Source organism: Mesorhizobium qingshengii, from assembly GCF_027563465.1.
Lineage (GTDB): Bacteria > Pseudomonadota > Alphaproteobacteria > Rhizobiales > Rhizobiaceae > Mesorhizobium > Mesorhizobium qingshengii_A.
In genome coordinates this window covers 113,411-168,723 of the sequence record NZ_JAPFQA010000002.1, presented here as the reverse complement: position 1 = coordinate 168,723, position 55,313 = coordinate 113,411, and the positions used below count along the sequence as shown (strand labels likewise).

At 64.6% G+C, this 55,313-nt stretch carries 54 protein-coding genes and 1 pseudogene (2 of these 55 running past the window's edge); 30 read left to right on the top strand and 25 right to left on the bottom strand.

The window, feature by feature from the left end:
• The 5 genes from OOJ09_RS05365 to OOJ09_RS05345 form a co-directional block, all read left to right on the top strand.
• A protein-coding gene (locus OOJ09_RS05365; RefSeq protein WP_269904200.1) for a nucleotidyltransferase family protein crosses the window boundary here: on the top strand, positions 1 to 700 show its 3' portion. Its footprint begins 20 nt before the window's first position; only the last 700 of its 720 coding nucleotides appear in the window; its start codon lies off the left edge, out of view; it ends in the stop codon at positions 698 to 700.
• The gene (gene addB / locus OOJ09_RS05360) at positions 697 to 3,831 is read left to right on the top strand and encodes a double-strand break repair protein AddB (RefSeq protein ID WP_269904199.1); all 3,135 of its coding nucleotides are present in this window, start codon (positions 697 to 699) and stop codon (positions 3,829 to 3,831) included. The genes OOJ09_RS05365 and addB overlap by 4 nt, the downstream gene beginning before the upstream one ends.
• Positions 3,828 to 7,340, top strand: coding sequence for a double-strand break repair helicase AddA (gene addA, locus OOJ09_RS05355; protein WP_269904198.1), 3,513 nt, complete (start codon positions 3,828 to 3,830; stop codon positions 7,338 to 7,340). The genes addB and addA overlap by 4 nt, the downstream gene beginning before the upstream one ends.
• A 75-nt stretch (positions 7,341 to 7,415) precedes the next feature.
• A complete protein-coding gene (gene trxA, locus OOJ09_RS05350; RefSeq protein ID WP_256752557.1) occupies positions 7,416 to 7,736 on the top strand; it encodes a thioredoxin in 321 nt (106 codons plus the stop codon).
• A 126-nt stretch (positions 7,737 to 7,862) separates the two neighbouring features.
• Entirely contained in the window at positions 7,863 to 8,144 is a 282-nt protein-coding gene (locus tag OOJ09_RS05345) for a cupin domain-containing protein (RefSeq protein ID WP_095083181.1), read from the top strand.
• A 34-nt stretch (positions 8,145 to 8,178) separates the two neighbouring features.
• Here the strand turns inward: OOJ09_RS05345 and OOJ09_RS05340 are convergent, their stop codons facing one another.
• The 6 genes from OOJ09_RS05340 to OOJ09_RS05315 all read right to left on the bottom strand — a co-directional run bounded on the left by OOJ09_RS05340 (position 8,179) and on the right by OOJ09_RS05315 (position 13,842).
• A complete protein-coding gene (locus OOJ09_RS05340) occupies positions 8,179 to 8,598 on the bottom strand; it encodes a VOC family protein (RefSeq protein WP_269904197.1) in 420 nt (139 codons plus the stop codon).
• Positions 8,595 to 9,920, bottom strand: coding sequence for a bifunctional folylpolyglutamate synthase/dihydrofolate synthase (locus OOJ09_RS05335; RefSeq protein ID WP_269904196.1), 1,326 nt, complete (start codon positions 9,918 to 9,920; stop codon positions 8,595 to 8,597). The genes OOJ09_RS05340 and OOJ09_RS05335 overlap by 4 nt, the downstream gene beginning before the upstream one ends.
• A 62-nt stretch (positions 9,921 to 9,982) precedes the next feature.
• Positions 9,983 to 10,909, bottom strand: coding sequence for an acetyl-CoA carboxylase, carboxyltransferase subunit beta (gene accD, locus OOJ09_RS05330; protein WP_269904195.1), 927 nt, complete (start codon positions 10,907 to 10,909; stop codon positions 9,983 to 9,985).
• Positions 10,910 to 11,001: 92 nt separating this feature from the next.
• Positions 11,002 to 11,841, bottom strand: a complete 840-nt coding sequence (trpA, locus tag OOJ09_RS05325; RefSeq protein ID WP_269904194.1) for a tryptophan synthase subunit alpha — start codon at positions 11,839 to 11,841, stop codon at positions 11,002 to 11,004.
• A gap of 2 nt (positions 11,842 to 11,843) precedes the next feature.
• Positions 11,844 to 13,094: a tryptophan synthase subunit beta gene (gene trpB / locus OOJ09_RS05320; RefSeq protein ID WP_269904193.1), complete on the bottom strand. Its 1,251-nt coding sequence runs from the start codon at positions 13,092 to 13,094 to the stop codon at positions 11,844 to 11,846.
• A gap of 88 nt (positions 13,095 to 13,182) precedes the next feature.
• The gene (locus OOJ09_RS05315; RefSeq protein ID WP_269904854.1) at positions 13,183 to 13,842 is read right to left on the bottom strand and encodes a phosphoribosylanthranilate isomerase; all 660 of its coding nucleotides are present in this window, start codon (positions 13,840 to 13,842) and stop codon (positions 13,183 to 13,185) included.
• Between the two features lie 110 nt (positions 13,843 to 13,952).
• Between OOJ09_RS05315 and OOJ09_RS05310 the strand changes: the two genes are divergently transcribed.
• Positions 13,953 to 14,171 (top strand): hypothetical protein, encoded by a 219-nt coding sequence (locus OOJ09_RS05310; protein ID WP_269904192.1) that lies wholly within the window; start codon positions 13,953 to 13,955, stop codon positions 14,169 to 14,171.
• Positions 14,172 to 14,186: 15 nt separating this feature from the next.
• Here the strand turns inward: OOJ09_RS05310 and OOJ09_RS05305 are convergent, their stop codons facing one another.
• The 4 genes from OOJ09_RS05305 to OOJ09_RS05290 form a co-directional block, all read right to left on the bottom strand.
• Entirely contained in the window at positions 14,187 to 14,945 is a 759-nt protein-coding gene (locus tag OOJ09_RS05305; protein ID WP_269904191.1) for a M48 family metallopeptidase, read from the bottom strand.
• A 100-nt stretch (positions 14,946 to 15,045) separates the two neighbouring features.
• Positions 15,046 to 15,528: a DUF2852 domain-containing protein gene (locus OOJ09_RS05300; protein ID WP_269904190.1), complete on the bottom strand. Its 483-nt coding sequence runs from the start codon at positions 15,526 to 15,528 to the stop codon at positions 15,046 to 15,048.
• A 75-nt stretch (positions 15,529 to 15,603) separates the two neighbouring features.
• Positions 15,604 to 16,788, bottom strand: coding sequence for a benzoate/H(+) symporter BenE family transporter (locus OOJ09_RS05295; RefSeq protein WP_269904189.1), 1,185 nt, complete (start codon positions 16,786 to 16,788; stop codon positions 15,604 to 15,606).
• Entirely contained in the window at positions 16,788 to 17,558 is a 771-nt protein-coding gene (locus tag OOJ09_RS05290) for an alpha/beta hydrolase (RefSeq protein ID WP_269904188.1), read from the bottom strand. Before OOJ09_RS05290 ends, OOJ09_RS05295 begins: the two co-directional genes overlap by 1 nt.
• A 221-nt stretch (positions 17,559 to 17,779) precedes the next feature.
• Here OOJ09_RS05290 and infC point away from each other — a divergent pair, with 221 nt between their 5' ends.
• The 8 genes from infC (at position 17,780) to OOJ09_RS05250 (ending at position 24,750) form a co-directional block, all read left to right on the top strand.
• A complete protein-coding gene (infC, locus tag OOJ09_RS05285) occupies positions 17,780 to 18,316 on the top strand; it encodes a translation initiation factor IF-3 (RefSeq protein ID WP_013528312.1) in 537 nt (178 codons plus the stop codon).
• Between the two features lie 199 nt (positions 18,317 to 18,515).
• Positions 18,516 to 19,142 carry a methyltransferase family protein gene (locus tag OOJ09_RS05280; RefSeq protein ID WP_269904187.1) on the top strand — a complete coding sequence of 209 codons (627 nt, stop codon included), beginning with the start codon at positions 18,516 to 18,518 and terminating at the stop codon, positions 19,140 to 19,142.
• Between the two features lie 204 nt (positions 19,143 to 19,346).
• On the top strand, positions 19,347 to 19,550 hold the full coding sequence (gene rpmI, locus OOJ09_RS05275) for a 50S ribosomal protein L35 (RefSeq protein ID WP_006201248.1): 204 nt from the start codon (positions 19,347 to 19,349) through the stop codon (positions 19,548 to 19,550).
• Positions 19,551 to 19,643: 93 nt separating this feature from the next.
• Complete coding sequence (gene rplT, locus OOJ09_RS05270; protein ID WP_006201247.1) at positions 19,644 to 20,045, top strand: 50S ribosomal protein L20; 402 nt, start codon at positions 19,644 to 19,646, stop codon at positions 20,043 to 20,045.
• Positions 20,046 to 20,187: 142 nt separating this feature from the next.
• Positions 20,188 to 21,285 (top strand): phenylalanine--tRNA ligase subunit alpha, encoded by a 1,098-nt coding sequence (gene pheS / locus OOJ09_RS05265; protein WP_269904186.1) that lies wholly within the window; start codon positions 20,188 to 20,190, stop codon positions 21,283 to 21,285.
• Entirely contained in the window at positions 21,282 to 21,704 is a 423-nt protein-coding gene (locus tag OOJ09_RS05260; RefSeq protein ID WP_269904185.1) for a GFA family protein, read from the top strand. Before pheS ends, OOJ09_RS05260 begins: the two co-directional genes overlap by 4 nt.
• Positions 21,701 to 24,109, top strand: a complete 2,409-nt coding sequence (pheT, locus tag OOJ09_RS05255; protein WP_269904184.1) for a phenylalanine--tRNA ligase subunit beta — start codon at positions 21,701 to 21,703, stop codon at positions 24,107 to 24,109. The genes OOJ09_RS05260 and pheT overlap by 4 nt, the downstream gene beginning before the upstream one ends.
• 38 nt (positions 24,110 to 24,147) lie before the next feature.
• Entirely contained in the window at positions 24,148 to 24,750 is a 603-nt protein-coding gene (locus OOJ09_RS05250; protein ID WP_269904183.1) for a nucleotidyltransferase family protein, read from the top strand.
• A 170-nt stretch (positions 24,751 to 24,920) separates the two neighbouring features.
• On the opposite strand, the gene OOJ09_RS05245 is transcribed toward OOJ09_RS05250, so the two are convergent.
• On the bottom strand, positions 24,921 to 25,916 hold the full coding sequence (locus OOJ09_RS05245; RefSeq protein WP_269904182.1) for an aldo/keto reductase: 996 nt from the start codon (positions 25,914 to 25,916) through the stop codon (positions 24,921 to 24,923).
• 96 nt (positions 25,917 to 26,012) lie between these two features.
• On the opposite strand from OOJ09_RS05245, the gene OOJ09_RS05240 reads away from it, so the two are divergent.
• The 8 genes from OOJ09_RS05240 to dapA all read left to right on the top strand — a co-directional run bounded on the left by OOJ09_RS05240 (position 26,013) and on the right by dapA (position 33,421).
• A complete protein-coding gene (locus OOJ09_RS05240) occupies positions 26,013 to 26,903 on the top strand; it encodes a LysR family transcriptional regulator (protein ID WP_269904181.1) in 891 nt (296 codons plus the stop codon).
• 272 nt (positions 26,904 to 27,175) lie between these two features.
• Positions 27,176 to 27,748, top strand: coding sequence for a cytochrome b (locus OOJ09_RS05235; RefSeq protein WP_269904180.1), 573 nt, complete (start codon positions 27,176 to 27,178; stop codon positions 27,746 to 27,748).
• Between the two features lie 67 nt (positions 27,749 to 27,815).
• Positions 27,816 to 28,391: a YceI family protein gene (locus tag OOJ09_RS05230; protein WP_269904179.1), complete on the top strand. Its 576-nt coding sequence runs from the start codon at positions 27,816 to 27,818 to the stop codon at positions 28,389 to 28,391.
• A gap of 283 nt (positions 28,392 to 28,674) precedes the next feature.
• Positions 28,675 to 29,661 (top strand): Gfo/Idh/MocA family protein, encoded by a 987-nt coding sequence (locus OOJ09_RS05225; RefSeq protein ID WP_269904178.1) that lies wholly within the window; start codon positions 28,675 to 28,677, stop codon positions 29,659 to 29,661.
• 67 nt (positions 29,662 to 29,728) lie between these two features.
• Positions 29,729 to 31,387, top strand: coding sequence for an FAD-binding dehydrogenase (locus OOJ09_RS05220; RefSeq protein WP_269904177.1), 1,659 nt, complete (start codon positions 29,729 to 29,731; stop codon positions 31,385 to 31,387).
• Positions 31,388 to 31,592: 205 nt separating this feature from the next.
• Positions 31,593 to 31,784, top strand: coding sequence for a hypothetical protein (locus tag OOJ09_RS05215; RefSeq protein WP_269904176.1), 192 nt, complete (start codon positions 31,593 to 31,595; stop codon positions 31,782 to 31,784).
• Positions 31,785 to 31,803: 19 nt separating this feature from the next.
• A complete protein-coding gene (locus tag OOJ09_RS05210; RefSeq protein ID WP_269904175.1) occupies positions 31,804 to 32,025 on the top strand; it encodes a hypothetical protein in 222 nt (73 codons plus the stop codon).
• Between the two features lie 442 nt (positions 32,026 to 32,467).
• Positions 32,468 to 33,421 carry a 4-hydroxy-tetrahydrodipicolinate synthase gene (gene dapA / locus OOJ09_RS05205; RefSeq protein WP_269904174.1) on the top strand — a complete coding sequence of 318 codons (954 nt, stop codon included), beginning with the start codon at positions 32,468 to 32,470 and terminating at the stop codon, positions 33,419 to 33,421.
• On the opposite strand, the gene OOJ09_RS05200 is transcribed toward dapA, so the two are convergent.
• The 9 genes and pseudogenes from OOJ09_RS05200 to OOJ09_RS05160 all read right to left on the bottom strand — a co-directional run bounded on the left by OOJ09_RS05200 (position 33,380) and on the right by OOJ09_RS05160 (position 42,408).
• A complete protein-coding gene (locus tag OOJ09_RS05200) occupies positions 33,380 to 33,700 on the bottom strand; it encodes a hypothetical protein (RefSeq protein ID WP_269904173.1) in 321 nt (106 codons plus the stop codon). The two genes, dapA and OOJ09_RS05200, sit on opposite strands and share 42 nt — an antisense overlap.
• Positions 33,701 to 34,298: 598 nt before the next feature.
• Positions 34,299 to 34,454 carry a hypothetical protein gene (locus OOJ09_RS05195; protein ID WP_269904172.1) on the bottom strand — a complete coding sequence of 52 codons (156 nt, stop codon included), beginning with the start codon at positions 34,452 to 34,454 and terminating at the stop codon, positions 34,299 to 34,301.
• Between the two features lie 148 nt (positions 34,455 to 34,602).
• A complete protein-coding gene (locus OOJ09_RS05190) occupies positions 34,603 to 35,541 on the bottom strand; it encodes an alpha/beta hydrolase (RefSeq protein WP_269904171.1) in 939 nt (312 codons plus the stop codon).
• 122 nt (positions 35,542 to 35,663) lie between these two features.
• On the bottom strand, positions 35,664 to 36,446 hold the full coding sequence (locus OOJ09_RS05185; protein WP_269904170.1) for a carnitinyl-CoA dehydratase: 783 nt from the start codon (positions 36,444 to 36,446) through the stop codon (positions 35,664 to 35,666).
• Positions 36,439 to 38,517: an acetate--CoA ligase family protein gene (locus tag OOJ09_RS05180; RefSeq protein WP_269904169.1), complete on the bottom strand. Its 2,079-nt coding sequence runs from the start codon at positions 38,515 to 38,517 to the stop codon at positions 36,439 to 36,441. Before OOJ09_RS05180 ends, OOJ09_RS05185 begins: the two co-directional genes overlap by 8 nt.
• Positions 38,518 to 38,519: 2 nt before the next feature.
• Positions 38,520 to 39,683 (bottom strand): acyl-CoA dehydrogenase family protein, encoded by a 1,164-nt coding sequence (locus tag OOJ09_RS05175; RefSeq protein WP_269904168.1) that lies wholly within the window; start codon positions 39,681 to 39,683, stop codon positions 38,520 to 38,522.
• 4 nt (positions 39,684 to 39,687) lie between these two features.
• On the bottom strand, positions 39,688 to 40,791 hold the full coding sequence (locus OOJ09_RS05170; RefSeq protein ID WP_269904167.1) for a carnitine 3-dehydrogenase: 1,104 nt from the start codon (positions 40,789 to 40,791) through the stop codon (positions 39,688 to 39,690).
• Positions 40,788 to 41,415: pseudogene (locus OOJ09_RS05165) on the bottom strand (HD domain-containing protein). The gene OOJ09_RS05170 and the pseudogene OOJ09_RS05165 overlap by 4 nt, the downstream one beginning before the upstream one ends.
• Before the next feature lie 75 nt (positions 41,416 to 41,490).
• Positions 41,491 to 42,408 carry a 3-keto-5-aminohexanoate cleavage protein gene (locus OOJ09_RS05160; protein ID WP_269904166.1) on the bottom strand — a complete coding sequence of 306 codons (918 nt, stop codon included), beginning with the start codon at positions 42,406 to 42,408 and terminating at the stop codon, positions 41,491 to 41,493.
• A 134-nt stretch (positions 42,409 to 42,542) separates the two neighbouring features.
• On the opposite strand from OOJ09_RS05160, the gene OOJ09_RS05155 reads away from it, so the two are divergent.
• Positions 42,543 to 43,523 (top strand): GlxA family transcriptional regulator, encoded by a 981-nt coding sequence (locus OOJ09_RS05155; protein WP_269904165.1) that lies wholly within the window; start codon positions 42,543 to 42,545, stop codon positions 43,521 to 43,523.
• 62 nt (positions 43,524 to 43,585) lie between these two features.
• Here OOJ09_RS05155 and OOJ09_RS05150 read toward each other — a convergent pair whose 3' ends face one another.
• Both OOJ09_RS05150 and xylA read right to left on the bottom strand, forming a co-directional pair.
• Complete coding sequence (locus tag OOJ09_RS05150) at positions 43,586 to 43,795, bottom strand: hypothetical protein (RefSeq protein WP_269904164.1); 210 nt, start codon at positions 43,793 to 43,795, stop codon at positions 43,586 to 43,588.
• A 203-nt stretch (positions 43,796 to 43,998) separates the two neighbouring features.
• On the bottom strand, positions 43,999 to 45,324 hold the full coding sequence (xylA, locus tag OOJ09_RS05145) for a xylose isomerase (protein WP_269904163.1): 1,326 nt from the start codon (positions 45,322 to 45,324) through the stop codon (positions 43,999 to 44,001).
• Between the two features lie 112 nt (positions 45,325 to 45,436).
• Between xylA and OOJ09_RS05140 the strand changes: the two genes are divergently transcribed.
• On the top strand, positions 45,437 to 45,799 hold the full coding sequence (locus OOJ09_RS05140; protein ID WP_269904162.1) for a nuclear transport factor 2 family protein: 363 nt from the start codon (positions 45,437 to 45,439) through the stop codon (positions 45,797 to 45,799).
• Positions 45,800 to 45,831: 32 nt separating this feature from the next.
• On the opposite strand, the gene xylB is transcribed toward OOJ09_RS05140, so the two are convergent.
• The 3 genes from xylB to OOJ09_RS05125 all read right to left on the bottom strand — a co-directional run bounded on the left by xylB (position 45,832) and on the right by OOJ09_RS05125 (position 49,404).
• Positions 45,832 to 47,286, bottom strand: a complete 1,455-nt coding sequence (gene xylB / locus OOJ09_RS05135; RefSeq protein WP_269904161.1) for a xylulokinase — start codon at positions 47,284 to 47,286, stop codon at positions 45,832 to 45,834.
• Positions 47,287 to 47,367: 81 nt separating this feature from the next.
• On the bottom strand, positions 47,368 to 48,690 hold the full coding sequence (locus OOJ09_RS05130; RefSeq protein WP_269904160.1) for a tetratricopeptide repeat protein: 1,323 nt from the start codon (positions 48,688 to 48,690) through the stop codon (positions 47,368 to 47,370).
• A 90-nt stretch (positions 48,691 to 48,780) separates the two neighbouring features.
• Positions 48,781 to 49,404 carry a LysE family translocator gene (locus OOJ09_RS05125; RefSeq protein WP_269904159.1) on the bottom strand — a complete coding sequence of 208 codons (624 nt, stop codon included), beginning with the start codon at positions 49,402 to 49,404 and terminating at the stop codon, positions 48,781 to 48,783.
• 391 nt (positions 49,405 to 49,795) lie between these two features.
• Between OOJ09_RS05125 and OOJ09_RS05120 the strand changes: the two genes are divergently transcribed.
• The 6 genes from OOJ09_RS05120 to OOJ09_RS05095 form a co-directional block, all read left to right on the top strand.
• Positions 49,796 to 50,563 (top strand): L,D-transpeptidase, encoded by a 768-nt coding sequence (locus tag OOJ09_RS05120; protein WP_269904158.1) that lies wholly within the window; start codon positions 49,796 to 49,798, stop codon positions 50,561 to 50,563.
• A gap of 187 nt (positions 50,564 to 50,750) precedes the next feature.
• Positions 50,751 to 51,917, top strand: coding sequence for a diphosphate--fructose-6-phosphate 1-phosphotransferase (locus tag OOJ09_RS05115; protein WP_269904157.1), 1,167 nt, complete (start codon positions 50,751 to 50,753; stop codon positions 51,915 to 51,917).
• 72 nt (positions 51,918 to 51,989) lie between these two features.
• Positions 51,990 to 52,709: an MBL fold metallo-hydrolase gene (locus OOJ09_RS05110; RefSeq protein WP_269904853.1), complete on the top strand. Its 720-nt coding sequence runs from the start codon at positions 51,990 to 51,992 to the stop codon at positions 52,707 to 52,709.
• A 265-nt stretch (positions 52,710 to 52,974) separates the two neighbouring features.
• Positions 52,975 to 54,501, top strand: coding sequence for a DegQ family serine endoprotease (locus OOJ09_RS05105; protein ID WP_269904156.1), 1,527 nt, complete (start codon positions 52,975 to 52,977; stop codon positions 54,499 to 54,501).
• A 151-nt stretch (positions 54,502 to 54,652) separates the two neighbouring features.
• Positions 54,653 to 55,264 (top strand): molybdopterin-dependent oxidoreductase, encoded by a 612-nt coding sequence (locus OOJ09_RS05100; protein ID WP_269904155.1) that lies wholly within the window; start codon positions 54,653 to 54,655, stop codon positions 55,262 to 55,264.
• Positions 55,261 to 55,313 carry the beginning of an FAD-binding oxidoreductase gene (locus OOJ09_RS05095; RefSeq protein WP_269904154.1) on the top strand. Its footprint extends 694 nt past the window's final position, so only the first 53 of its 747 coding nucleotides appear in the window; its start codon is at positions 55,261 to 55,263; its stop codon lies off the right edge, out of view. Before OOJ09_RS05100 ends, OOJ09_RS05095 begins: the two co-directional genes overlap by 4 nt.

The window sequence follows — 55,313 nt, the reverse complement described above, 5'->3', positions numbered from 1 at the left end:
GCTTGCCGCCGGGCTTGGCAAGCGCATGCGGCCGATCACCGACACCATCCCCAAGCCGTTGGTCCGGATCGCTGGCAAGACATTGCTCGACTGGGGCCTCGACAGCCTGGCCGCCGCCGGTGTCGGCAAGGCCGTGGTCAACGTCCACTATTTTCCCGAACAGATCGTTGCCCACGTCGCCACGCGCCGCGCGCCACGGATCATCATTTCCGATGAGAGCGAAAGGCTGCTCGATTCCGCCGGCGGCATTGTCAAGGCGCTGCCGGACCTGGGCGACCACCCCTTCTACATCCTCAATGCCGATACTTTCTGGATCGACGATGGCCCTCTCAATCTCGGCCGCCTCGCCCTTGCATGGGACGCGGCGAAAATGGATATTCTGCTGATGCTGGCGGATCTCCATCAGGCGACCGGACACTGCGGCGGCACCGATTTCCTGGTGGCGCCGGATGGCGCCTTGCGCCGGTCAAAGGGCGATCCGGCGGGCCTGATCTATGCCGGGGCTGCAATCATTCATCCGCGCCTGTTCGCGAATGCGCCTGTGGGGCCGCATTCGCTCAACGCCTATTTCGATTCGGCCATTGCCGCCGGCCGGCTGTTCGGCATGCGGATGCATGGCCATTGGATCACCGTCGGCACCCCCGATGCCATTCCGCTCGCGGAAGCAGCGGTCGCCGGCGCCCTAGCCGAGTTGCAATGAGCGGCTCAAGCCGCGTTTTCTCGATTCCCTCCGGAGCGCCGTTTCTGCCGACGCTTGCCGAGGCGCTGCTTGCCGGCCGCCTGGTTCCGGGGTTTCGCTTTGACGGCGACCCGCTCGCCCTGGCCGATGTCACCATCTACGTGCCGACGCGCCGTGCCGCGCGTGCCTTGCGGGGTGTTTTCGTCGACAGCTTGCGAGCACGCGGCGGCGGCGGCTCGGCGATCCTGCCGGTGATCCGTCCGCTCGGCGAGTTCGACGAGGATGAGGCCGCCTTCGAGACAGAGGCATCGGCGGCAATCGATCTCGCGCCGCCGATCGGGGCCACCGAACGCCTGCTGCTGCTGGCGCCGCTGGTGCGCGCCTGGAAACGTCGGCTGCCGGCGCATGTCGCGGCCCTGTTCGCCGAGGAGATCGTCATCCCGGCCTCCACCGCCGACGCGATCTGGCTGGCGCGCGATCTCGCGGGGCTGATGGACGAGATCGAGACGGAAGGCACGGACTGGGCAAAGCTCACCGATCTGGTCACCGGCAACCTTGCCGGATGGTGGCAGGTGACGCTCGAATTCCTCGGCATCGTCACCGACGCCTGGCCGAAATTCCTCGAGGAGAGCGATCGCTCCAATCCGGCCGCGCATCGCAGCGCGCTGATCCGTACCGAGGCCGCGCGGCTGCAGCGCAATCCGCCTGCCGGACCAGTCATTGCCGCAGGATCAACCGGTTCGATTCCCGCCACGGCCGAGCTGCTTGCCGTGATCGCCCGCTTGCCCGGCGGTGCCATCGTGCTGCCCGGTCTCGACCGGACGCTGGACGAAGCGTCCTTCCAGGCGATTGCGGCACCCGGCGCGCGTCCGGCCGTGCTCGGCCACCCGCAATATGGCCTGGCCAGGCTGATCGGCAAGATCGGCGTGCTGCGCGGCGATGTCGAGCAGATCGGCGTGGCCGAGCCGTCGCTTGCGCTTCGCGCCGCCCTTGTCGGCGAAGCGTTGCGGCCGGCCGAGACCACCGAACTCTGGGCCGAGACACGCGCTGGTTTCTCAGCCGACGACATCGCCGGTGCCTTCGCCGACGTGACGCTGCTCGAGGCGGCCAGCGAACGCGACGAGGCCGTCGCCATCGCTGTCGCGCTCAAGCAGGCGGTTGAGCAGCCGGGCCAGAGGGCGGCGCTTGTCACCGGTGACCGCGCCCTGGCGCGTCGCGTTTCGGTCGAGCTTTTGCGCTTCGGCGTCGTCGCCGACGATTCCGGTGGCACGCCGCTCGCCAACACCCCGGCGGCCAGCCTGCTCAGGCTGGCGCTCGAAGCGGTGTTCCGGCCAGGCGATCCGGTTGGCCTTTTATCGCTGCTCAAGCATCCGCTGCTTGGCCTCGGCCTGCAACGCGCTGATGTGCGCCACGCGGCCGAACTGGTCGAACTGGTGGCGCTGCGCGGTGGTACCGGCCGCCCCGACATCACTTCCCTGTCCGACCTCTTCGAGGCTCGTCTCACCGGCCTGGGCAGCGACAGCCGGCCGCCCTTCTGGTTTTCCCGCCTGACCGTGCGCTCCATTGAAGGCGCGCGGAATGTGCTCGAGTGTCTCAAACAAGCACTGGCGCCTTTCGCGGCTTTTCGCGGCCAGGCGGACGCGGACCTTGCCGCGCTGGTCAAGGCCAGCGTCGTGGCGCTCGAAAATCTCGGCCGCGCCGAAGATGGCGGCCTTCGCCAACTCTATGCCGGTGACGCCGGCGAAAAGCTCGCCGAATTGTTGCGCGGCCTGGTCGCGTCGTCCGCTTCGCTGTCGTTCGCGGCGAGCGAATGGCCTGACGTGATGGAAGCGCTGATCGCGCCTGAAACGGTCAAGCCGGCGCAAGGCACCGACAGGAACATCGCCATCTGGGGCGCGCTGGAAGCCCGGTTGCAGGATGTCGACACGCTGGTCATCGGCGGGCTCAACGAAGGTGTGTGGCCGCGCAAGCCGGAGAGCGACCGCTTCATGTCGCGGCTGATGAAGACGGGCATCGATCTCGAACCGCCCGAACGGCGTATCGGCTTGGCCGCGCATGATTTCCAGATGGCCATGGGCGCCAGGAAAGTGGTGCTGGCTCACTCGGCGCGTGCCGGAGACGCACCCGCCGTGCCATCGCGCTGGTTGCAGCGCCTCCTCACTTTCATCGGCACCGACCAGGCGGCGGAACTGCGCCGGCGCGGCGACGAACTGCTCGCCTGGGCACGCACGCTCGATACCGGCCCCAGGCAGGATTTCGCGCCACGGCCGCAGCCGAAGCCGCCATTGTCAGTGCGCCCAAGCTATTTCTCGGTCACCGAGATCGAGACGCTGCGCCGTGACCCCTATGCCGTCTACGCAAGAAGGATCCTCGGCCTGATGCCGCTCGATCCGGTCATCCGCGATCCGGGTGCCGCCGAGCGCGGCACGCTGTTTCACGCCATTCTGCATCTCTTCTCGGCGCAGGTGGCCGATCCGCGCACGCCGGATGCCCTCGCCGGGCTTATATCAGCGGGTCGCGCCTGTTTTGCCGAAGCCGCCCTTCCGGCCGATGTCGAGGCCGTATGGTGGCCGCGCTTCGAAAAACTCGCCGCCAACATCGTCGAATGGGAGCGTACGCGCGCCGACGCGGTAATACGGCGGCATGCCGAGGAGCGTGCTGGAAAGACCGTCGTCGGCCAGTCCGGCGTGACGCTGTCCGGTTATGCCGATCGCGTCGACCTGCTGGCCGGCGGCATGGCCGACATATTGGACTACAAGACGGGTTCCTCGCCGTCCAAGGCGCAGGCGCACACGCTGCTCGCCCCGCAACTGGCGCTGGAGGGCGCGCTGCTCAGGCGCGGCGCCTTCAAGGATCTGGGCGCGCGCGAACCGTCGCAACTGGCGTTCGTGCGGCTGAAGCCGAATGGCGAGGTGTTCGAGGAATCGATCCTCGAACACAACCGCCAGCCGCGAACCGCGACCGATCTCGCCGAGGAGGCCTGGGCGCGGCTGGAAAAGCTGTTGATCCACTATGCCGACCCGGCGACCGGCTATCTGTCGCGCGCGCTGCCGTTTCGCGAAGGCGAGACCGATGGCGACTACGACCATCTTGCCCGCGTGCTCGAATGGTCGGCGGGCGGCGATGCCGGCGACGAGGGAGGGGAGGCATGAAGAGGGCCTATCCCATCCCGAGCGACACGGCTTCCAGCCAGGCCCGCGCCGCCGACCCCGGGAATTCCGCCTGGGTGTCGGCCAATGCCGGATCCGGCAAGACCCATGTGCTGGCCCAGCGCGTCATCCGGCTGCTGCTGCGCGGCACCGATCCGTCGAAGATATTGTGCCTGACCTACACGCGCGCGGCCGCCGCCAACATGTCGAACCGGGTGTTTTCGACACTGTCGGAGTGGACAACGCTCGCTGACGCGGATCTGGCGGCAAGGGTCGAGGCGCTGGAAGGCCTCCGGCCCGATGCTGAAACCATGCGCCGTGCCCGCCGCCTGTTCGCCGAGGCGCTGGAAACGCCGGGCGGGCTGAAGATCCAGACCATCCACGCCTTCTGCGAATCTGTGCTCCACCAGTTCCCGCTGGAAGCCAACATCCCTGCCCATTTTGAAATGCTTGACAGCCAGATGGAGGCATCGCTGTTTGCCGCCGCGCGCCGCGAGATGATCTCGGCCGCCGGCGATAGGAATCTGGCAGAGGCCTTTGCCACCATTCTCGATCGTGGCGGTGAAGCTGGTCTCGATGCCTTGCTGGGCGAGATCGTGCGCAAGCGTGACGGTTTGCGCAATTTCATTGACGCCGTCGGGCGCGACGGCTCGCATTTCCAGGCGCTGTTCGACGAGTTCCATTTCCGCCCCGGCCAGACGGCCGAAGGCATAGCGGCATCGGTCTGGCCGTTGCCGGGTTTCCTGCCGGATTATTTTGCCGGCTTCGCCCAGGCCGCCGATTCCACCGACGCCAGATCGGTGTTGAACAACATCCTGCCTTATGCGCGTCAGGCTTTCGCCGAGGGCGATCCCGTTCGCCGTCTGCAACTGCTTGCGAGAGCCTTCCTCAAGGCCGATGGCGACTCCTACGATCCGGCAAAGGCTTTCAAGAAAGCCCTGGTCGACCGGTTGCCGGATCTGGCCGAGCGCTATCTCTCGGCGGCCAGTGCCATCGTCGAAACCGTCGACCGGCTGGCGCTGTTCCGGATGCTGGAAGGCACGCGCGCCGCGCTGATCATCTCCGACTGGCTGATCGCCCGCTACGAAGTGCTGAAGCGCAGCCGCGGCTTTCTCGACTTCAACGACCTTATCACCCGCACGGTCAACCTGCTGGCACGGCCCGATGCCGGCCCCTGGGTGCAATACAAGCTCGACCAGGGCATCGACCACATCCTGCTCGACGAGGCGCAGGACACCAGCCCGGATCAATGGGAGGTGGTGAAGCGGCTGGCGGAGGAGTTCTTTGCCGGCTTCGGTGCCCGCGACAGGATCCATCGCACCGTCTTTGCCGTCGGCGACGAAAAGCAGTCGATCTATTCCTTTCAGGGCGCGGCGCCCGACTCCTTCGCCGATAGCCGTTTGTTGTTCGCGGGGCGGGTGCGCGACGCCGAGGCATCCTTCGCCGACCTCAAGCTGACCTGGTCGTTCCGCTCGACCGATGACGTTCTTGCCGCGGTCGACCGCGTCTTTGCCGATCCCCTCGTGCGGCGCGGCATCAGCCACGATCCCGATCCGCTGAACCACAAGGCGATCCGCACCGACGCGCCCGGCTATGTCGAGGTCTGGCCGTCGCTCGGTGCTGACGTCGTCGACGAGCCCGACGACTGGACCCAGGCCATCGACCATGCCCATGCCCCGGCGGTGCGCGTTGCCGAGAATGTCGCGGCCACCATTGCCGGCTGGATTGGCGCCGGCGAGGTCATCGAAGGCCGTGGCAAGCGGCTGCGGCCGGGCGACGTGCTGGTGCTGGTGCGCAAGCGCGATCGTTTCGTCCATGCGCTGACCCGTGCGCTCAAGCGCCGCGACATTCCGGTCGCCGGCGCCGACCGGCTGAGCCTGCCCGGCCATATCGCGGTCAAGGATCTGATCGCGCTCGGCCATCTCCTCATCCAGCCGCAGGATGATCTGTCGCTCGCCGCCGTGCTGCGCAGCCCGATCTTCGACTTGCCGGAGGAGACGCTGTTCACACTCGCCGCGCAGAGGGCGCCCGGCCTGTCGCTGGCCGCGTCGCTGCGCCAGCATGCCGAAGAAAACGAGCACCTGGCGAAGATTGTCGCGCAACTCGACGTCTGGGCTGACGAGGCCGCCTTCAAGCCGGTGTTCGAATTCTATGCCGGCCTGCTGGCACGCGATGGCGTGCGCAGGAGGATGATCGCGCGGCTCGGGCCCGAAGCCGGCGATATTCTCGACGAGTTCCTGAGCTTCTGCCTTGCCGAGGAGCGAACCGGCCTGCCGGGGCTGGAAGCGTTTCTCTCGACGCTGGAGAACGCCGGCCCCGAGATCAAGCGCGAGATGGACCAGACCCGCGACGAGGTTCGGGTCATGACCGTGCACGCCGCCAAGGGCCTGGAGGCACCGGTGGTGTTCCTGGTCGATGGCGGCTCCGCCCCGTTCAGCGACCAGCATCTGCCGCGCCTGATGCCTTTCGATGGTTCGGGAACATATTGGGACGGCAAGGGCTATCTCTGGCGCTCGGCCAGCGATGTCGCCAATGGCTTTTCGAAAGCGGCGGCAGTCCGTGCGCGAGAACTCGCCGACGACGAATACCGCCGCCTGCTCTATGTCGGCATGACCCGCGCCGAGGACCGGCTGATCGTCTGCGGCTATCATGGCAAGCGGGCGCCGAACACCGGCACCTGGCATTCGATCGTCAGCCGCGCCCTGATCGGCGCGCCGGAAAGCGAACAGCGCCCGCATCCCGCCGGTGGCGAGCCCGTGCATCGTTTCCATGTGACCAAGCTGCCGCCCGTCGCGGCAAGCTCGAGCGAGCAGGCACGGCGGACGCACGTTTTCGGGCCGTTGCCGGCAAGCCTGTTCCGGCCCTTGCCACCTTTCGAGGACTTGCCGCGTCCGCTGTCGCCATCGGGCGCCTCGGCGCTGATCGACGAAGGCAAGGAAGCCGTGGTCGACAAGGCTTCGCCGGTGCTGGACGCCGATGCCGAGCCCGGCTTTGCCGTGATGCGGGGGCTCGCCCTGCACAAATTGCTGCAGATGTTGCCCGGCATTGCCGAGCACGAGCGCCAGGGCGCGTCGGAACGCTATCTCGCGCGAACGGGTGCGGACTGGACTCAATCCGAGCGTGAAAAAGCCTTGGTGTCGGTCACCGCCATTCTTGCCGACCCCCGCTTCGGCCCACTGTTCGCGCCGTCGTCGCGTGCCGAGGTCGCCATCATGGGCAGCTTCGAGGTAAAGGGCAAAAAGCGCTCGATTTCCGGCAAGATCGACCGGTTGGCGGTGACATCGGACACAGTGTCGATCGTCGACTACAAGACCAACCGGCCGGCGCCCGACTCTCTGGCCGAGGTTCCGCCGGCTTATGTCCTCCAGCTCGCGCTTTATCGCGCCCTGTTGCAGCCGCTCTATCCCGGGCGCGTGATCCGGGCGGCCTTGCTGTTCACCGAGGCGCCGCGGCTGATCGAATTGCCGACCGGCGCCATGGATGCCGCTCTTGCTCGACTCACGGGAGCGTGACACAACACCTGCTTGAAGAAGGGCGCGATCACCACCACATTTGGTGCGACAAAAAATTCTCGAAAGGATTTCCGCATGACCACCGTCAAGGTCGACAAGAGCAATTTCCAGGCCGATGTGCTTAACGCCAATGTACCGGTCGTGGTCGATTTCTGGGCGGAATGGTGCGGTCCCTGCAAGATGATCGCGCCAGCGCTGGAAGACATCGCCACCGAACTTGGTGCCAAGGTGAAGATCGCCAAGCTGAACATCGACGAGAATCCCGAGCTCGCCGCGCAGTTCGGCGTTCGCTCGATTCCGACGCTGATGATTTTCAAGGGCGGCGAAATGGCCGATATGAAGGTAGGTGCCGCGCCGAAGACCGCCCTGTCCCACTGGATCAACGGCAACCTCTGAGCCCCAACATCCCGATTGAAAAAAGCCCGCCTCGCGCGGGCTTTTTGTTGGCGCCATCGCTGCGCCGCTCTGGCCCTCGCGTGCGGGCACTCCATGTCGTCTGCTTGAGGCAGACAGGAGAACCCCATGACCGGATCCGCCAAGGCCACCGTCTTCATCGACAATGAGCGCGTCATCGTCACCGAATACCGCTTCGCGCCCGGCGACAACACCGGCTGGCACCGCCACGGCCACGACTATGTCGTCGTGCCGCTGATGGACGGCAAGGTGAAGCTTTTGACCAAGGACGGCGAATCCTTTGCCGAAATGAAGAAGGGCGCCCCCTATTTCCGCAAGGAGGGCGTCGAACACGATGTCATCAACGCCAATGAAGGCGAATACGCCTTCATCGAGATCGAGCTGAAGTAACGCACCAAGGCCACGTCAGGGCCGGCGGGCGCGATCACCAATCGGCGATACGATCGCCGCCGACGAACTGCGCACTTTTTTCGGTATACTCGAACAGCTCTATCTTCACGTCGTTGGGGTCGCGAAGCCAGGCCTGGCAGGTATCGTCGCAGGCGAGCTTCCTCGGGGTGACGTCTATTCCCTTCGACCTGATGTGGGCGATCGCCGCGTCGATGTCTTCCACCTCGAGGCAGAGATGGTTGATCTGGTTAAGGTCGCTGTAGCGGGCTCCGTTCTTCTGGAACACCTCGATGTGGCTGCGACCGCCGCAATTGAGGTAGAATCCGAAAATCTTGCCGTCGCGCAGGAAATTGAATTGGGTGTCCATGCCGAGGACGTCGCGATAGAAGCTTCGCGTCACGTCGAGGTCATCCGCGAAGATGCAAACGTGAGCGAGCTGCTTTACCTTGATCATGTCGGCGGCGTGCCGTTTTCAGCCAGCACCGCCCCAGCCAGATAGAGCGAACCGCCGATCAGGATGCGGGGCGGCGGACCGTCCCAGGTGTCGCGCAGCAGCATCAGTGCGTTGGCGACGGAACTCACCGGTTCGGCCGTCAGTCCGGCTTCCGTGGCGCGGACCGCCAGTTCGTCGTTCGGCACGCCGGCGTCGCTCGCGCTCACCGGCACCGTGTAGACATGCCGGGCCAGCCCCTTGAAGGCGCGGAAATAGCCGCTCTGGTCCTTGGTGTTGATCATGCCCGAGATGAGGAAAAGCGGACGCGGGTTCTTTTCTTCCTGCTCGGCCAGCGCTTCGGCGACGACCACGCCGGCGCCCGGATTGTGGCCGCCGTCGAGCCAGATGTCGGCGCCCTTCGGCGCCAGTTCGGCCAGCCGGCCCTGCACCAGCTTCTGCATGCGGCCGGGCCAGGCGACATTGATCATTGCCTTCTCGGCGGCGCGATGGCTGATCTCGAAGCCGGCCGCCTTCACCGCCGCGATCGCCGCGGCGGCATTGGCGAACTGGTGGCGCCCGGGCAGCCTGGGCGGCGGCAGGTCCATCAAGCCGTCTTCATCCTGGTAGACCATGCGGCCGTTTTCCTCGAAGGCGAGGAAATCCTGGCCGTAGACGAAGGTCGGACACTCAAGCCGCTCGGCGGTTTCGATCAGCACCTGCAGCGCTGTTTCGCTTTCCTGCGCGCCGATGACCACCGGGCAGCCGCGCTTGATGATGCCGGCCTTTTCGGCGGCGATCAGTTCGACACGGTCGCCGAGATAGGCCTCGTGGTCGAGCGACACCGGCATGATCACCGATACTGCTGGTTCCTTGATGACATTGGTGGCGTCGAAGCGGCCGCCGAGCCCGACCTCGATAATGGCGGCATCGGCCTGATGCTCGGAAAACAACAGGAAGGTGACGGCGGTGAGAATCTCGAAGACGGTGATCGTCTCGCCCTCATTGGCCCTGGCGACGCGGGCGATGGCATCGGCGAAGACCTTGTCGTCGACCAGCCTGCCGCCGCCGTCGGCGGCCAGCCGGTAGCGCTCGTGCCAGTTCACCAGATGCGGCGAGGTGTGGACATGGACGCGGTAGTCAGCCGCTTCGAGCAGTGCGCGCGAAAACGCCGCGCAAGAGCCCTTGCCGTTGGTGCCGGCGACGTGGATCACCGGCGGCAGCCGGTCCTGCGGATTGCCGAGCCGTTCCAGCAGCCGCGTAATGCGGTCGAGCGAAAGGTCGAAACCCTTCGGGTGAAGCGCCATCAGGGCTTCGATTTCGCGGTCTGCGGCAAGCGTCGTCATATGGGAATCCTAGCGCATGACCCCGAAAATCGGAATCGCGGTTCGCGGCGAAGAATGTCGCGTCAGGCCTGTGGTCGTGCCTCCGCCGGAATTGTTGCCGGCGGCAGGATTTCCGGCTCCAGCGGCTTTTGCTCTTCCGGCAGCTTGAGCAGCATCTTCAGCAAGCGTGCGATCGTTTCGCGCAGCTCCAGCCGCGACACGACCATGTCGACCATGCCGTGCTCCATTAGATACTCGGCGCGCTGGAAGCCGTCCGGGAGCTTTTCCCGGATGGTCTGTTCGATGACGCGCGGTCCCGCGAAACCGATCAGTGCGCCGGGTTCGGCGATGTGCACGTCGCCCAGCATGGCGTAGGAAGCGGTGACGCCGCCGGTGGTCGGGTTGGTCAGCACGACGATGTAGGGAAGACCGGCTTCCTTCAGCCGGTCGACGCCGACCGTGGTGCGCGGCAACTGCATCAGCGACAGGATGCCTTCCTGCATGCGCGCGCCGCCGGAGGCGGCGAACAGGATCAGCGGCCGCTTGCGCTGCAGGGCCACTTCGAAACCATGAACGATGGCGTCACCGGCGGCCATGCCGAGCGAGCCGCCCATGAAGGCGAAATCCTGCACCGTCACCACCACCGGCAGACCCTCGACGGTCCCCAGCGCGTTGATGATGGCGTCTTCCAGGCCGGTCTTGGCCTTGGCGTCCTTCAGCCGGTCGACATAGCGCTTCTCGTCGCGGAATTTCAGCGGATCCTGCATGACCCTGGGATTGTCCAGGGTCTCGTATTTGCCGCCGTCGAAGAAGAATTTCAGCCGCTCCTTGGCCGAGATCTTCATGTGATGGCCAGAGGACGGAATGACGAACTGGTTGGACTCCAGATCCTTGTGGAACACCATTTCGCCGGTCTCCGGATCCTTGATCCAGAGATTCTCCGGCATGTCGGTGCGCCGGCCGAGCATCGAATTGATCTTCGGGCGAACGTAATTGGTGATCCAGTTCATCGCTTCGGCTCCTGTCCTGACGAAGAGTTAGTGCATGTCGCCCAAAAGTGGGAACCGGTTTTGGGATAACGACAAGACCTGAGGTAGGAAAACTATTCGGCGGCAGCAAGGCGGGCCGAGCGCACGCCCTGCGCGAGGCCGCTGACCAGCGTGGCGACGGCTTCGGCCGGATCGGCGGTCTTCTCGCCTTTCGGTCCCAGTACATTGGCGACCGCATTGACGATCGCGGTGCCGACGACGACGCCATCGGCATTGGCGCCGATCACGTGCGCCTGCTCGGCGGTCTTGACGCCGAAACCGACGCAGACCGGCAGGTCGGTATGGCCCTTGATGCGCTTCACCGCCGCCGCCACCTTGCCGGTGTCGGCCAGCGCCGAGCCGGTGATGCCGGTCATCGAGACATAATAAACGAAGCCGGATGTGTTCTGGAGCACTTTGGGCAGACGCTTGTCGTCGGTGGTCGGCGTCGCCAGCCGGATGAAGTTGATGCCGGCCTTCAGTGCCGGAATGCACAGTTCCTCGTCCATCTCCGGCGGCAGGTCGACGACGATCAGGCCGTCAATGCCGCTGGCGATCGCGTCCTTGAGGAAACGGTCGACGCCGTAGATGTAGATCGGGTTGTAGTAGCCCATCAGCACGATCGGCGTGTCATTGTCGCCGGCTCGGAATTCCGACGCCATCTTCAGCGTCTTGACCAGCGTCTGGCCGCCCTTGAGCGCCCTCAAGCCAGCCGCCTGGATCGCCGGGCCATCGGCCATCGGGTCGGAGAACGGCATGCCGAGCTCGATGATGTCGGCACCCGCCGCCGGCAATGCCTTCATGATCGACAGCGAGGTGTCGTAGTCCGGGTCGCCGCCCATGAAATAGGTGACGAGCGCCGGGCGGCCCTCGGTCTTCAGCTTCGCCATGCGGCGGTCGATACGAGTGGCCATGATCAGATCTCCATGCCCAGCATGCTGGCAACCGTATGCACGTCCTTGTCGCCGCGGCCGGACAGGTTGACGATGACGATCTGGTCCTTGTCCATGGCTGGCACGATCTTCACCGCATGCGCGATGGCGTGCGCCGATTCCAGCGCCGGGATGATGCCTTCGACGCGCGTCGTCAGCTTGAACGCTTCCAGCGCCTCGTCGTCGAGGATCGGGACGTATTCGACGCGGCCGCTGTCGCGCAGCCAGGAATGCTCCGGGCCGACGCCGGGATAATCCAGGCCGGCCGAGATCGAATGGCCGTCCATGATCTGGCCGTCGGAATTCTGCAGGAGATAGGTGCGGTTGCCGTGCAGAACGCCGGGCTTTCCGGCATTCATCGAGGCGCAATGCTCGATGCCGTCGAGGCCACGGCCACCGGCTTCGATGCCGATGATGCGAACCTCCTTGTCGTCGAGGAAGGGGTGGAACATGCCGATGGCGTTCGAGCCGCCGCCGACACAAGCGATGATGGTGTCGGGCAGCCGGCCTTCCTGTTCGAGGATCTGCGCGCGCGCCTCCGAACCGATCACCGACTGGAAGTCGCGCACCAGCTCCGGATAGGGATGCGGGCCGGCGGCGGTACCGATCAGGTAGTAGGTGTCCTCGACATTCGTCACCCAGTCGCGCAGCGCCTCGTTCATGGCGTCCTTCAGCGTGCCATGGCCAGCGGTCACCGGCCGCACCTCGGCGCCCAGCAGCTTCATGCGGAAGACATTCGGGCTCTGACGGGCGACGTCGGTGGCGCCCATATAGACGACGCAGGGAAAGCCGAAGCGGGCGGCGACGGTGGCGGACGCCACGCCATGCTGGCCAGCGCCCGTCTCGGCGATGATGCGCTTCTTGCCCATGCGCTTGGCCAGCAGGATCTGGCCGAGACAGTTGTTGATCTTGTGCGAGCCGGTATGGTTCAGGTCCTCGCGCTTGAAATAGACCTTGGCGCCGCCCCCGAGGCCCTTCGCCGAGGAAACCTCACGAAGATGCCTGGTCAGCCCTTCCGCGAAATAGAGCTTCGACGGCCGTCCGGCGTAATGGGTCGAGAGATCCGTGAGTTCAGCCTTGAAATCCGGATCGTTCTTGACCTCGTTCCAGTTCCGCTCGAGATCGAGGATCAGCGGCATCAGCGTTTCGGCAACGAAACGACCGCCGAAAATGCCGAACATACCCTGTTCGTCGGGTCCGGTGCGGAAGGAATTGGGTGTCGCCGGCTTGTCCATTGCCGATCTCCTGCATCTTGACTTGCGAGCCTGTCCTTGTCGGAAAATCGGTTCCCACTTTTCCGGGACATGCTCTGGTTTGAGCCGGTCAGGCGGCGCGGTTGTCGCGTGCTGCCCTGACGGCCCGGAAGAACTGTTCGATCAGCGCCGGATCCTTGACGCCTGGCGCGCTTTCCACGCCTGAAGAAATGTCTATTCCGGGCGGGTTGGCAAGCCGAAGGGCATCGCCGATGTTGGCGGCGTTGAGCCCACCGGAAAGCATGTAATCGACGCCGGCGTCAAGGCCGGCGAGAATGCGCCAGTCGAAGGCGACGCCGTTGCCCCCCGGCAGTTCCGAGCCCTTCGGCGGCTTGGCGTCGAACAGGAAGCGGTCGGCAACGCCGATGAGCGGCTTTATCCGTTCCAGATCGGCAGCCTCGCTGAGCGGCAGCGCCTTCATCACGGGCAGCCCATGGCGGGCCTTGACCTCGGCCACGCGCCCGGGCGTTTCCGAGCCGTGCAGCTGCAGCATGTCGGGCTGCATCGTTTCGACGATCTCATCGAGGAATGCGTCGCTTGCATCAACGGTGACAGCAACCGCGATTGCCTTGCCGCGCGCCGCCTCGCGCAGGCGGCCAGCCTCGGCTGGCTCGACGTAGCGCGGGCTTTTGGCAAAGAAAATGAAGCCGACATGGCTGGCGCCGCCGGCCAATGCCGCGGCCAATGCCTTGTCGGTCTTCAAGCCGCAGATCTTGATGTCAAGCGCCATGGCGCGGGATTGGCACGAAAAGCGATAAGAGTCGAGAAAAAGCATGCTGTTTGCCGGCGAGGCCAAAGGCGCTACCTATTGATGGACAGGACGCAAGGCGGGAGCAGATCATGGCGGACAGAACGGTTGCCGAACTCAGGCAGAAGATCGCTCAGGCGCGCGAGGTTATCGCTCATCTGGTGGACAAGGCCGCCTTCAACGGTACCGAGGCACATCGGGCGCTCGACTATTTCGGTGGCGACGCCTTCGACAGCAAATTCCTGCCATGGCCGCGTAATGACGACGAGGGCCTGCGGCCCGAGGACCTCAACGCCGCCAACGACGATTGAATCGTCGCCCGTCACCTACTCGAACGCGATCGCCTGCAAGGCGCCGCCGTTGCGCTTCAGCCAGGCCTTGCAGCGCTCGGTGTCCGGGCAAAGCTGTTCGCACAGTTTCCAGAATTTCGGACCGTGGTTCATCTCCTTGAGATGGGCCACCTCATGTGCGACGAGGTAATTTATGACCGGCGCCGGCGCCATCATGATGCGCCAGGAAAACGACAGATTGCCTTCCGAGGTGCACGAGCCCCAGCGGCTTGATGTGTCCTTGAAGCGGATCGCCTTGGCGCGCTTGCCCAGTGCCTGCGTATGCTTGACCACCAGCGCCTCGATCTCGCGCTTGGCCTCACGCTTGAGGAAATCGGCGATGCGGCGCGGCAGGTGCACGCGCTCGCCATGCACGATCAACAGCGGGCCGCGCTCGTCGCGCGACACGGTGACGGTGCCACGTTTCGAGGGCTCATGGACGATACGGTGCGGCACGCCGCGCACCGGGACCTTGATGCCGGGCCGCACCTGCGGCCGGTTGGGCACCTTGGCCAGCCGCTGTTCCAGCCACTCCTGATGGCGGTCGAGGAATTTCTCCACCTCGCCCCGGCGCAGACCCGGCGGCACTGTGATGCGCAGGCCACGGCCACCGGAATCGATGCGCAGCGTCAACCGCCGGGCGCGATCGTTCTCGACGATCTTGAGCGGCAATGACCGGCCGGCAACGACATGCTCGCGCTCCTGGACCGGCGCGGGCTTGGGTTTTGTCAGGTTGCGGAAGAAGCCGAAAGACATGGCCGGACGATACGCGATTCGAGGAAAACGAATAGAACAAAAAAGAAACGGCGCCGCTCGCGCGACGCCGTTTTTTCACGATCTGGCCTGTCGCTTGGCCTTAGTCGTCAAGCAGGTTCGAGCCCTTGCCACGCTTGCTGGTCGTCGCCCCGGAGCTCGGGTCGGTCTTCGTCGGCGCCGTCGCCTTGTTGCGGTTCGCCATGAAGCGGTCGAACTCGTCCTGGTCCTTGGCGCGGCGCAGTTCGCGGGCGTACTCGTCGAACTGGGTCAGCATCTCGTCGAGCTTGCGGCGCTCTTCGTCCAGGCGCTCGAGTTCCTTTTCGCGCCAGTCGTCGAAAGCGACGTTGCCGGTGCGGGCGGAGCCGTGGCCCCAGCGAGCGGCCTTGTCGGAACCGCGGCGGCAGCCGGCGAAGATGCCGTCGGTCGCCCGGTTGACGTCACGCTTGAAGCCATCGAGGCGGTCGCCCCAGATGATGTAGGCAAGCATGGCGAAGCCGAGTGGCCAGAACACCATGAAACCGATCACCATCAACGCGATGGTTGCCGGCGTCCAGGCCGGACGGATCAATGCGGATGTGTTCATTTTCTCCCATTCCTTCGGTTGGAGACAGCCAAACCCGGCTGCGTGGAATCGAAATGGGAAGAAGAAAACGGCGATTCAAGACAATGTCCGCCAAAACCGGACAAGAGGCTGAAATGATTGTCGCTTTTTGAATGCTTCGAGGAAAAGGACGGCCAGGCCCGCGACCAGCCCCCAGAATGCGGCGCCGACGCCGAACAGCGTCAGTCCCGACGCGGTGACGGCAAAGGTGACGGTGGCAGCCATGCGTTCGCCTTCGTCCTTCAGGGCGATAGACAGGGCATTGGCAAGCGGCGCCGTCAGCGCCAGACCCGCCACCAGCACGATCAGGCTTTGCGGCAGGACGGCGAAGATTGCCACCAGCGAAGCACCGAATATGGCAAAGATGATGTAGGCGAGCGCATAGAACGGGCCGGTCTTCCAGCGTTCAGCCGGATCGGGGTGGACGTCCGGCCCGGTGCAGATCGCCGCCGAAATCGCCGCCAGGTTGGTGGTCGAGCCGCCAAACGGCGCCGACAGCAGCGAAAACAGGCCGGTGACGCCGATCAGCGGGCCGGGCTCCGGGTGATAGCCGGCGGCGCGCAGCACGGCGAGCCCGGAGAGGTTCTGCGAAGCCATGGTGACGAGGTAGAGCGGCAGCGCCAGGCCGATGATCGCGGCGGCGCTGAACCGCGGTGTGATCAGCGTCAGCGTCGACAGTTCCGGTGTCGGCAAGCCGCCGACGCGGCCTGTCAGGAAAGCGGCGAGGCCGCCGCCGATCAGCACCACCAGCACCGACACCGCCGGATTGAACAGCCTGATGATGAAAAAGGCCGCGATCAGCGGCAGGATCAGCCAGGGATCGGCGGGGATGGCCTTGACCGCGTTGATGGCGAAACTGACGAGGATGCCGGCCAGCATGCCCGATGCCACCGACGGCGGTATCCTGGCGATCAGCCGCGTCAGCGGTCCAAACAGGCCGGTCGCGATCAACAGGAGGCCGGTGACGATGAAGGCGCCGACGGCCTCGCCCATCGAGAAGCCGCTCGACGCGGCGATCAGCGCCAGGCCCGGCGTCGACCAGGCGGTGATGACCGGCATCTTCGTGCGCCAGGATAGCCACAGGCACTCGATCGCCATCGCCAAGCAGATCGCCGTCACCCAGCTCGCTGTCTCGATCTGCGTCGCGCCGACCGCCTTGGCGGCGGCGATGACGACGGCCAGCGTGCCGCCAAAGCCGACGATTGCCGCGACAAAGGCGGATATCGGAATGGAAACGCGCATCAGTTTCCCCTCCGCGCCATCGCGTCGACGGTCCGTACAAGCATGTCGAGATCCTGCGGCCGCGACAGCCGATGATCGCCGTCGGGGATCAGCGACAATGTCACATCGTCCGCGGGCAGCAGGCCGACCAGCTTCAGCGCGTGGCTTGCCGGCACGTCCGGATCGGCCAGTCCCTGCAAGATGTGCACCGGGCAATGCGTGTCGATAGGGCCTGCCATGACCCGGTTGTTGCGCCCGTCCTCGATCAGCGCGCGTGTGTAGATGTAAGGCTCGCTGGAATAGTCCGACGGCTCCTCGAAGAAGCCTTTTTCGGCGAGATCGTGCTTCTGCGCCTCGGTGAGCACCGGTTCGACCAGCTCGACGGTGAAATCCGGCGCCGGCGCCAGCAGCACCAGGCCGGCGACGTTGTTGTCGCCTGCCTTGCGCAGTTCCTGCACCATGCGCAGCGCGATCCAGGCCCCCATCGACGAACCGACCAGGATCTGCTTGCCCCTGGTGAAGTGCCGGAACACGGCCAGGCTTTGCGAAAGCCATTTGGAAATCGTGCCATCGGCAAAGGCGCCGCCGGATTCGCCATGGCCGGAATAGTCATGGCGCAGGAAGGCGCGGCCTTCTCCTGCCGCCCAGTCCGACAGCGTTTCGGCCTTGGTGCCCAGCATGTCCGACTTGTAGCCGCCGAGCCAGACGATGCCGGGCGTCGTGCCAGCCGTGTGGCGCACCGCGATGCTCGATCCGTCGACGTCCAGAAAGACAGGGGGCGTGGCAGTCATGGCTTTTTCCTCACGCCGGTCTCTTGGCACCGGGTCTTGTGACACAGCCAGTGGTGTGGCGAAAAGTGCTCGCGGTCCTTCTTTGTTTGGTGCAGGTCAGTGATCAGGGTGATTTCCTGTCAATGCTGTGCTATTGACTCCGCCCGCGCGCTCACCACATTGGCGCGTCCACGCATCAAGACCTGCAAACCCTGAACGAAACGGCCAAGGAGACCACGACCATTCGCAGACCTTTCAAAGCAGCGGCGCCGACCAAGGATGGCCCGCGCTCAAACCGTGATATCCGGGTTCCCCGGGTCCAGCTTATCGACGCCGAAGGCCAGAACCGCGGCGATGTTTCCATCAACGACGCATTGTTGCTCGCCGAAGAGGCCGGGCTCGATCTGGTCGAGATATCGCCCAATGCGGTGCCCCCCGTCGTAAAGATCCTCGATCTCGGCAAGTTGAAATACGCCAACCAGAAGAAGGCGGCCGAGGCGCGCAAGAACCAGAAGGTCATCGAGATTAAGGAGATCAAGATGCGCCCGAACATCGACAGCCACGACTACGAGACCAAGATGAAGGCGGTTCGCCGCTTCTTCGAGGAAGGCGACAAGGTCAAGCTGACACTGCGTTTCCGGGGCCGCGAGATGGCGCACATGGAACTTGGCATGCAGCTTCTGAACAAGGTGCGCGAGGAAGTTGCGACCATCGCCAAGGTCGAGGCGGAACCGAAGCTTGAAGGCCGCCAGATGATGATGGTGCTGTCGCCTCGCTAGATCACGATGACGTCAGGCTTGTTATCGCGCTCCAAATCCGCCTGAATCGTGCTACAGGGCGTCCCGGCGATCGGCGGGACGCCTGTTTCTTGACCAAGGCCGCGATCGCCGGTTCTGTTTTTTATGCATGTCGTCCTCCCAAGACCGGGGCCATTTTCAGGCGGCATGCACCAGGCTCCTCGACGATCGGATTCCTCCCTTGGACAATGAATTCAAGTACGGGCTGGGCAACTATCAGCAGATGCGCAGGCTGGTGCTTGCCGTGCTCGTGGTGGTGCTGTTCTTGGCGCTGCTGTTCGGCCAGTCGACCTTCCCGCCCGATACGCCGGTGCACGAGTCGATCGAGATGTTCGGCGTGCTGCTGATTTTCCTCGGCATTGTCGGACGCCTTTGGGCGACGCTCTATATAGGTGGGCGCAAGTCTTCCGAGGTGGTGACGGGCGGGCCATACTCGATCACCCGCAACCCGCTCTACGTGTTCTCGACAGTGGCCGCGGCCGGCGTCGGCGCGCAGATCGGCTCGTTCTCCGGCATCATTCTCTTTGCTGTCCTGTGCGCGGGCGCCTTCCATATCGTCATCCTGCGCGAGGAGAAATTCCTCAGGGAAGCGCTCGGCGCGCCGTACGCGGCCTATCTGGCGAGGGTGCCGCGCTTCTTTCCGAAGCTCTCGCTCTACCAGGAGGGCGATACCGGCAGCTTCAAGCCGCGCCTGCTGTTGACTACGCTGCTCGACGGGCTGGTGTTCCTGATCGCGCTGCCGGCCTTCGAACTGATCGATGGCGCCCAGCAGTCGGGCATGCTGCCGGTCTGGTTCACGCTGCCCTGACGAGGACCCAAGCGTCGCATCCCGACGTTTCGGCAACGCGCGGCGCAGGGGGTGTTGCACAGCCGCCTGCTTTGACGTATAGCACCGCGGTTCTGAAAAACCGCCCGGCAGGGCATGCCGTGGCGGTTTCATTTGCTTTTCGGGCTTTGGTCGGCCTGAAGCGAACAAAAGCGCGATAGTGCGCCCACGATACGGAGTAGCAAAATGCCCAAGATGAAGACCAAGTCCGCCGCCAAAAAGCGGTTCAAGATTACAGGTACGGGTAAAGTCCTGTCGGCTGCGGCCGGCAAGCGTCACGGCATGATCAAGCGTTCCAACAAGTTCATTCGAAATGCCCGCGGCACGATGGTTCTGGCTGAACCGGATGGCAAGAAGGTCATCAAGAATTTTCTGCCGAACGGCCTCTAAGGCGTTCGGTCCGGACACGCATTAGTTTTACGCAATTCCGAACGGAAAACCGCTGAGCACTTTTCCTGGAATTGCTTTTAAGGAGATCATGACATGGCACGCGTAAAGAGAGGCGTCACCTCGCACGCCAAGCACAAGAAGGTCCTGAAAGCTGCGAAAGGCTTCTACGGCCGCCGCAAGAACACCATCCGCATCGCCAAGCAGGCGGTGGAAAAGTCGCTGCAGTACGCTTACCGCGACCGCAAGAACCGCAAGCGCTCGTTCCGCGCGCTGTGGATCCAGCGCATCAACGCCGCGACCCACGAGCATGGCCTGACCTATGGCCGCTTCATCGACGGCCTCAACAAGGCCGGCATCGAGATCGATCGCAAGATCCTGTCCGACATGGCCATCCATGAGCCGCAGGCTTTCGCGGCTCTCGTGGCCAAGGCCAAGGTGGCGCTCGAATATCTGAAGAACACCACGCCGAACGCTTTTGAAAGCGCTGTCGCTTAAAGACCAGCGCTTCCCAAGCATTCGCAATTCTGATTTGGGGAACCCGCGCTGGCACGGCTGGCGCGGGTTTTTCTTATGCCTGAATTCACCTTAAACGTGACTTCCACCTTAAGGCTGACTTCCCAACGCAGCGAGTTTGACCGTGAACGACGCAACCACTGGCCTTGATACGCTTGAAAACTCACTTCTGGCCGACATCGCATCGGCCGCCGACGAGGCCGCGATTGAAGCCGTGCGGGTTTCGGCCCTTGGCAAGAAGGGATCGATTTCCGAAATGCTGAAGACGCTCGGCGCGATGACCGCCGAGGAACGCCAGGTGAAGGGCCCGGCCATCAACGGCCTCAAGAACCGTGTTACCGAGGCGCTGACCTCGCGACGGGCCGAGCTGAAGGATGTGGCGATCACCGCCCGCCTTGCCGCCGAAAAGGTCGACGTGACCCTGCCGGTGCGGCAGTCGCCGGCCGAGCGCGGCCGCATCCATCCGATCAGCCAGGTCATCGACGAGATCGCGGCGATCTTCGGCGACCTCGGCTTCTCGATCGCCGAGGGGCCGGACATCGAGAGCGACCACTACAATTTCACCGCGCTGAATTTCCCCGAAGGCCATCCGGCGCGCGAGATGCACGACACCTTCTTCTTCCAGCCGGACGAAAAGGGCGAGCGCAAGCTGTTGCGCACCCACACTTCGCCGGTGCAGATCCGCACCATGGAGACGCAGAAGCCGCCGATCCGCATCGTCATCCCGGGCAAGACCTACCGGCAGGATTCGGACGCCACCCACTCGCCGATGTTCCATCAGGTCGAGGGGCTGGTGATCGACAAGACGGCGAATGTCGCCAACATGAAGTGGGTGCTGGAAGAGTTCTGCAAGGCCTTCTTCGAGGTGCCACAGGTCAAGATGCGCTTCCGGCCCAGCTTCTTCCCGTTCACCGAGCCCAGCCTGGAAGTCGACATCCAGTGCGACCGCTCGCGGCCGGGCGAGGTGCGTTTCGGCGAAGGCTCCGACTGGATGGAGATCCTCGGCTGCGGCATGGTGCATCCCAATGTACTGCGCCATGGTGGGCTCGACCCGGACGAATATCAGGGCTTTGCCTGGGGCATGGGCATCGACCGCATCGCCATGCTGAAATACGGCATGCCGGACCTGCGTGCCTTCTTCGATGCCGATGTCCGCTGGCTGTCGCATTACGGTTTCAGGCCGCTCGACATGCCGACTTTGTTCGGCGGACTGAGCGCATGACAGCGCCGCACACCGGCGGCTGCCGCTGCGGCGCCGTGCGGTTCGAGGCTTCGGCCGAGCCGCACCACGTCAGCTATTGCCATTGCGGCGATTGCCGGCGGGCGAGCGGCGCGCCGGTTTCGGCCTTTGTCGGCTTCCTGGTCGACCAGGTGGCGTTCACCGGCAAGGCGCTGAAGATGTACGAGAACGGGCCGGTGACGCGCTCCTTCTGCGGCGTCTGCGGCTCGCCGATCGCCTATGTCGACGAGCGGCTGGAGGACGACATCTACTTCATGCTCGGCGCCATGGACATGCCGGCCGATTTCAAACCGACGCTGCATGCCTATGTCAGCGAGCAGCTTCCTTACCTGTATATGTCCGACGACTTGCCGAGACACCTGAAAACAAGCGTCAAAAGACCAGACGGAACAGTCCCATGAAATTCACCCTCTCCTGGCTCAAGGATCATCTCGAGACCGACGCCTCGCTCGACGAGATCGTCGAGCGGCTGACGTCGATCGGCCTCGAAGTCGAGCATGTCGACGACAAGTCGAGCCTGAAACCCTTCGTCATCGCCAAGGTGCTGACGGCGGTGCAGCACCCCGATGCCGACCGGCTGCGCGTGCTCACCGTCGACACAGGCGACGGCAAGCCACCCGTGCAGGTCGTCTGCGGCGCGCCGAATGCTCGCGCCGGGTTGATCGGTGCCTTTGCCGCGCCCGGCACCTATGTGCCCGGCATCGACGTGACGCTGACCGTCGGCAAGATCAGGGGCGTCGAAAGCCATGGCATGATGTGCTCCGAGCGCGAGCTGGAGCTTTCCGACGAGCATAGCGGTATCATCGACCTGCCGGCCGACGCCCCCGTCGGCACCAGCTTCGCTGCGTACGCGCATCTTGACGATCCCCTGATCGAGATCAACCTGACGCCGAACCGGCCGGATGCCACCAGCGTCTACGGCATCGCCAGGGATCTGGCGGCGAGCGGGCTTGGCCGCCTCGTTGGCGGTGCCATCATGCCTCATGCCGGCAGCGGCATGTGCCCTGTCAAGGTGACGATCGAGGCGCCGGAGCTCTGCCCGGGCTTCGCGCTCAATCTGGTCAAGGGCGTCAAGAACGGCCCGTCGCCGAAATGGCTGCAGCAACGGCTGATCGCCATTGGACTTCGGCCGATCAGCGCGCTGGTCGACATCACCAACTACGTCACCTTCGATCGCGGCCGCCCGTTGCATGTGTTCGATGCCAAGAAGGTTGCCGGCAATCTTGTCGTGCGCCGGGCGCGCGACGGCGAGAAGGTGCTGGCGCTCGATGGCCGCGAATACACGCTGACGCCGGAGATGTGCGTGATAGCCGATGACGACGGCGTCGAATCGATCGCCGGCATCATGGGCGGCGAGCATTCCGGCTGCGACGAGAACACCACAGACGTGCTGATCGAATCGGCCCTCTGGGACCCGATCGCCACCGCGCGTACCGGCCGCACGCTCGGCATCATCACCGATGCCCGCTACCGCTTCGAACGCGGCGTCGACCCCGAATTCATGGTCCCCGGCGTCGAGCTGGCGACCAGGCTGGCGCTCGATTTCTGCGGCGGTACGCCGACGGAGATCGAAGTGGCCGGCTATGCCGGTCACAAGCCCATGATCGTTTCCTTCCCGCTGTCGGAAGTAAAGCGGCTGACCGGTATCGAGGTGCCGAAGGCTGAAAGCCTCGACATCCTGTCGCGCCTCGGCTTCAAGCCCAAGGGCTCGGGCGATGTCGTCGATGTGGCCGTGCCGTCCTGGCGCCCCGATATCGACGGCAAGGCCGATCTGGTCGAGGAGGTGATGCGCATCCACGGCGTCGACAATATCTTGGCCCAGCCGCTCGGTTCGCATGACGCGGTCAATGCAAAAATCCTCACCACGCTGCAGGTCCGCACCCGCACGGCCAAGCGGGCGCTCGCCGTGCGCGGCATGATGGAGGCCGTCACCTGGTCGTTCATCCCGGCCAAGCACGCCGAACTGTTCGGCGGCGGCCAGGCCGCGCTGAAGCTTGCCAACCCGATCGCCGCAGACATGTCCGACATGCGGCCGTCGCTGCTGCCGGGGCTGATCGCCGCCGCCCAACGCAATGCCGACAGGGGCATCGGCGACGTGGCGCTGTTCGAAGTGTCGGGCACCTATGAGGGCGACGGCGCCAACCAGCAGCGGCGCGTGGCCGCCGGCGTTCGGCGCGGCACGGCAAAGCTGGACGGTTCAGGCCGCAACTGGGCCGGCAATTCAGGTCCGGTCGGCGTGTTCGACGCCAAGGCGGATGCGATCGCGGCGCTCGAAGCCTGCGGCGCGCCGGTCGAGCGGCTGCAGATCGAGGCCGGTGGACCGGGCTGGTACCATCCCGGCCGTTCCGGCACGATCAAGCTCGGGCCAAAGACCGTGCTTGGCACCTTCGGCGAGTTCCACCCGAAGACGCTGGAGGGGCTCGATGTCTCCGGGCCGCTTTGCGGTTTCGAAGTGTTCGTCGATGCCGTGCCCGAGCCGAAAGCCAAGCCGACGAAGACCAAGCCGAAGCTGGAGCTGTCCGCTTTCCAGGCGGTGAAGCGCGATTTCGCCTTCGTCGTCGACAAGTCGGTCGAGGCCGGCACGTTGGTGCGCGCAGCCCTTGCCGCCGACAAGAAGCTGATATCAGGCGTTTCGGTCTTCGATATTTTCGAAGGTGCGTCGCTCGGCGAGGGCAAGAAGTCGATCGCCATCGAAGTGTCGATCCAGCCGGTCGAGAGGACGCTGACCGACGACGATTTCGAGTCGCTGGCCAAGCGTATCGTCGAGAATGTCGGCAAGCAGACCGGTGGTGTGCTGAGAGGCTGAGGCTTGCGGGCAGATGGTCCATCGCCCTCCAAAGGGCGATGGACCATCTGCGCTATTCCGGCCTCCCGTTCGAAGCACAACGCACGGCTTTTCTCGGCATTGTCGCGGCGGATCCGCTGCTTGTCGAAACACTGGCTCGGGTGCGCGCGCTCGCGCTGCCGGACTGGCTGCTGGTCTCCGGCGCGCTCTACAACAGCGTCTGGAACAACCTGACCGGGAAGCCGTCAGGTTACGGCATTAGGGATGTCGACCTGTTCTATTTCGACGAGAGCGACCTGTCCTATGAGGCCGAGGACGCGGTCATCCGCCGAGCGGCGCAGCATTTCGAGGAGCTGGCGTTGCCGGTCGAAGTGCGCAACCAGGCGCGGGTTCATCTCTGGTACGAGGCGCGTTTTGGCGACACCTATCCCAGACTTTCCTCGTCTGCAGAAGCGCTTTCCTATTTCGCTTCGAGAACCCATGCGGTCGGCGTTCATTTTGGCGCGGATGGGCAATTTGAGCTGATGGCGCCGTTCGGTCTTGATGACATCTTCTCGTTTCGTATCACGCCGAACAAGGCACTGGACAACCGCAAGACGCACGAGGCCAAGGGCGCCCGCGCGAAGGCCAACTGGCCGGAGATCACGGTGGTGCCGTGGTGACCACCCTCCCCCTTGTGGGGAGGGTCGCGGAGCGAAATGCCGCAAAGCGGCGTTTTGCGGAGCGGGGTGGGGGTTCTCGTAGGGCGCTACCCCCACCCCGTCTCGCTGTCTCCGCTTTGCTACGACAGCGAGCCGACCCTCCCCACAAGGGGGAGGGTGAAGGTGAAGGCCTAGCCATTCACCAGCGCCAGCAGCTCCTCGGTGTAGCGCTTGCCGACGACCTTGTCGGGCGACAGCGCGTCGCCGATCGCGGCCACCTCGGCCACGCTCAGTTCGATCCCGGCCGCCGCCGTGTTCTGCTCGAGATGGCGGATTTTTCGCGCGCCGGGGATCGGCACGATGAAGTCGCCTTGATGCAGCACCCAGGCCAGCGCCAGCTGCGCCGAGGTTACGCCTTTTTCAGTCGCCATCTTCTCCAGCGTGGCGATGACGGCGGCATTGGCCGCCATGGCGTCGGCCTGGAAACGCGGCAGGCCGCGGCGCCAGTCGTCGTCGCTCAAAGCCTCGGGTTTGGCGATCGTGCCGGTCAACAGGCCGCGGCCGAGCGGGCTGTAGGGCACGAAGCCGATGCCGAGTTCGCGGCAGACGGCGAACACTTCGTCTTCAGGGTCGCGGCTCCAAAGCGAATATTCGCTCTGCACGGCCGATATCGGATGCACGGCATGCGCCCGGCGGATGGTCGCGGCGCTCGCCTCCGACAGGCCGAGTGCGCGCACCTTGCCCTCGCGCACCAGCTCGGCCATGGCGCCGACCGTATCCTCGATCGGCACGTTGGGGTCGACGCGGTGCTGGTAGTAGAGGTCGATCACGTCGGTGCCGAGTCGCTTCAGCGATGCCTCGGCGACCGCCTTGACGTGCTCGGGACGGCTGTCGACGCCGGCCATGCGCTCGGTGCCTACGCCTTCCTTCAGGATCTTGAAGCCGAACTTGGTGGCGATCGTCACCTTGTCGCGCACCGGCTTCAGTGCCTTGCCGAGCAGGATCTCGTTCTCGAAGGGGCCATAGACTTCCGCCGTGTCGAAGAAATTGACGCCGATCTCGACGGCGCGGTGCAGTGTGGCGATCGCCTCGGCTTCCGGCTGGCCGCCATAGACAAAGCTCATGCCCATGCAGCCGAGGCCAACCGGGTAGACGTTCAGTTCAGTTCCTAGCTTGCGGGTTTGCATCACGCGTCTCCTTGTTGTGATGCCTGGGAAATAGCGCCTTGCCTTATGTTCGTTAATCGTCTCTCATCTGCACAGGCTGTTCTAGAAAATAGATCAATGAATCGAGCTCATCTGTCACAGCTTGCGGTGCTGGCGACCGTCGCCCAATGCGGCAGTTTTCGCGGCGCGGCCAGGGAACTGGCCATCGCGCCCTCGGCGGTCAGCCATGCGGTGTCCAGCCTGGAGGCGCGGCTTGGCGTCCGTCTGCTGTCGCGCAGCACGCGCAGCGTCGCGCCGACCGAGGCAGGAGCACAACTGCTGGAGCGGCTGCGGCCGGCGCTGTCGGAGATCGATCTGGCGCTGGAGACGGCGATCGAGGCACGCGACCGGCCGGCCGGCAATCTCAGGCTGACCGTGCCGCGCACCGCAGCCCACCTGGCGCTGACGCCGCGGCTCGGTGCCTTCGCATCGACCTATCCCGACATCGTGCTGGAGATCATCATCGAGGATCGCTTCACCGATGTCGTCGAAGGCGGTTTCGACGCCGGCGTGCGGCTCGGCGAAAGCCTGCAGCGCGACATGATCGCTGTGCGCATCGGGCCCAATCTGCGTGGCGCCATCGTCGGCGCGCCGTCCTATTTCGCGACCATGCCCAAACCATCGCATCCGCACGATCTGGCCAGCCACCGCTGTATCCGCTTCCGCTTTTCCAGCGGCATTCTCTACCGCTGGGAATTCGAGAAGGACGGCGAGGAGATCGAGTTTGCAGCGCAAGGGCCATTGATCCTCGACGAGGATCACCTCGTCGCCAGGGCGGCGGTCGACGGCGCCGGCCTGGCCTTCGTGTTCGAGGACTATGTTCGCGATGCAATCGCCGACGGCCGGCTTATCCGCGTGCTGGAGGACTGGTGCCCGTCCTTCGACGGTTTCTTCGTCTACTATCCAAGCCGCCGCCAGATGCGGCCGGCGCTGCGTGCCTTTGTCGATTTCTTCAAGGTGAGCGGGTGAAAGCCACCCTCCCACTTGTGGGGGTGAGAAGTGGTCCGCGTAGCGGGCGAAAGCCAATTGCTTGGCTTTTCGAACTTCGAACGCCCTGAGCCTGCGAAGGGCCTGGCTGACAATTGGCGAGCCCGGCCGGGTCCCCGCTGCTTCGCAGCGTCCTGGCGTTCGCTGGCCTTTCATCGTGCCACTGGCACGATGAATTCGCTTGCGGCGAACCGGCTGCTTACCCCCACAGGGGGAGGGTGGACGAAAACCGGCATCGTGGTCGTTCACGTCCCATGTCTGCATCGATCACAAACAGCACGACCCGCTACGGCTGGGGCACGATCCTTCTCCACTGGTTGATTGCGCTGATCTTCATCGGCCAGTTCGCACTCGGCCTCATCATGGTGCGGCTCACCAGCCAGCGCACCGCCTTCGAACTGATCCAGCTGCACAAATCCTTCGGCTTCCTGCTGCTTGGGCTGATCATCCTGCGCATCGCCTGGCGGCTCGGCAATGCGGCGCCGGCGCTGCCGCGCTCGGTCGGAACCCTGGAGCGCCGGGCCGCGCCGCTCGCCCACCTCGCGCTCTATGCCTTTCAAATCGCTCTGCCTTTGTCCGGCTGGGCTCTGGTCTCCGTGTCGACGCTGGAGATCCCCAGCATGCCGTTCAGTCTTTTCGTCATGCCGAACCTGCCATTGGCCGAATCGGACGCGGCGGAAAGCTTCTGGGCCGCGGCGCACTGGTATCTCGCCTATGCCGGCATCGCCCTGGTCGTGCTGCATGTCGCGGCGGCGCTGCGTCATCATTTCCGGCTCAGGGACAATGTGCTCACCCGCATGATCACACCTTCGTCAGGTGGGGAATAGAACGGGCAGTTCGTTCGTTCCCAGGGCGAGGACGCGAAGAGCGTTGCCTCCAAAAAGGAATACTCCCATGTTTGCGCGCATCCTTGGATTTGCGGCGGTTGCCGCTTGCATTGCCACGCCTGTCTTCGCGGCCGTCGCGCTCGGCGACGCCGCCGGCAGCTACTCGATCAGTCCGGCCAGCTCCAGCATCCGATTTTCCATCGGCAAGGTCGGCGGCGGCGGCCTCAATGGCGCCTTCGCCCGCTTCAAGGGCTCGATCCGCATCGACAACAGCGACGTCGCTCGCTCGCAGGTCAATTTCACCATCTTTCCCGAAAGCGTCGGCACCGGCCAGGGCCGCATCGACGCCTTCCTGCGCTCCGACGCGGTGTTCGACGCCGCCAACAGTCCGGAAATACAGTTCCGCTCGACCAGCGTGACGCGAACCAGCGACACCACGGCGCTGGTCACCGGCCGGCTGACGGCGCGCGGCAAGTCTTTTCCGGAAAAATTCACCGCCGAGCTGGGCGGCCTCAAGGCCGGCACGATCAAATTCCACGTCATCGGCAAGGTGCTCAGGTCACGCTATGGCATGGATGTCGGCACACCGCTCTATTCGAACATCGTCGACTTCGACATGACGCTGACCGGCAGACGCGGCTGAACGCGGCCTACTTCCTCTCCCCCGCAGAGCGGGGGAGAGGTGGCTCGGGCGAAGCCCGAGACGGAGAGGGGGACGCCGCTCGTGACGCAGAGCCATTCAACAACACACGCGCCTAAGGGCGCTCGAGCCGGCAAGCCCGGGCACTTTACGAAGGCCCCTCTCCGTCCCGGCTTCGCCGGGCCACCTCTCCCCACTTCGTGGGGCGAGGAACCAGCACTGCGCATTGGCTTTTCCGCTGATTTCGGGCAAACCTCGTCGCCTGTAATCGACATGGAGAAGCGTGATGTTCCGATGGGGTGTTTTGTCGACGGCCAAGATCGGCCGCGAACATTTGCTGCCGGCGATGGTCGAGGCCGAGAATGGCGTGCTGGCGGCGATCGCCAGCCGCGACCTGTCGAAGGCCCAGGCGCTGGCCGAGCGCTTCGGCGCGCGCCACGCCTTCGGCTCCTATGAGGAACTGCTCGCCTCAAACGAGGTCGACGGCGTCTATATCCCGCTACCGACGTCGCAGCATGTCGAATGGACGGCCAAGGCTATTCAAGCCGGCAAGCATGTGCTGGTTGAAAAGCCGCTGGCGCTCGACGCCAAGGACATCCTGCCGCTGATCAAGCTGCGCGACGCCAGGAAAGTGCTGGTCTGCGAAGCCTTCATGGTCATCTACCACCCGCAATGGATCAAGGTGCGCGACCTCATCGCCAGCGGCGCCATCGGCCGGCTGCGCCATGTGCAGGGCGCGTTCTCCTACTACAATGTCGACCCCGGCAACATGCGCAACCAGCTCGATCTCGGCGGTGGCGCGCTGCCCGACATCGGCGTCTACCCGACCGTGTCGACGCGCTTTTCCACCGGCAAGGAGCCGCTGCGCGTCCAGGCGACGATCGAGCGCGACAAAAAATTCGGCACCGACATCTACTCCTCGATCCGCGCCGATTTCGGCGACTTCGAACTGTCCTTCTACCTGTCGACGCAGATGGCGGCGCGTCAGGTCATGGTGTTCCATGGCGAGAAGGGTTTCATCGAGGTGTTCTCGCCGTTCAATGCCGGGCTCTATGACCATCACCGCGTCGAGCTGCACAACCAGAACCACACCGAGGCGCAGGTGTTCCGCTTTCCCGGCACGCAGCAGTACCGGCTGGAGGTCGAGACTTTCGCGCGGGCAGCGCAGGGCGGCAAGGAGCGCGTCTTCACGCTGGAAGAATCGGTGCTCAACCAGAAGGTCATCGACGCCATCTTCCGCGCTGGCGGCAAGGATGGCTGGGAGGCCGTCTAACTCTTTGTTTTGACGCAATTCCGGACGGTTTCCCGGAATTGCTTTAGCCGGCCAGCTGGGAGGGGAAATGGCGGACGATGCGGATGTGATCATTGTCGGCGCCGGCCTTGCCGGGCTGGTTGCCGCCGCCGAGCTGGCCGAGGCTGGCAAGAAGGTCGTCATCGTCGACCAGGAGCCGGAGCAGTCGCTGGGCGGCCAGGCGTTCTGGTCGTTCGGCGGTCTTTTCCTCGTCGATTCGCCTGAGCAGCGGCGCATGCGCATCCGCGATTCGCATGACCTGGCGCTCGAGGACTGGCTCGGCACCGCCGCTTTCGATCGCCCGGAGGATTACTGGCCGCGTCGGTGGGCAAAGGCCTATGTCGGCTTTGCCGCCGGCGAGAAGCGCTCCTGGCTCGTGCAGCGTGGCCTGAAGTTCTTCCCGGTGGTGGGCTGGGCCGAGCGCGGTGGCGGCAATGCCGTCGGCCACGGCAATTCGGTGCCACGCTTTCACGTCACCTGGGGCACCGGCCCCGGCGTGCTCGAACCGTTTGTCCTGCGCGTGCGCGAGGCGCAAAAGCGTGGATTGATAAGCTTCCGGTTCCGTCACCGGGTCAATGAACTGACCCGCACGGGTGCGACCGTTGACGGTGTGCGCGGCGATGTCCTGCAGCCAAGCACTGTCGAGCGGGGCCACAAGAGCTCGCGCGAGATATCAGCCGATTTCGAGTTTCACGCACAGGCGGTGATCGTCGCCTCCGGCGGTATCGGCGCCAACCATCAGCTCGTCCGGGAAAACTGGCCGCGGCGGCTGGGCGCGGCACCGAAGCGCATGATCACCGGCGTGCCCGACCATGTCGACGGCCGCATGCTGGCGATCGCGGAACAGGCAGGCGGCTCGATCATCAACCGCGACCGCATGTGGCACTATGTCGAGGGCATCAAGAACTGGGCACCGATCTGGACCGACCATGCGATCCGCATCCTGCCCGGCCCGTCATCGCTGTGGCTCGATGCGCGCGGCAAGCGCCTGCCGGTGCCGCTCTATCCCGGCTTCGACACGCTGGGCACGCTCGCCCACATCATGGGCACGGGCTTCGACTATTCCTGGTTCATCCTGACCAGCAAGATCATCCAGAAGGAGTTCGCGCTGTCGGGTTCCGAACAGAACCCCGACTTGACCGGCAAGAGCTGGCGCCAGGTACTCGGCCGCGCCACATCGGGCATTCCCGGTCCGGTCAAGGCGTTCATGGAGAAGGGCGAGGACTTCATTGTCGAGGCCGATCTGCCAACGCTGGTCGCCCGCATGAACGCGCTCGCCGGCGGCGAGCCGCTGCTCGAACTCGCCCAGGTCGAGCGCGAGATCCGCGCCCGCGACCGGCAGCTCGACAATCCGTTCTCCAAGGACATGCAGATCACCGCTCTGCGCGGTGCGCGCGCCTATCTCGGCGACCGGCTGATCCGCACGGCAAAACCGCACAAGATGCTCGACCCGGCAAATGGCCCGCTGATAGCGGTCCGCCTCAACATCCTGACCCGCAAGACGCTGGGTGGCCTGCAGACCGATCTCGACAGCCGCGTGCTGGGTGCCGATGGCCAGCCGGTACCCGGGCTCTATGCCGTCGGCGAGGCCGCCGGTTTCGGCGGCGGCGGCGTGCATGGCTATGCGGCGCTGGAAGGCACCTTCCTCGGCGGTTGCATCTTTTCCGGCCGTAGCGCCGGGCGAGCGGCAGCCGCCTTGGTGGCGTGAAACGACGCCATTACGCGGTCTGATTTTCGGGTCTGGGTTCCACATATGCCCGGGCGATAAACATATGACTTTTTTATATTTTTCAGTTTTGAGCCGCCTCGAATACAAATGCGGATGCTTTTATCTTTCTGAGTGCAGCCGGTCCTGAGCCGCTGCAGGCAGTCGCCACCTGGTGGCGACAGTTCCAGGAAGAAGGAAGTCTCCGATGTTCCTCTCAGACGGGCTCTATCTGCCCACCCATCGTCCGCTGCCGGCGTCGCAGGTCGAACAGATCAGGCTTGCGGCCAACAACAATCGCCGTACGGCCAGCCTGATCGCGCCATTCACCCCGACATGGTGGCTGCTGGTCGTCGGCGCCTTGCTGGCCGCCGCCGCCATCGCTGCTCAAGTCTCCTGATCGCATGGCAGAGATGACGATGCCCAGCTCTCATATTTCCCCTGACGGAAACGCTCTTCACCGCTTCGTGGTCGGACGCGACGGCGAAGGCCACTGGATCGCGCGCGACGAAGAAGGCCTGACCGGCGGCGTGTTTGCCGACAGGAGTTCCGCAGTGCGTTTCGCCACAATGGAAACCGGCCACAAGGCTGGCGCGATACGCTTCGCTCCGGCGAGCGTCCGGCTTTCCCTGTTCAACTGATCCTGTTTCCGGCCGCTATCGCCTTTCCGGAACGGTCTGATCATGGCCAATTCCAGCGCTGCCGATCTGATCGGGTTGTTCGATCGTCTTCCTTATGTCGGTAGGTTGCTCGAACACCAGCTTTGGGAAGCCGCGCGCGGTCTGTCGCTCGACAGATCATCCCGACAAGGCCGCCGGTTCACCCATCTGGTCGAGGCCGGCGCCACGCTCGACGCCGTCCTCTTACTCGCCGCTTTGTCGAGGCCGGAGCATGCGGTGTCGTCCATCAGCAGGACCGGCGAGCGTTGGTCCTGCAGCATCCAATCCACGCCCGCGGGGACGCAGGCCCAGGCTGGAAAATTCGAAGCCGACCATACGGATATGGCCGCCGCCGTGCTGTTAGCCCTGCTTTCCTCGCACCTTGAGCAGGCAGCGCACCCAAGAAATCACCCAGGAGAATCCCATGATATCGGAACAAGCCCGAATGCGCCTGACCGGAACGATGACCGCGCTGGTGACGCCGTTCACCGACGGCGAGGTCGATCTGAGGCAACTGACCACGCTCGTGCGTTGGCAGATCGAACAAGGGATCAACGGGCTGGTCCCGTGCGGCACCACAGGTGAGGCCCCGACCTTGTCGTGGGACGAGCGCCTCGACATCATCGCGCTCTGCGTGAAAATCGCCGGCGGCAGGGTGCCTGTCGTCGCCGGCACCGGCACGAACAGCACCGAGACCACGATTGCCTTTTCGACAGCCGCCGAAACCCTTGGGGCCGACGCGGCCCTCATCGTGACGCCCTACTACAACAGGCCGAGCCAGGAAGGGATCTTTCGCCATTTCGAAGCGGTCGCCAGCAAGGTCAGGATACCGATCATCGTCTACAATGTGCCGGCGCGAACCGGCGTCGACCTGTCCGAGGAGACGATCGCGCGCCTGGCGCAGATACCGGCCATTGTCGGCATCAAGGACGCCACCGGCGATGTGAGCCGGCTATCCTCGCTTCCTGCCGTGCTGAGGCGTCGCTTCATCTGTCTCTCCGGCCATGACGCAACGTCGTTCGGTTTCAACACGATGGGCGGGCGTGGAACGATCTCGGTGGTCTCCAACGTCGCGCCGCGCCTGTGCGTGGAGATGCACGATGCCTGCAAGCAAGGCGATCATCACACCGCCCGCGCCATCCATCATCGCTTGCGGCCGCTGATCGCCGCACTTGAGCTGGAGAGTAATCCGGTGCCGGTCAAATACGCGTTGAGCCTGGCGTTGGGGACGAGCCCGGACGTCCGATTGCCATTGACCGCCGTCCGGCCTGAAACCGAAACCGCGATCCGTGAGGCTATGCTGGCCTTGGGCGGGAGCATCTCCGGTGTCGCGCAATCAAGACCGGTGCTGGCCTCGTCCGCGCCGTGGCGGCTTTGACGGAGGCGCTTGGCCGTCGACGGCATAGACCAGCCCCGGCTGGACGATCCATTCGCCGGCCCGGAGCGCTTCGACATCGAAGCGCCCGCTGCGGTCGCGCGGCGCGACGCCGACAAAATGGTACTGCAGCCCGCTTGTATCGACGACCGTATCGGCGATCGGATGGCCGGCGAGCCGGCCGATTATCGCCCCCTGTTCCCTGAGGTTTGCCAGGATGAAATATTCCGTCGGCACCCTGTGGCCGGCCCTGGAGGTCGGCCAGACTGAATGTAATCGCATGTTCGTCTGAAGCCAGTTGTTGGTCCGGCCGCCGGTCGAGCGGCGGCCCGGCACTACATAGTCGCTGGCCGCATAGGAATTCGAGAGCGGGTTTTGGCCTGATTTATATATGCCGCATATGTCCGGCCGCGCTCTCGAACAGGGATACAGCCGCGCGGGGGTGTGGCTCGATGCAGTCAGACGAGGGCGTCGTTGCCGATCCGCCGCGACAATCGGGACTTGAGCGATCCAGCCTGTCTGGTCAATCCGGCCAGTCCGGTCTATCGGGCCTATCTGTCGGGACGGTCGGACCTGTCCGGGCGCCATGGCCCGTCCGGCCTTTGAGGCCTGCGTGGTCTGTAGTCGCCATCCCGCCAATGGTGTTCGCGGCAGGGGCGGTCGCGATAGTCATCCGTGTCGACACATGCGCCGGAGAAGAAGCGCCAACGCGCCTCTAAGCCTGGTCAGGTCTGCGATTTCCTCGCTGTCGGTCACCGCGGGTTGGTCTGCCCGCTCTGCATTGCGTCTCGCGCGAACCGATCGCGAAATCTCCGGTACCATCAAGTGGAGCGCCGCGTTGCACCTCGGCCTATGCCAGCGCCTCAGGCGTCGCCTCGCGTCACTTCGGCGTCCGTATGTGGGGCGCAGGGCTCTCGCGGCGATCCGGCTTCGGCCCTTCGATGCGTCGTCCCTGTTGATGACGTGGCAGCGGCGAGATGCAGCGGAGCAGATCGAAAGGCTCGACAAAGGCGGCGATCAGCGGCAGGCGTTGCATGAGGTTATCCGGCTTTGTTTTCAAAATATGTATGCAGTCTGCATATTAAAGAAACGAATGTCAAGCGGAGCGAAAGCGTTCCGGCATGTGGGCCCGCATCGGATCACGCCCGTGCCATCTCGTCTCTCTCACGGGAGGGGAAAGTCGCTCACCAGAGCCAGGCGCCCTTACCAAGGTCGGCTACTGCATCGACGATCCGGGTAAAGCTCGCGCGGGCGCGGCCCACCGTGTGCCGGGCCCTGAGATAGCCATGCACCAGCCCCGGTTCCTCGAACCAGGTGGCGCGCCCGCCCGCCGCGACGATACGGTCGCGATAGGTCTCACCGTCGGACGACAGCGGGTCGCATTCTGCGGTGACGAGCACCGTCGGTGGCAGGTTTGAGAAGTCGGTGTCGGCAAGCGGCGCGAGTGTCGCGTCGCCGCTGCGGTCCTGCCCGCCGGTGCGGATGTGCTTGTAGAATTCGAGATCGCGCATGGTCAGCATCGGCGCTTCGGCATGCCTGAGATAGGATCCCTTTGACCGGTCGCCGCCGAGGCCGGGATAGATCAGCACCTGGCCGACCGGCTTGCGCGGATGGCCGCGTGTCGCATGGCTGACGGCGACGGCAAGATTGCCGCCGGCGCTGTCGCCGCAAAGCAGAATGGGGTGATTGCGGGTGGTGGCGGCCCATTCGAAGGCGTTCATCACATCGTCGAAAGCGGCCGGATGCAGATGTTCCGGCGCCAGCCGGTAGTCGACAGAAACCACCTCATAGCCGGTACGGGCGCAGAGCTCGGCGCAGACATCGTCATGGCTGTCCAGCCCGCCGAGGATGAAGCCGCCGCCATGGAAATACAGCACCGTCACCGGCGCTTGGCGCGCGCTTCGGTAGATGCGGACCGGGATGTCGTGCGTGGGCGTTGCAATCGCGGCCGTCTCTGCCGTCACGCCCTGCGGATAGCCGGCAAAGAATTCGCGGCACATGCGGTCGTAGATCTCACGCTGCTGCGCGATCGTGTAATCGATCGTATCGGGCGGATAGTAGGAATTCGTCCGTTCGATGAAGGCCCAGGTCTCGGCGTCGATCAGGGTTTTGTAGTCGGTCATGGAACTCCTTTGCCTCCCCCTCGATGAGGGAGGTCGCCGCGAAACGGGGGGTGGCGGCGCTGCACCCGCCCCGGACCTTCGGTCCGACCCTCCCCATCAAGGGGAGGGTAAAGGCGGAGCCACTATTTCCCCTTCCACACCGGATCGCGCTTTTCGGCGAAGGCGCGAAAGCCTTCCATATTGTCCTCGGAACCGTAGAGGGCATCGACCGTCGCCAGTTGGCGGCGCGTCACCCGGTTCATTGCGTCCTGGAAGGTCAGCGCTTCGGCCACCCGCGCCGTCTCCTTGATCGCGGCAAAGACCAGCGGCGGGCCGCTGGCGAGCAGCCGGGCGATCTCCCAGACCCGGTCCTCGAGCTCCTCCTTCGGCAGCACTTCGTTGACCAGGCCCCAGCGATGCGCCTCGGCGACATCCATCCAGCGTCCGGTGAGCAAAAGGTCCATGGCGACATGATAGGGGATGCGCTTCGGCAGTTTGATCGTCGCTGCGTCGGCCAGTGTGCCGGCGCGGATTTCAGGCAGCGCGAACGATGAATGATCGGAGGCGTAGATGAGGTCGCAGGACAGCGCCAGTTCGAAGCCGCCGCCGACCGCCATGCCGTTGACGCAGGCGATGACCGGCTTGTTGAGGTCGCGCAACTCCTGCAGACCGGCAAAGCCGCCAACACCATAGTCGCCGTCGACCGCATCACCGCCGGCAGCCGCCTTGAGGTCCCAGCCGGCGCAGAAGAACTTGTCGCCGGCGGTCTTGACGATGGCAACGCGCAAGGTGGGATCGTCGCGGAACGCCTTGAACGTCTCGCCCATCAGCCGCGACGTCTTCAGGTCGATGGCGTTGGCCTTGGGCCGGTCGAGCGTGACCTCGAGGATCGTGCCCTCGCGGCGAGTGGTGATGACGTCAGCCATTCTTCTTGTCTCCCAGCACCAGCAGCGCGTCGGCGATCCAGGCACCCTTGCCCTCGGCGCAGACGATCAGCGGGTTGATATCGAGTTCCTCGATCTCGCCGGCATTCTTCTGCACGAAGGCGGCAATGCCCGAGATGGCGTCGATGGCCGCGGCGACATCGGCTTTCGGCCTGCCGCGATAGCCTTCGAGCAGCGGATAGAGCTTCAGGCCGCGCAACGCCGCCTCGATGTCGTCGCGGGTTGCCGGCAGCATCAGCGTGACGCTGTCGCGCAACAGCTCGACCAGCACGCCACCGGTGCCCAGCGTCATCACCGCGCCGAACATCGGATCACGGGTGAAGCCGACGATCAGTTCGGCGACACCGTCGCGCACCATGCGCTCGGCATAGAGCCCGGTGCCGAGCGGCAGCAAGTCATGCGCCGCCGTGCTGACGGATTCGGCGTCCTTGAGATTGAGCCGCACCGCCCCGACCTCGGATTTGTGGGTGACGCCCAGCGCCTTCAGCGCTACCGGAAAGCCGAGCGCCATCGACGAGATCACCGCCTCGACGGCATTGCCGGCACGCTCGCCTTTAGGCACTGGCAGGCCCGCCTTGATCAGCCGTGCCTTCGCCTCGGCCTCGTCGGGGGTGACATGGTCGCCGCCGGGTGCGCCGGCAGCCGAGGTGTCGATCGGCTGCGCCTGCGGCTCGTGCCACGCCCAGCCGATGAAGGCTGCCGCCTGGGCGGCGTCCATGGCTTCGGAAATGCCGAACAATGGCACCATGCCGCGTGCCATCAGCCCGGCCGTGTACTCTTCCGGCAGGTTCTCGGGCAGCGATGACACGATCGCGCCTTGCGCCTTGTTGGTCTTCAGCGCCGATTCGAAGGCGCGCAGCGTCGCCCACCAGTCGGTGTCCGAGCAGCGGTCGGGGCGCGGGAAGTCGAGCACCAGCATGTTGAGGTCGAAGCCGCCCGACACCATGGCGGTGAAGGTGGCGGTCATCGCCGGCTCGTTGTTCCAGATGAAGGTGTGGTAGTCGAGCGGGTTGGCCACCGCGACCAGCGGCCCGAGCGTCGATTTGACATGGGCGCGGTGCTTGTCGGTCAGGACCGGGAAGTTGACCCAGCGCCCCTCGGCGCTGTCGGCCATGACGGAGGCCTCGCCGCCGGAGCAGCTCATCGACGACAGTCGATAGCCGGGCAGCGGACCGGTGATGTGCAGAAGCTTCAGCGCCTCGATGAAGGCGGGAATCGAATCGACGCGCGCGATGCCGAGCCGCTTCAGGAAGGCGCCCGATGCCGCGTCCGAGCCGGCGAGCGAGGCGGTGTGCGAGACGGTCGCCTGCCGCGCCTGTTCGGAACGGCCGACCTTCATGGCGATGATCGGCTTCTTCAGTTCGCGCGCCCGCGCCGCCAGTCTCTCGAAGCCGGCTACCGAATCGAAGGCCTCGATATGCAGGCCGAGCGATGTGACCCGCTCGTCCTCGATCAGGCCGAGCGCCATTTCGGACAGGCCGGTCTGCGCCTGATTGCCGGCGGTCATCAAAAAGGCGATCGGCAGGCCGCGCTTCTGCATCGTCATGTTGATGGCGATGTTGGACGACTGGGTGATGATGGCGACGCCACGGCCCCCCTCGGCCAGCCTGATGCCGCCATGCTGGTCTGGCCATAGGAGCGCGCCGTCGGCATAGTTTATCAGGCCATAGCAATTCGGCCCGATGATCGGCATCGAGCCCGCCGCCGCGACCAGTTCGGCCTGCAGCCGCTGGCCGTCGTCGTCATAAGCCTCGGTCTCGAGGAAGCCGGCGGCAAAGCAGACGGCGCCGCCGGCGCCGCGTTCGGCCAGCGCTTTGATCACCTCGATGGTCAGGTGCCGGTTGACGCCGACAAAGGCGGCGTCAGGCGCGCCGGGCAGCTCGGCCACCGAACGATAGGCCTTGCGGCCTGCGACCTCGTCCTTGGTCGGATGCACGGGCCAGATCTCGCCGGCAAAGCCCATCTTGATCGATTGCGCGACGACAGCCGCGGCCTGTGCGCCGCCGAAGACGGCGATCGACTTCGGCCGCAGGAGACGCTCTAGCTTGTGCATTGTCAGGCTCCAAACGGGCGCAGCAGCGACCGCGAAATGATATGGCGCTGGATTTCCGAAGTGCCTTCCCAGATGCGCTCGACACGCGCATCGCGCCAGATGCGCTCCAGCGGCAGATCATCCATCAGCCCCATGCCACCATGGATCTGGATCGCCTCGTCGGCGACGAAGGCGAGCATTTCGGTGGCCTTCAGCTTGGCCATGGCCATGTCCTGGTCGGTGACGGTGCCCTGATCGTACTTCCAGCCCGCTTCGAACACCATCAGGTCGGCGGCCTTCAGTTCGGTCGCCATGTCGGCGAGCTTGAACGACACGCCCTGGAACTTGCCGATCTGCTGGCCGAACTGCTGGCGCTGCGCGGCATATTCGACGGCATGGCCAAGCGCCCGCTCGGCGCGGCCGAGACAGGTGGCACCGACCTGCAGGCGGGTCGCGCCCAGCCAGGAGTTGGCGACGTCAAATCCCTTGTGCACTTCGCCAAGCACTTGGGCTCCGGGAAGCCGGCAATCGTCGAATTCCAGGATGGCGTTGGTGTAGCCGCGATGGGAAACATTGCGGTAGCCGTCGCGGACGGTAAAACCCTTCGTGCCCTTGTCGACGAAGAAGGCGGTGATCTTCTTGCGTTTTCCACGCGCGGACTCTTCCTCGCCTGACGCCATGAAGACGATGGCAAAGTCGGCCAGGTCGGCGTGGGAGATAAAGTGCTTGGTGCCGTTCAGCACCCAGTCGTCGCCGTCCTGCACGGCGGTCGCCTTCATGCCGCGCAGATCCGAGCCGGCGCCTGGCTCGGTCATTGCCAGGCAGTCCCATTTCTCGCCACGGATGCAAGGGAACAGGTATTTTTCGCGTTGCTCCGGCGTACCGGCCAAAAGAATGTTGGAGGGACGCGCCACGCAGGTCCAGTGCAGTGCGTAGTTGGCGCGGCCAAGCTCCTTTTCGTAGAGCAGCCAGGTCACCGTATCCAGGCCCGCGCCGCCGACGTCGGCCGGCATGTTGGCGGCGTAGAGCCCGGCCTCTATCGCCTTGGCCTTGAGCTCCTCGATCAGCTCGCGGCGCAGCACGCCGGTGCGCTCGACCTCGCGCTCATGCGGATAAAGCTCGTTCTCGACGAAGGCGCGCGTCGTCTCGACAATGAGCCTCTGTTCCTCCGACAGACCGAAATCCATGGTCTCAGCCTTTCTTCTTGCCGGTCTTTTTCTTCGGCTTCTCGGCTTTCTTCACCGGCTTGGAGGCCTTGGCCTTCTCGGCCGCCCTGGAAGCCGTCGGCTTCTTCGCCGCCAGCTTGGCCAGTTGCTTGGTGTAGTCCTTGTGCAGGGCGCCGGCGCCCCAGCCCTTGCCCTTGTTCTGCTTCGACAGCGCATCCATGATCGCGACCAGATTGTCGTCGCGGATCTTCTCCAGCTCGCGGATCGACAGGCCGTGCGCCTGATCGTCCGATTGCGTGGCGATCAGGTCGACCAGCTCGTCGTTGAACTCCGGCACGTCCATCAGCTTGGTCCATGGCCATTTCAGGCACGGGCCGAACTGCGCCATGAAGTGGCGCATGCCGGCCTCGCCGCCGGCGACGCGGTAGACCTGGAACATGCCCATCTGCGCCCAGCGCAGGCCGAAGCCATAGCGCATGATGTCGTCGAGTTCCTCGACCGTGCAGATGCCGTCCTTGATCAGCCACAGCGCCTCGCGCCATGCCGCCTCCAGCAGACGGTCGCCGACGAAAGCCTCGATCTCCTTGCGGATCACCACAGGCTTCATCCCGATCGAGGCGTAGATCTCCTTGGCGACCTCGATCGCCTCGGGAAAGGTCTGTTCGCCGCCGACGATCTCGACCAGCGGCAGGAGATAGACCGGGTTGAACGGATGGCCGACGACCAGCCGTTCCGGATGCTTCTTCATCGCCACCTGCATGTCGGTTGGCTTGATGCCCGAGGTCGATGAACCGACAATGGCATTGGCCGGCGCATGGGCATCGATCTCGGCCAGCACGCGGTGCTTGAGGTCGAGCCGTTCCGGCACGCTTTCCTGGATGAAGTCGGCATCGGCAACCGCCTCGGCGATGGTCTTGGCGAAGGTCAGCTTGCCTTCCTTGGGCAGGCCGCCGGGAAGCATCTGCTTGTAGGCGCGGCGCGCGCCCTTCATCACTTCGCCGACCTTGCGCGACGCTTCCGGATCGGGATCGAAGATCGACACGTCGATACCGTTGAGCAAAAGCCGCGCCACCCAGCCCGCGCCGATGACACCGCCGCCGATGGCGGCTGCCTTGTTGATGATGCTCATGCTGAGGCTCCGGTTCTTTTGTTGGCAGTTTCGGGGTCGATGAGGGCTACGCGCTCGCCGGCGCGGATCACTGCCGGGTCGTAGGCCTTGCGGGCGAAGACTTCGAGCACGAAGGGCCTGAAGAACGCGATCGGCAGCGTATCGTAGTCGGGGTCGAAGCTCGATTGGTCCCAGCGTTCGCAAAACTGGTCGCAGTCCTCGAAAGGCATGGCCGGCAAAACGGTCGCGGGCGTGACGGTTGCCGCCGAGGTGGTGGGCATAATAGAGCCGCTGGAAGTCGCCGTGCTTTTCCACCACCCAGGTGCATTGTTCGCGCACGAAGGGTTTCAGGATCGAAGCGGCGTATTCATCGTGATTGTAGGGCGCGTATATGTCGCCGATGTCGTGCAGCAGCGCGCAAGCGATCCAGTCGGCGTCGGCGCCGTCGCGCCACGCGCGCGTCGCCGCCTGCAGCGAATGGCCGAGCCGGGTGATCTTGTAACCCGACAGGCCCTCGTCGAGTTGCACCAGCGCGTCGAGCAGCCGCTCGCCGGTCCTTGCCGCATAGTCGATTTCATGGGCGGTCAGGAACTCGTAGTCGTCCCTGTCGCCATCCTTCATCGCGGTGAATTTGACGGTTGTCATCTGCGACGCCCTGGTTGTCTTGCTGGAAGCATGATCCTGAAAACCGGTTCCCACTTTTCGGGATCATGCTCTGGCTTATGCCGCGATCGGAGCCCGCTTGGTCAGATTCAGCTTCTTGCGCACTTCCTCGGGCCCGAGGATCCTGGCGCCCAGATTGGTGACGATGCTGGCGGCACGCTCGACCAGCTGCGCGTTGGTCGCCAGCACGCCCTTGTCGAGCCAGAGATTGTCTTCGAGACCGACGCGGACATTGCCTCCGGCCAGCACTGCGGCGGCGGCATAGGCCATCTGGTTGCGGCCGATGGCGAAGGCCGACCAGTTCCAGGTCGACGGCACATTGTTGACCATGGCCATGAAGGTGTTGAGGTCGTCAGGCGCGCCCCACGGCACGCCCATGCAGAGCTGCACCAGCGCATCGGGATTGAGCACCTTTTCCTCGACCAGCTGCTTGGCGAACCACAGATGGCCGGTGTCGAAAGCCTCGATCTCCGGCTTGACGCCGAGCGCCGTCATCATGCCGCCCATGGCGCGGAGCATGCCCGGCGTGTTGGTCATCACATAGTCGGCCTCGGCGAAGTTCATGGTGCCGCAGTCGAGCGTGCAGATTTCCGGCAGGCACTGGCGCACATGTTCCATGCGGTTGGTGGCACCGCCCATGTCGGTGCCTTTTTCGTTGAGCGGCAGCGGCGCCTCTGGCGAGCCGAACACCATGTCGCCGCCCATGCCGGCGGTCAGGTTCAGGATGACGTCGACTTCTGCCGCGCGGATGCGCTCGGTCACTTCACGGTAGAGATGCACGTCACGACGCGGCTTGCCGGTTTCGGGGTCGCGGACATGGCAGTGGACGATCGCCGCACCGGCCTTGGCCGCATCGATAGCCGAATCGGCGATCTGCTTGGGCGAGCGCGGCACATGCGGACTGCGATCCTGCGAGCCGCCGGACCCGGTCACGGCACAGGTAATGAAAACCTCACGGTTCATCGCGAGCGGCATCGAAAATCCTCCCAATCGAGATAGCCTTGCATGTCGCCCAAAAGTGCGAACCGGTTTTGGGATAACGACATGCACAAGAACCAGCCAACAATGAACGACTTGCCGGAAACTGTTTTGCGTTTTACGAAGCTCTCATGATCAAAAGCGAAAAACCGACAATCTTTCGCGCCGAGCGGTCGCCGCTCAAGGTGACGCTGCTGGTGTTTTCCGGCTCGTCCATCATGTGCGTTGCGTCGGCCGTCGACCCGCTACGCGCCGCCAACCGCATTTCCGGCGAGACCTTGTTCGATTTCAAACTGGTCTCGGTGACGGGCGAGGCTCCGGTCACCACTTGCGGCCTGCCAGTGGCGGTCAGTGGGCGTTTCGATGCGACCGAGCCAACCGATGTTCTTGTCGTCGTCGCCGGTTTCGGCACCCAGAACTACGCGACGTCAGCTCTGCTGTCAGGCCTGCGTCGGGCGGCGCGGACGGCGCGCGCCTGCGGCGGCGTCGAGGCCGGCACCTGGCTGGTGGCGCGTGCCGGCCTGCTGGAAGGGCGCAGCGCCACCACCCACTGGGAAGACATGGAGGATTTTTCGTCGGCCTTCCCCGGCGTCGATGTCCGTCCCGACCGCTATGTCATCGACGGGCCGGTCTTCACCTCGGGCGGCGCTTCACCGACCTTCGACCTGATGCTGCATCTCATTCGCACGCGGCTCGGCATGGCCGTCGCGCTGGATGTCGCCAGCGTCTTCATCTACGACCAGGCACGCGCCGCGACCGATGCGCAGCCGCTGGTCTCGCTTGGCCGGCTCGACGGCTACGATCCACGGCTGGCGCAAGCCATACGGCTGATGGAAGCGCATGTCGACCAGCCGCTGACCATAGAAGCGGTGGCCAAGCGCGCCGGCGTGACGGCGCGGACGCTGGAGAGCATTTTCCGCAAGTCGATCGGCGAGACGCCGGGCGCCTACTATCTCAGGCTGCGCCTGGGGGCGGCGCGCCGGCTGGTGGTCGACACCAGGGTGGCTATGGCCGATATCGCCGGGCGGACCGGATTTTCGTCCGCCGCGGCATTTTCGAGGGCTTTTTCACGGGCTTTCGGCGAAGCGCCGGTCAGGCTGCGCCGGGGCTGATATGCATGTCGCCCAAAAGTGTATTGCGGTTTTGGGGCAACGACATGCACAAAATCGGGAGATCAGGCGGCGTTCTGGCGGTCTGCGCCAGCGTCGATCTGCGAACGCATCTGTCTGGCAAGATGGGTCTCAAAACGGCTGGCGACGGCGCGGTCCCATTCGTTCGAGCGGTGCGCACCATCCTTGGGATGCGGCATGGCCATCAACCGGTCGATGATCGATCCGGCCTCGCCCGGTGAGAGCAGGGCGTCGATTTCACGTTCGTTCTGCATATCGGTTCGCCTCCTTCTTCCTCTCCGCCACGCAGCATCCTTATAGGAGATACGTGACGGCAGTTTGAAGGCAGGAGCGAGGTCATTGAAGGGCGGCAAAGGGCAAAACCCTGTCGTCCGGTGCGGCCTCGCGCAAATCCGTTCCAGGGCGGCAGGGGTGTCGCCCAGCCGCCCTTCGAGCAGTCCGAAACGGCTTTCCGTTCTCAGACGTATCGGTTGACGATGTTTTCCAGCAGCTCCTGGCGGCCCGACCTTGGCTGCGGCTCGATCTTCTTCTTGACGACACGCTCGGCTATTTCTTCCAGCGTCCGCTTGCCGGACAGCATCGCCTTGCCCTCAGCCGTGCTCCAGCCGGCGTAACGTTCGGCCAGCGGGCCCGACAGCGCCTTGTCCTCGACCATGCGGGCCGCGGCCTTGAGGCCACGCGCGCACGAATCCATGCCGCCGATATGGCCTATCAGCAGATCCTGCGGATCGAGCGACTGGCGGCGCAGTTTTGCGTCGAAATTGGTGCCGCCGGTCTTGAAGCCGCCGGCCTGCAGGACCTGATAGTAGGCCAGCGCCATCTCCGGAACGTTGTTGGGGAACTGGTCGGTATCCCAGCCCGACTGATAGTCGTTGCGGTTCATGTCGATCGAGCCGAAAATGCCGAGCGCATTGGCTAGCGCCAGCTCGTGCTCGAAAGAGTGGCCGGCCAGGATGGCGTGGCCCTGCTCGATATTGACCTTGACCTCCTTCTCCAGCCCGAAGCGCTTGAGGAAGCCATAGACCGTGGCGACATCGTAGTCGTACTGGTGCTTGGTCGGCTCCTGCGGCTTCGGCTCGATCAGGATCGTGCCCTTGAAGCCGATCTTGTGCTTGTAGTCGACGACGAGGCTGAGGAAGCGGCCGGCCTGCTCCTGCTCGCGGGCCAGGTCGGTGTTGAGCAGCGTCTCATAACCCTCGCGTCCGCCCCACAGTACATAGTTCTCGCCCTTCAGCCGCTTGGTGGTGTCGAGGCAGTGCTTCACCGTCGCCGCCGCATAGGCAAATACGTCCGGATCGGGATTGGTGGCGGCACCCGACATGAAGCGGCGGTTGGAGAACAGGTTCGCCGTGCCCCACAGCAGCTTGACGCCGGTCTGCTTCATCTTTCCGGCGAAATAATCGGCGATCTCGTCGAGACGCGCCGCACTTTCGGAAAAATCCTTGCCCTCCGGCCGGACATCGGCATCGTGGAAGCAGAAATAGGGCGTGCCGAGCAGCGAGAACATCTCGAAGGCGACATCGGCCTTGAGCTTGGCCAGTTCCATCGTGTCGACGCCTCCGGCCTTGGGGAACCAGGGGCGATCGAAGGTCTGGCCGCCGAACGGATCGCCGCCCGGCCAGGCGAAGGAATGCCAGTAGGCGACGGCAAAGCGCAGGTGATCTTCCAGCCGCTTGCCGGCGACAACCTCATCCGGATTGTAGAACCGGTAGGCGAGCGGATTGGTCGAATCCGAACCCTCGTATTTGATCTTCTGGATGTCGCCGAAAAATCCGCTGCTCATTGGCTTTCTTCCTCTCGAATAGTTCGCCTTGATTACCTCAGGCGTAATTGGTTTCGTTCTTCCGCCGGTCGAAAAGGCTCATGTCAAAGCCACTCGACAAAGGAGACAGACCATGACCGACCTCAACAGGATTGCCGAAGGCTACATCACCGCCTGGAACGAGAGCGACGCGGATCGCCGCGCAGCCTTGCTCAAGGCGATCTTCACCGAAGACGTCAGCTATCGCGATCCGCTGATGCAGGGCGATGGCCATGCGGGTGTCGCGGCACTCATCGACGGCGTGCAGCAGCGCTTTGCCGGCTTCCGCTTCTCGCTGAAGGGCACGCCCGATGGTTTCGCCGACAAGATCCGTTTCTCGTGGAATCTCGGCCCGGAGGGCATCCCTTCCGTCATCGAAGGCACCGACATCGGCATCATCGAGAACGGCCGGCTGAAGAGCGTCACCGGCTTTCTCGACAAGGTGCCGGCACAGTGAGCCGGCAAGCCACGGCTTGGAGGAGAAATCGCTCATGCCGTGACGCTCTTGATTGCCGGATATAGCGCCCGGTAGCGGTGATAGGCATCCGCGTAGGCCCCGCCGAGCACAGCGTCCGGTTCGATCGTCGCATCGGTCGCGGGTGCTCTGCAGACGCTGAGCGGATCCGCGCCTGTCGCCGCGATCAGGCCGAGCCTGGCCGCGCCAAAGGCGGCGCCGAAATCGCCGTCGGCGGGAATGTCGACCGGCAGGCCAAGCGCGGTGGCGATCGCCTTCAGCCAGTAGCGTGAGCGCGAGCCGCCACCGATCGCCGTCACCCGCGTCAATGTCGTGCCGGCCTTGGCCAGCGCTTCGAGGCTGTCGCGGAAGGCAAAGGCGACGCCTTCCAGTACCGCCTGGGTCAGTACCGCGCGGCTCGATTCATGCGCCAGTCCGGTGAACGCGCCGCGAACGGCGGAATCATTGTAGGGCGTGCGCTCGCCTGACAGATAGGGCAGGAACGACACGCCGCTCGGCGCCTTCAGCGTACCGCCGAGCTCGGCGGTCAGTTCGCCGGCGCCCTTGCCCGTGATCTCCGACAGCCAGTTCAGCGAATCCGTCGCCGACAGGATCACGCCCATCTGATGCCAGGTGTCGGGCAGGGCATGACAGAAGGTATGCACCGCGCTCGCCGGGTTGGGCAGATAGGAAGCGTTGGCGGCAAACAAAACACCCGACGTGCCGAGCGAGACGAAGGCCTGGCCGGCGCCGACCGTGCCCATGCCGCAGGCCGAGGCCGCATTGTCGCCGGCACCGCCGGCAATCGGCATGCCGGCCTGCAGGCCCCATTTCGAAGCCAGTTCGGCGCGCAAGGCGCCGGCCTTCTGCGTGCCTTCGACCAGCGACGGCATCTGTCTTTCGTCGAGCGATGTCGCCGCGAGCAATTCGGCCGACCAGCGCCGTTCACCGACGTCGAGCCAGGAGGTGCCGGCCGAATCCGACATTTCCGAAATGTGCTCGCCCGACAGCCAGAGCCGCAGGAAATCCTTGGGCAGCAAGACCTTCGCCACCTTGGCGAAAATGGCGGGCTCGTTGTTCTTCACCCAGGCCAGCTTCGGCGCGGTGAAACCGGGAAAGACGATGTTGCCGGTCAACGCGCGAAAGCGCGGGTTGGCGTCGAGGGCAGCTGCCTCGGCATGGCTGCGCGTATCGTTCCACAGGATGCAAGGGCGCAGCACCTGGTCGGCCGCGTCAAGCAGGGTCGCGCCATGCATGTGGCCGGAAAGGCCGATGCCTTTGACGGCCGAGAGTTGTTGCGGATAGGCGGCCCTCAGCGCGGCGATCGCCTCCTCGCAGGCGCGAATCCAGTCGGCGGGATCCTGTTCCGACCAGCCGGGATGCGGCCGCGACACATCGAGCGACGCATGGCCGGAGCCGACGACGGTTTGCCCGGCATCGATCAGCAGCGCCTTGACGCCCGATGTACCGAGATCGAGCCCGAGATACATGTCTTCCTCCCATGCCACTAATTTTTTCGGATCTCGAAAAAATCTGGCTTGGCCAGTTTTTAAGACAAGATACGCTTCGGGTCAATTCTCCGACAAATCGGCCGCGCGACGCGAAAGCAGCGCTGACAGCGGACTGTCGGGTCGAGCCATCGAACGTTCCGCGGCAAGCGCCCTGGCCAGCGCGCCGTCACCGGCCCGCAAGGCCGCCTCGATCAGCGTCAGGTCGATGACGTCGCGTTGCGCGTGGCTGCCGCCGAAACGATGGGCGATCGCCCGGATTGGCCGGATCAGGCGCATGGCCTCAGTGTAGTTGCCGTCGCCGAACGCCTTGATGGCGAGTGTCAGCGGGTGACCGACATCCCGGGTGAACGCGACGTTGTCATCGTTGCCGCGCATGGTCTCGCGCTGTGCCTCGAGTAAGGTCTGAGCCGGGGCATCGAGGCCAGCCCCGACAAACGCCATCATCGCGTGGGCATCGTTGAAGGCATAGTTGCCGGTGCCGGTCTTGCGCCAGTTGGTGGCGATCGCTGCCCAGCGGTCGCCGACATCGACGCCGCCGAGATAGAGCCGCCACAGGATCGCCGAGGCATCGACCATGTTGAGCGCCAGTGCCGATCGCTCGCCGTAGATGGGCCCATCGTAGAGCGCCAGCACCTCGTCTGTCTCGCCTAGGTCATAGTGGAACAGCGCCAGGTGCCACCAATTGTGCACCTGCAGGAAGCTCTCTTTCGTCCACGCTTCAGGATTGGCGCGCATCCAGGCTATGCCATCCTTTTGCCGGCTTTGCATTTCCATGACATGTGCGACGGCATGTTGGGCCCAGCCGTCGCGCGGCTCGATGTCGACGGCGGTGCGGCCAAGTTTTTCGGCCCGCGCGTAGTCACCCATTTCCTCCAGCCCGAACGCCTGCATGCCGAGGATGGCGTGGTAGCCGGGCATGCCGCTCTGCCAGGACGGCAGGGCGCGGGCGATGCGGTCGCGCAACATGCGGGCATTGCCGGTGAAGAAATCGATCTGGTGGCCGACCTGCAGCGCCAGCGCGTCGCGTGGGTTCTCGATGGCGATGTCCTCGAGAATGCTGCCGGCATCATGCCAGCGCCCGTTGGCGAGATGGCCAAGGGCCGAGACATGCGCCTGCTCGTGCGTTGTCGCGGCAAGCGGCAGTGCCGCCTCATGGCAAGCCCTGGCCACCGCCGTCGCCTCCCGCTCGGTGGCGAGGCCGAAGAGATAACCCTTGAACACATGCGCCATGACGAAGCCGGGATCCTCGACGATGGCACGATCGACGGAGGCGACCGGATCGCCGATAAAGCACTGCAATTCATGGACAGCCTGGCTGAAAGGCGTGAACCCCGCCTCCGTCGCGCCTGAAAATGTCAGTCCGAATGGGTCTTTGAGCGTCATGCCCCGTCCTCCACGAGCCGCATAAGGCTTGATCCTAGAACATCGGAAGCGGGCAAGCCAGGCGCGGTGCCGTGGCAGGCTGCCCGGCTCCTAGCTGCTCGAACGCATCGCCACCGTGGCGATGCCGGCGCCGACCAGCAGCGTGCCGCCGGTGCGGTTGAAGATGCGGATCGCCTTGGGATTGCGCACGACATTGCGAGCCCTCGCCGCGATCAGCGCATAGCCGAAGGCATTGGCGAAGGCGAGCGCCAGGAAGGTCGTCTCGAAGATCAGCATCTGCGTCCAGAAATCGGCGTGCCGGTCGAGGAACTGCGGCAGGAAGGCGACGAAGAAGGTGATGCTTTTCGGGTTGAGCGCCGTGACCAGCCAGGCATGCGCCATCATTCTGGCCGAGGACACAACGTCAGTGCGCGGTTCGGCTTTCAGCGCGCCGCCGGCGCGGAACAGTTTCACGCCGAGATAGATCAGATAGCCGGCGCCGATCAGCTTCAGGATGGTGAAGACGGTCGCCGAAGCCGCCAGCAGCGCGCCGATGCCGAGCATTGACAGCGTCATCGCGGTAAAGTCGCCCAGTGCCACGCCGACCGCCATCGGCAATGCGGTGCGCCAGCCCTGGCCCAGCGCATAGGACACGACCAGAAGGATGGTCGGGCCTGGAATGATGAGTAGTATCGTCGATGCGGCGGCGAAGGCGGCCCAGTTTTCGAAGGACATGCTCGTCTCCCTTGAGCTCAAGAAAGAGGATAAATCCTTGGGTGCGGGAGAATGTAAAGAGGCCGGATTTTTGTTTTACGCAATTCCGGACGGAAACCGCCACGCACTTTTCCTGGAATTGCTGCGATATCGATGCGCCAAGGGCAGGCCGGCGTCAATTCGCGCCGCTCAGCGTGCTCGCGATATCGGCCAGGCTGACATTGGCGCCGAGAACCATTGCGGCCGCGGCGGCGGCCCTCGGCCAAAGGTCAGATAGGACGATTGAGCGCCCACCAGGCAATGCGCAGACGCCGGCTGTGCAAGGTCTTCATGCTTTATCAACCATGAATGATGAAAATGCCTGCTATCCGGCCGGACCGTGCTTCCCGCCGACAGCGTAGGGTTTGGGTATATGCGTGAGTTGCCGCAAGGTCTGACGCCGCCGCGAAACGGCGACGCAATCGAAACCGATTATCACCTTTCCCGCCGCGCCATTCTGTCCGGAGCAGGGGCGCTGGCCTTGCTCGGCGCCGCCGGCTGCTCCACCTCTGGCGGCGGTTTGCCGGCGCTGGAACTGGATGATGTCACCACCGGCTCGGTGCGGCCGATCCGGCCAAGCATCAGTGTCGACAGGAACGTCACCAGCCCGGACGTGATGTACGCGTCCATGACCGATGGCGGCTTCAACCTGCCGGAAGTGCCCTATCTCAAGGTCAAGCCGGAATTCCGCCGCCAGATCGTCGTCGACACGACAGGCGAAGCGCCCGGCACCATCGTCGTCCATCTGCAGGAGCGCATGCTCTATCTCGTGCAGCCGGGTGGCGACGCCATCCGCTATGGCGTCGGCATCGGCAAGGACGGCTTCCGCTGGTCCGGCCGCGCCAACATCCAGTACGGCAGGGAATGGCCGACCTGGACGCCGCCGCCGGAAATGATCGCCCGCAAGCCGGAACTGGTGAAGTGGCAGGCCGGGCAACCCGGTGGCCTCACCAACCCGCTTGGCGCCCGCGCCCTCTACATCTATCAGGACGGCAAGGACACCGGCTACCGCATCCACGGCTCGCCCGAGTGGTGGAGCATCGGCCAGGCCATGTCGTCGGGCTGCGTGCGCCTGATCAACCAGGACATCATCGATCTCTACAGCCGCGTCTCCAAGAAAAACCCGGTCGTCGTCGTCTGATCCTGCCGGCCTGCCGCGCGGCCGCCTCGTCTCTCTGTTTGAGCCCGATCTCTGGTGAAGGCCGGTTGCCACCCTCGGGTCAGGCCCGAGGGCATGCTTTTCGGGACCGCGCTCTGGTTCTCCCGTTGCGCGACGGCGAAAGACAGGCGAATGTGCCTGCGAATTCATCGCCCGGGAGACGTCAGGAATGGCCGGAACTTTTGTTATCGCGCAGGGCGGCGGTCCCACCGCCGTCATCAACCAGACGGTGGTCGGGGCGACGCTGGAGATCCGCAAGCGGCATCCCGGCGCCAAGGTCCTGGGCTCGATCCACGGTGTGCGCGGCATCCGTGACGGCAATTATGTCGACCTCTCCGCCATTCCCGAGGACCGGCTGCGGCTGATTGCCGGCACCCCAAGTGCGGCCCTTGGCTCGACCCGCGACAAGCCGGACGCGGCCTATTGCGACGTCATCCTCAATGGATTGAAGAAGGCCGGCGCCGACGCCTTCATCTATATCGGCGGCAACGACACGTCGGGCACGCAGCAAATCCTGACCGATGCCGCCGGCGGCAAGATCGCCTTTGTCCATGCGCCGAAAACCATCGACAATGATCTCGAGGAGAACGACCACACGCCGGGCTTCATGTCGGCGGCCGAGTTCGTCGCCGGCGCCTTCCTGTCCGTCGATCTCGATTTTCGCGCTCTGCCCGGCATCTATGTCGGCATCGTCATGGGCCGGCATGCCGGCTTCCTCACCGCGGCGGCCGCGGCCTGGCAGTTCGACCAGGACAGCGGGCCGCATCTTGTCTATGTGCCGGAGCGTCCGTTCTCGGCCGCCGGCTTCATCGACGACGTGCGCGCCACGCTCGACCGCCACAAGCGCTGCATCGTCGCCGTGTCGGAAGGCGTCAGCACCGCCGACGGCAAGGCGCTGGTCGAAAGCCTGGTGCCGCCCGACAAGCTGGAACGCGACGCGCACGGCAACGTCAAGCTGTCGGGCAGCGACCTGCCGGCGGCGCTCGAGCGCGCGCTGGCCGAGGGCCTGCCGGGCAAGCGGGCCCGCGTCGATGCGCTCGGCTATATGCCGCGTGGCTATGTCGGCGCCATCAGCGCGGTCGACGCGCGGGAGGCCTTCGATGCCGGCGCCTTCGCCGTCACCGTCGCCGAACAGGGCGGCGGCTCGGTGGCGCTCCAATATGACGGCGGTAAAACGGTGCTGAAGAAGGTGCCGTTGAAGAACGTTGCCGGCAAGACCCGCCACATGCCGGACGATTTCATGCAGCCCGATGTCAATCAGCTGTCCGAGGCAGGCATGGCATACCTCAAGCGGCTGGTGCCGGAAAAATACAAGATCGGGAAGCCGTTTGTCTGATGCCGGGCTCACACCTGATGCCAAGGCTCACACCGTGATGCCAGGCTCACCGTGATGCCAGGCTCACACATGATGCCCGACTGGTTCAGCAGGAGCATCGTCGACGACAAGACGACGATGCTGACCGAGCCGTTCGTGCATGCCTATGTGCGCGCCAACATCTGGCACCTGCGCGGCCGCGACGCCGACCTTCTGGTCGATACCGGCATGGGCATCTGCCCGCTGGCGCCGGAAATCGAAACGCAGCAGGGCAAGCCGCTTCTGGTGGTCGCGACGCACATCCATCTCGACCATGTCGGCTCGCTGCACGAATTCCCGTTGCGGGCCGGGCCAAGGATGAGTGCGGCGCAGTTCGAAAGCATGGATGAAGCCGCGACCTACGCCTATATGTTCCACGATCTCGAAGGTGCCGTTTCGAGACTGCCGGCACCGGGTTGGAAAGCCGCCGATTACAGGATTCCGTCGGCGCCCTTGACGCGGACCCTTGGCGAGGGCGACGTGGTCGACCTCGGCGACCGGAAATTCCGCGTGCTGCATCTGCCCGGACATTCGCCGGATTCTATCGCGCTGTTCGACGAGGCCGATGGCTTGTTCTTCAGCGGCGACGCCATCTACGACGACACGCTGATCGACAGCCTGCCGGACTCCGATCGCACGGCCTATCGCCATACGATGCAGCGCCTCCTCGACCTGCCGATCCGCATCGGCCACGGCGGTCACGGACCAAGCTTCGATGGCAAGCGCATGCGCGAGATTGCCACGGTCTATCTGCAGCGAACCGGCGGAATCTGATGCCTTGCGGGGCGGAAAAACCCGGCCTGGCCTGTCGCTAACGACATTGTGACCTGCCGTCCTCCGGAAATTAAATCTTCGTAACGTCGCCCGAAAACCCTAAATCGGGCCAATCCGCGCTCTAGATGCAGGGTTGTCGATCCGGTCGGCTGCCATGCCAGGCGAGACGGGCAATCGCGACCCTCGACACGCCGGATGATCGGGTTTCCCCGCATGGGGAAGAGGCTACGGCGCGCTGGATCAACTCTCGCCCGGACAAACGACCATGTCAGATATCCTTCGCAGACATCGCGTCGCGGCCTTGCTGGGCGCTGCGCTGATCATATCCCCCTTCGTCGTGTCTTTCGCCCAAAGTGCGGGCAACACCGTTCCGACAACCCAGACACCTGTCGCCGGCATCACGGCCCCCAACGGCTCGTTCGCCCCCATCGTGGCGGCCGACAAGCCGGCGGTGGTGACCGTCACCACCGTCATGAAGGCACAGCCGGCAAGCACCGATGACAACATGCCTCTCGGCAACTCGCCATTCGACGACTATTTCCGTCAGTTCTTCGGCGATCAGGGCATGCCGGCCCCGCGCACACCGCCGCAGCAGCAGGCGCAGCGTGCCGAGGCGCTCGGTTCCGGCTTCATCGTCGCCGACGACGGCACCATCGTCACCAACAACCACGTCGTCGATGGCGCTTCTTCGATCAAGGTGACGCTCGACGACGGCACCGAACTTCCCGCCAAGCTCGTCGGCAGCGATGCCAAGAACGATCTCGCCGTGCTCAAGATCAAGGCCGACAAGCCGTTGCCGACGGTCAAATGGGGTGACTCCGACAAGTTGATGACCGGCGACCAGGTGCTGGCGATCGGCAATCCGTTCGGCATCGGCACCACCGTCACCGCAGGCATCGTTTCGGCACGCGGTCGTGATCTGCACAGCGGGCCGTTTGACGATTTCATCCAGATCGACGCTCCGATCAACCATGGCAATTCCGGCGGCCCGCTGGTGGATATGAACGGCAATGTCGTCGGCATCAACGCGGCGATCTATTCGCCCAATGGTGGCAGCGTCGGCGTCGGCTTCGCCATCCCGTCCGATCAGGCCCGGAAAGTCGTCGCCAAGCTGATGAAGGACGGTTCCATCCAGTACGGTTACCTCGGCGTCGAGATTCAGCCGGTTACCCCGGATGTGGCGAGCGCCATCGGACTCGACCATCCCGGCGGGGCACTGGTTTCGCAGGTCAATGACGGCTCGCCGGCCGCCAGGGCCGGCGTCGAGACCGGCGACGTCATCACCGGCTTTGCCGGACAGGACGTGAAGGATCCCAAGGACTTGTCGCGGACCGTCGCCGACGTCGCACCCGGCGCCAGGGAGCCACTCGACGTCTGGCGCAAGGGCAAGGCGGTGCGGATTTCCGTCGATGTCGGCCAAAACAGCGATGACGTGAAGACCGCGTCGGTGACCGACGGCTCCGGTGCGCCCGGCACCGGGCAAGGCAATCGGGCCCCGGCGATCGGCCTCGGCCTGATCGACATCAAGCCCGACATTCGCCAGCAGCTGAACCTCGCCGACAATCAGCACGGCGCGGTGGTTGCCAGCGTCAGTCCCGACAAGGCGGCCGCGGCGTCCGGTATCGAGCCCGGCGACCTCATCGTTGCCGTCAATCAGGTGCCAGTGAAGAACGCCAGGCAGGTCACCCAGGCGATTGCCCAGGCCGGCAAGTCCGGCAGGAAATCGGTGCTGTTGCTGGTGGAGCGCGACGGCGGCCGGATTTATGTCGCGGTGCCGTTTGCCAATGGCTGACATGCGGCGCTGAACCGGGCGCAGGAACGGCAGGGCTGGTCGGACCAACGACGAACCCTCCGCCTGTATCAAGATTTCGGTTGCCCGCCACGGTATCTTCGAGAACATTGTGCAAGGCTGACAGATGGCCTGACACAGAGGGATTGCCGCAATGGTCACCCGAGGTTTTGTTTCTGGGCGGCGCCCACCGACCGACGGCGATGCGCGCATCCCGCCCGGGCAATATCTGGAGCAGGGATTTCCGGTCCTGTCGGCCGGTCCGACGCCGCGCGTGCGCACCGAGGACTGGTCGTTCACGCTGAAGCATGGGCCGCGACCAATCAAGAAATGGAATTGGGCCGAGTTCAACGCGCTGCCTTTGACCAAGATGACGCGAGACATCCATTGCGTGACCGCGTGGACCAAGTTCGACACGCCGTGGCAGGGCGTGCTGATCGACGATATCCTTGCCGATGCCGGTCTGGAGCCGCCGACCGGTTTCACGCTGGCGCATGCGTTCGACGGCTACACCACCAATGTGCCGGTAAAGGATCTGACCGCCGGCAAGGCGATGGTGGCGCTGCTCTACGAAGGCAAGCCGATCACCCCGGACCATGGCGGTCCGGCGCGGCTGCTCGTTCCGCATCTCTACTTCTGGAAGTCGGCCAAATGGTTGAACGGCCTGCAGTTCACGACGCGTGACGAGCCCGGCTTCTGGGAATTGCGCGGCTATCACATCTATGGCGACCCCTGGCGCGAACAGCGCTATACGGACGATCCATGAGCGAGGCGCTGGCGGCCCAGTCGCCCTGGCAGACAGCCGCGATCGTCCG

What these genes read in the sequence shown, in the direction of transcription:
- addB (WP_269904199.1), top strand. Translation starts at nt 697, where the DNA reads ATGAGCGGCTCAAGCCGCGTTTTCTCGATTCCCTCCGGAGCGCCGTTT.
- addA (WP_269904198.1), top strand. Translation starts at nt 3,828, where the DNA reads ATGAAGAGGGCCTATCCCATCCCGAGCGACACGGCTTCCAGCCAGGCC.
- trxA (WP_256752557.1), top strand. Translation starts at nt 7,416, where the DNA reads ATGACCACCGTCAAGGTCGACAAGAGCAATTTCCAGGCCGATGTGCTT.
- OOJ09_RS05345 (WP_095083181.1), top strand. Translation starts at nt 7,863, where the DNA reads ATGACCGGATCCGCCAAGGCCACCGTCTTCATCGACAATGAGCGCGTC.
- OOJ09_RS05340 (WP_269904197.1), bottom strand. Translation starts at nt 8,598, where the DNA reads ATGATCAAGGTAAAGCAGCTCGCTCACGTTTGCATCTTCGCGGATGAC.
- OOJ09_RS05335 (WP_269904196.1), bottom strand. Translation starts at nt 9,920, where the DNA reads ATGACGACGCTTGCCGCAGACCGCGAAATCGAAGCCCTGATGGCGCTT.
- accD (WP_269904195.1), bottom strand. Translation starts at nt 10,909, where the DNA reads ATGAACTGGATCACCAATTACGTTCGCCCGAAGATCAATTCGATGCTC.
- trpA (WP_269904194.1), bottom strand. Translation starts at nt 11,841, where the DNA reads ATGGCCACTCGTATCGACCGCCGCATGGCGAAGCTGAAGACCGAGGGC.
- trpB (WP_269904193.1), bottom strand. Translation starts at nt 13,094, where the DNA reads ATGGACAAGCCGGCGACACCCAATTCCTTCCGCACCGGACCCGACGAA.
- OOJ09_RS05315 (WP_269904854.1), bottom strand. Translation starts at nt 13,842, where the DNA reads ATGGCGCTTGACATCAAGATCTGCGGCTTGAAGACCGACAAGGCATTG.
- OOJ09_RS05310 (WP_269904192.1), top strand. Translation starts at nt 13,953, where the DNA reads ATGGCGGACAGAACGGTTGCCGAACTCAGGCAGAAGATCGCTCAGGCG.
- OOJ09_RS05305 (WP_269904191.1), bottom strand. Translation starts at nt 14,945, where the DNA reads ATGTCTTTCGGCTTCTTCCGCAACCTGACAAAACCCAAGCCCGCGCCG.
- OOJ09_RS05300 (WP_269904190.1), bottom strand. Translation starts at nt 15,528, where the DNA reads ATGAACACATCCGCATTGATCCGTCCGGCCTGGACGCCGGCAACCATC.
- OOJ09_RS05295 (WP_269904189.1), bottom strand. Translation starts at nt 16,788, where the DNA reads ATGCGCGTTTCCATTCCGATATCCGCCTTTGTCGCGGCAATCGTCGGC.
- OOJ09_RS05290 (WP_269904188.1), bottom strand. Translation starts at nt 17,558, where the DNA reads ATGACTGCCACGCCCCCTGTCTTTCTGGACGTCGACGGATCGAGCATC.
- rpmI (WP_006201248.1), top strand. Translation starts at nt 19,347, where the DNA reads ATGCCCAAGATGAAGACCAAGTCCGCCGCCAAAAAGCGGTTCAAGATT.
- rplT (WP_006201247.1), top strand. Translation starts at nt 19,644, where the DNA reads ATGGCACGCGTAAAGAGAGGCGTCACCTCGCACGCCAAGCACAAGAAG.
- OOJ09_RS05260 (WP_269904185.1), top strand. Translation starts at nt 21,282, where the DNA reads ATGACAGCGCCGCACACCGGCGGCTGCCGCTGCGGCGCCGTGCGGTTC.
- pheT (WP_269904184.1), top strand. Translation starts at nt 21,701, where the DNA reads ATGAAATTCACCCTCTCCTGGCTCAAGGATCATCTCGAGACCGACGCC.
- OOJ09_RS05250 (WP_269904183.1), top strand. Translation starts at nt 24,148, where the DNA reads ATGGACCATCTGCGCTATTCCGGCCTCCCGTTCGAAGCACAACGCACG.
- OOJ09_RS05245 (WP_269904182.1), bottom strand. Translation starts at nt 25,916, where the DNA reads ATGCAAACCCGCAAGCTAGGAACTGAACTGAACGTCTACCCGGTTGGC.
- OOJ09_RS05240 (WP_269904181.1), top strand. Translation starts at nt 26,013, where the DNA reads ATGAATCGAGCTCATCTGTCACAGCTTGCGGTGCTGGCGACCGTCGCC.
- OOJ09_RS05235 (WP_269904180.1), top strand. Translation starts at nt 27,176, where the DNA reads ATGTCTGCATCGATCACAAACAGCACGACCCGCTACGGCTGGGGCACG.
- OOJ09_RS05230 (WP_269904179.1), top strand. Translation starts at nt 27,816, where the DNA reads ATGTTTGCGCGCATCCTTGGATTTGCGGCGGTTGCCGCTTGCATTGCC.
- OOJ09_RS05225 (WP_269904178.1), top strand. Translation starts at nt 28,675, where the DNA reads ATGTTCCGATGGGGTGTTTTGTCGACGGCCAAGATCGGCCGCGAACAT.
- OOJ09_RS05220 (WP_269904177.1), top strand. Translation starts at nt 29,729, where the DNA reads ATGGCGGACGATGCGGATGTGATCATTGTCGGCGCCGGCCTTGCCGGG.
- OOJ09_RS05215 (WP_269904176.1), top strand. Translation starts at nt 31,593, where the DNA reads ATGTTCCTCTCAGACGGGCTCTATCTGCCCACCCATCGTCCGCTGCCG.
- OOJ09_RS05210 (WP_269904175.1), top strand. Translation starts at nt 31,804, where the DNA reads ATGCCCAGCTCTCATATTTCCCCTGACGGAAACGCTCTTCACCGCTTC.
- dapA (WP_269904174.1), top strand. Translation starts at nt 32,468, where the DNA reads ATGATATCGGAACAAGCCCGAATGCGCCTGACCGGAACGATGACCGCG.
- OOJ09_RS05200 (WP_269904173.1), bottom strand. Translation starts at nt 33,700, where the DNA reads ATGCGATTACATTCAGTCTGGCCGACCTCCAGGGCCGGCCACAGGGTG.
- OOJ09_RS05195 (WP_269904172.1), bottom strand. Translation starts at nt 34,454, where the DNA reads ATGCAACGCCTGCCGCTGATCGCCGCCTTTGTCGAGCCTTTCGATCTG.
- OOJ09_RS05190 (WP_269904171.1), bottom strand. Translation starts at nt 35,541, where the DNA reads ATGACCGACTACAAAACCCTGATCGACGCCGAGACCTGGGCCTTCATC.
- OOJ09_RS05185 (WP_269904170.1), bottom strand. Translation starts at nt 36,446, where the DNA reads ATGGCTGACGTCATCACCACTCGCCGCGAGGGCACGATCCTCGAGGTC.
- OOJ09_RS05180 (WP_269904169.1), bottom strand. Translation starts at nt 38,517, where the DNA reads ATGCACAAGCTAGAGCGTCTCCTGCGGCCGAAGTCGATCGCCGTCTTC.
- OOJ09_RS05175 (WP_269904168.1), bottom strand. Translation starts at nt 39,683, where the DNA reads ATGGATTTCGGTCTGTCGGAGGAACAGAGGCTCATTGTCGAGACGACG.
- OOJ09_RS05170 (WP_269904167.1), bottom strand. Translation starts at nt 40,791, where the DNA reads ATGAGCATCATCAACAAGGCAGCCGCCATCGGCGGCGGTGTCATCGGC.
- OOJ09_RS05160 (WP_269904166.1), bottom strand. Translation starts at nt 42,408, where the DNA reads ATGCCGCTCGCGATGAACCGTGAGGTTTTCATTACCTGTGCCGTGACC.
- OOJ09_RS05155 (WP_269904165.1), top strand. Translation starts at nt 42,543, where the DNA reads ATGATCAAAAGCGAAAAACCGACAATCTTTCGCGCCGAGCGGTCGCCG.
- OOJ09_RS05150 (WP_269904164.1), bottom strand. Translation starts at nt 43,795, where the DNA reads ATGCAGAACGAACGTGAAATCGACGCCCTGCTCTCACCGGGCGAGGCC.
- xylA (WP_269904163.1), bottom strand. Translation starts at nt 45,324, where the DNA reads ATGAGCAGCGGATTTTTCGGCGACATCCAGAAGATCAAATACGAGGGT.
- OOJ09_RS05140 (WP_269904162.1), top strand. Translation starts at nt 45,437, where the DNA reads ATGACCGACCTCAACAGGATTGCCGAAGGCTACATCACCGCCTGGAAC.
- xylB (WP_269904161.1), bottom strand. Translation starts at nt 47,286, where the DNA reads ATGTATCTCGGGCTCGATCTCGGTACATCGGGCGTCAAGGCGCTGCTG.
- OOJ09_RS05130 (WP_269904160.1), bottom strand. Translation starts at nt 48,690, where the DNA reads ATGACGCTCAAAGACCCATTCGGACTGACATTTTCAGGCGCGACGGAG.
- OOJ09_RS05125 (WP_269904159.1), bottom strand. Translation starts at nt 49,404, where the DNA reads ATGTCCTTCGAAAACTGGGCCGCCTTCGCCGCCGCATCGACGATACTA.
- OOJ09_RS05120 (WP_269904158.1), top strand. Translation starts at nt 49,796, where the DNA reads ATGCGTGAGTTGCCGCAAGGTCTGACGCCGCCGCGAAACGGCGACGCA.
- OOJ09_RS05115 (WP_269904157.1), top strand. Translation starts at nt 50,751, where the DNA reads ATGGCCGGAACTTTTGTTATCGCGCAGGGCGGCGGTCCCACCGCCGTC.
- OOJ09_RS05110 (WP_269904853.1), top strand. Translation starts at nt 51,990, where the DNA reads ATGCCCGACTGGTTCAGCAGGAGCATCGTCGACGACAAGACGACGATG.
- OOJ09_RS05105 (WP_269904156.1), top strand. Translation starts at nt 52,975, where the DNA reads ATGTCAGATATCCTTCGCAGACATCGCGTCGCGGCCTTGCTGGGCGCT.
- OOJ09_RS05100 (WP_269904155.1), top strand. Translation starts at nt 54,653, where the DNA reads ATGGTCACCCGAGGTTTTGTTTCTGGGCGGCGCCCACCGACCGACGGC.